General features: G+C 63.6%; 48 protein-coding genes and 2 pseudogenes (2 of these 50 running past the window's edge). 28 read left to right on the top strand and 22 right to left on the bottom strand.

Annotation, left to right across the window (positions count from 1 at the left end; translation table 11 throughout):
* Positions 1-1,251 carry the 3' end of an efflux RND transporter permease subunit gene (locus P6U29_RS29845; RefSeq protein ID WP_407113939.1) on the top strand. The gene continues 1,932 nt to the left of window position 1, outside the view, so 1,251 of the gene's 3,183 nt are visible here — the last part of the coding sequence; the start codon falls outside the window, past its left edge; it ends in the stop codon at positions 1,249-1,251.
* Between the two features lie 208 nt (positions 1,252-1,459).
* Here the strand turns inward: P6U29_RS29845 and P6U29_RS29840 are convergent, their stop codons facing one another.
* From P6U29_RS29840 to P6U29_RS29830, 3 genes and pseudogenes are all read right to left on the bottom strand, one after another.
* Complete coding sequence (locus tag P6U29_RS29840) at positions 1,460-2,590, bottom strand: PepSY-associated TM helix domain-containing protein (RefSeq protein WP_407113938.1); 1,131 nt, start codon at positions 2,588-2,590, stop codon at positions 1,460-1,462.
* Between the two features lie 21 nt (positions 2,591-2,611).
* A complete protein-coding gene (locus P6U29_RS29835) occupies positions 2,612-3,622 on the bottom strand; it encodes a TonB-dependent siderophore receptor (protein ID WP_407113937.1) in 1,011 nt (336 codons plus the stop codon).
* A 688-nt stretch (positions 3,623-4,310) separates the two neighbouring features.
* A pseudogene (locus tag P6U29_RS29830) lies at positions 4,311-4,895 on the bottom strand (TonB-dependent receptor plug domain-containing protein); the annotation flags it as partial.
* A 141-nt stretch (positions 4,896-5,036) separates the two neighbouring features.
* Here P6U29_RS29830 and P6U29_RS29825 point away from each other — a divergent pair.
* Positions 5,037-5,717: a TetR/AcrR family transcriptional regulator gene (locus tag P6U29_RS29825; protein ID WP_407113936.1), complete on the top strand. Its 681-nt coding sequence runs from the start codon at positions 5,037-5,039 to the stop codon at positions 5,715-5,717.
* Positions 5,718-5,800: 83 nt separating this feature from the next.
* On the opposite strand, the gene P6U29_RS29820 is transcribed toward P6U29_RS29825, so the two are convergent.
* On the bottom strand, positions 5,801-6,037 hold the full coding sequence (locus P6U29_RS29820) for an HGGxSTG domain-containing protein (RefSeq protein WP_407119452.1): 237 nt from the start codon (positions 6,035-6,037) through the stop codon (positions 5,801-5,803).
* A 29-nt stretch (positions 6,038-6,066) separates the two neighbouring features.
* On the bottom strand, positions 6,067-6,669 hold the full coding sequence (locus P6U29_RS29815) for a hypothetical protein (RefSeq protein ID WP_407113935.1): 603 nt from the start codon (positions 6,667-6,669) through the stop codon (positions 6,067-6,069).
* A 231-nt stretch (positions 6,670-6,900) separates the two neighbouring features.
* Here P6U29_RS29815 and P6U29_RS29810 point away from each other — a divergent pair, with 231 nt between their 5' ends.
* From P6U29_RS29810 to P6U29_RS29800, 3 genes are all read left to right on the top strand, one after another.
* The gene (locus P6U29_RS29810) at positions 6,901-7,830 is read left to right on the top strand and encodes a transposase (protein WP_407113934.1); all 930 of its coding nucleotides are present in this window, start codon (positions 6,901-6,903) and stop codon (positions 7,828-7,830) included.
* Positions 7,778-8,557 carry a transposase gene (locus P6U29_RS29805; RefSeq protein WP_407113933.1) on the top strand — a complete coding sequence of 260 codons (780 nt, stop codon included), beginning with the start codon at positions 7,778-7,780 and terminating at the stop codon, positions 8,555-8,557. Before P6U29_RS29810 ends, P6U29_RS29805 begins: the two co-directional genes overlap by 53 nt.
* Positions 8,558-8,799: 242 nt before the next feature.
* Complete coding sequence (locus P6U29_RS29800) at positions 8,800-9,783, top strand: Bug family tripartite tricarboxylate transporter substrate binding protein (RefSeq protein ID WP_407113932.1); 984 nt, start codon at positions 8,800-8,802, stop codon at positions 9,781-9,783.
* Positions 9,784-9,811: 28 nt separating this feature from the next.
* On the opposite strand, the gene P6U29_RS29795 is transcribed toward P6U29_RS29800, so the two are convergent.
* On the bottom strand, positions 9,812-10,273 hold the full coding sequence (locus tag P6U29_RS29795; protein WP_407113931.1) for an NUDIX domain-containing protein: 462 nt from the start codon (positions 10,271-10,273) through the stop codon (positions 9,812-9,814).
* A gap of 111 nt (positions 10,274-10,384) precedes the next feature.
* On the opposite strand from P6U29_RS29795, the gene P6U29_RS29790 reads away from it, so the two are divergent.
* Positions 10,385-11,440, top strand: a complete 1,056-nt coding sequence (locus P6U29_RS29790; RefSeq protein WP_407113930.1) for a DUF1236 domain-containing protein — start codon at positions 10,385-10,387, stop codon at positions 11,438-11,440.
* A 44-nt stretch (positions 11,441-11,484) separates the two neighbouring features.
* On the opposite strand, the gene P6U29_RS29785 is transcribed toward P6U29_RS29790, so the two are convergent.
* From P6U29_RS29785 to P6U29_RS29770, 4 genes are all read right to left on the bottom strand, one after another.
* Positions 11,485-12,447, bottom strand: a complete 963-nt coding sequence (locus tag P6U29_RS29785) for a lytic transglycosylase domain-containing protein (RefSeq protein ID WP_407113929.1) — start codon at positions 12,445-12,447, stop codon at positions 11,485-11,487.
* A gap of 214 nt (positions 12,448-12,661) precedes the next feature.
* Positions 12,662-12,937: a hypothetical protein gene (locus P6U29_RS29780; RefSeq protein WP_407113928.1), complete on the bottom strand. Its 276-nt coding sequence runs from the start codon at positions 12,935-12,937 to the stop codon at positions 12,662-12,664.
* Between the two features lie 77 nt (positions 12,938-13,014).
* Positions 13,015-13,872, bottom strand: coding sequence for a VOC family protein (locus P6U29_RS29775; RefSeq protein WP_407113927.1), 858 nt, complete (start codon positions 13,870-13,872; stop codon positions 13,015-13,017).
* Positions 13,873-14,016: 144 nt separating this feature from the next.
* On the bottom strand, positions 14,017-15,207 hold the full coding sequence (locus P6U29_RS29770) for a urate hydroxylase PuuD (protein WP_407113926.1): 1,191 nt from the start codon (positions 15,205-15,207) through the stop codon (positions 14,017-14,019).
* A 258-nt stretch (positions 15,208-15,465) separates the two neighbouring features.
* Between P6U29_RS29770 and P6U29_RS29765 the strand changes: the two genes are divergently transcribed.
* Positions 15,466-16,779 carry a PQQ-dependent sugar dehydrogenase gene (locus P6U29_RS29765; protein WP_407119451.1) on the top strand — a complete coding sequence of 438 codons (1,314 nt, stop codon included), beginning with the start codon at positions 15,466-15,468 and terminating at the stop codon, positions 16,777-16,779.
* A gap of 164 nt (positions 16,780-16,943) precedes the next feature.
* Here P6U29_RS29765 and P6U29_RS29760 read toward each other — a convergent pair whose 3' ends face one another.
* Positions 16,944-17,744, bottom strand: coding sequence for an SDR family NAD(P)-dependent oxidoreductase (locus tag P6U29_RS29760; protein ID WP_407113925.1), 801 nt, complete (start codon positions 17,742-17,744; stop codon positions 16,944-16,946).
* Between the two features lie 237 nt (positions 17,745-17,981).
* On the opposite strand from P6U29_RS29760, the gene P6U29_RS29755 reads away from it, so the two are divergent.
* The 4 genes from P6U29_RS29755 to cyoD are packed head-to-tail and all read left to right on the top strand — an operon-like array spanning position 17,982 to position 21,829.
* Positions 17,982-18,815, top strand: a complete 834-nt coding sequence (locus P6U29_RS29755) for a cytochrome ubiquinol oxidase subunit II (protein ID WP_407113924.1) — start codon at positions 17,982-17,984, stop codon at positions 18,813-18,815.
* Entirely contained in the window at positions 18,805-20,805 is a 2,001-nt protein-coding gene (gene cyoB / locus P6U29_RS29750; RefSeq protein WP_407113923.1) for a cytochrome o ubiquinol oxidase subunit I, read from the top strand. The genes P6U29_RS29755 and cyoB overlap by 11 nt, the downstream gene beginning before the upstream one ends.
* Positions 20,805-21,446 (top strand): cytochrome (ubi)quinol oxidase subunit III, encoded by a 642-nt coding sequence (locus P6U29_RS29745; RefSeq protein ID WP_407113922.1) that lies wholly within the window; start codon positions 20,805-20,807, stop codon positions 21,444-21,446. Before cyoB ends, P6U29_RS29745 begins: the two co-directional genes overlap by 1 nt.
* Complete coding sequence (gene cyoD / locus P6U29_RS29740) at positions 21,443-21,829, top strand: cytochrome o ubiquinol oxidase subunit IV (protein WP_407113921.1); 387 nt, start codon at positions 21,443-21,445, stop codon at positions 21,827-21,829. Before P6U29_RS29745 ends, cyoD begins: the two co-directional genes overlap by 4 nt.
* A gap of 329 nt (positions 21,830-22,158) precedes the next feature.
* Here the strand turns inward: cyoD and P6U29_RS29735 are convergent, their stop codons facing one another.
* Positions 22,159-22,947: a thermonuclease family protein gene (locus P6U29_RS29735; protein ID WP_407113920.1), complete on the bottom strand. Its 789-nt coding sequence runs from the start codon at positions 22,945-22,947 to the stop codon at positions 22,159-22,161.
* 200 nt (positions 22,948-23,147) lie between these two features.
* Here P6U29_RS29735 and P6U29_RS29730 point away from each other — a divergent pair, with 200 nt between their 5' ends.
* From P6U29_RS29730 to P6U29_RS29720, 3 genes are all read left to right on the top strand, one after another.
* Positions 23,148-24,746 (top strand): GMC family oxidoreductase, encoded by a 1,599-nt coding sequence (locus tag P6U29_RS29730; RefSeq protein WP_407113919.1) that lies wholly within the window; start codon positions 23,148-23,150, stop codon positions 24,744-24,746.
* A 210-nt stretch (positions 24,747-24,956) separates the two neighbouring features.
* Complete coding sequence (locus P6U29_RS29725) at positions 24,957-25,406, top strand: hypothetical protein (protein ID WP_407113918.1); 450 nt, start codon at positions 24,957-24,959, stop codon at positions 25,404-25,406.
* A gap of 92 nt (positions 25,407-25,498) precedes the next feature.
* Positions 25,499-26,518 (top strand): S1C family serine protease, encoded by a 1,020-nt coding sequence (locus P6U29_RS29720; protein ID WP_407113917.1) that lies wholly within the window; start codon positions 25,499-25,501, stop codon positions 26,516-26,518.
* Positions 26,519-26,790: 272 nt separating this feature from the next.
* Here the strand turns inward: P6U29_RS29720 and P6U29_RS29715 are convergent, their stop codons facing one another.
* Entirely contained in the window at positions 26,791-30,267 is a 3,477-nt protein-coding gene (locus tag P6U29_RS29715; protein ID WP_407113916.1) for an indolepyruvate ferredoxin oxidoreductase family protein, read from the bottom strand.
* A gap of 160 nt (positions 30,268-30,427) precedes the next feature.
* Here P6U29_RS29715 and P6U29_RS29710 point away from each other — a divergent pair, with 160 nt between their 5' ends.
* The 3 genes from P6U29_RS29710 (at position 30,428) to P6U29_RS29700 (ending at position 33,986) form a co-directional block, all read left to right on the top strand.
* On the top strand, positions 30,428-31,369 hold the full coding sequence (locus P6U29_RS29710) for a hypothetical protein (protein ID WP_407113915.1): 942 nt from the start codon (positions 30,428-30,430) through the stop codon (positions 31,367-31,369).
* A gap of 240 nt (positions 31,370-31,609) precedes the next feature.
* The gene (locus P6U29_RS29705; RefSeq protein ID WP_407113914.1) at positions 31,610-32,314 is read left to right on the top strand and encodes a cysteine hydrolase family protein; all 705 of its coding nucleotides are present in this window, start codon (positions 31,610-31,612) and stop codon (positions 32,312-32,314) included.
* A gap of 4 nt (positions 32,315-32,318) precedes the next feature.
* Entirely contained in the window at positions 32,319-33,986 is a 1,668-nt protein-coding gene (locus tag P6U29_RS29700) for a regulator (protein ID WP_407113913.1), read from the top strand.
* Between the two features lie 54 nt (positions 33,987-34,040).
* Here P6U29_RS29700 and soxA read toward each other — a convergent pair whose 3' ends face one another.
* From soxA to P6U29_RS29665, 7 genes are all read right to left on the bottom strand, one after another.
* Complete coding sequence (soxA, locus tag P6U29_RS29695) at positions 34,041-34,820, bottom strand: sulfur oxidation c-type cytochrome SoxA (RefSeq protein ID WP_407113912.1); 780 nt, start codon at positions 34,818-34,820, stop codon at positions 34,041-34,043.
* A complete protein-coding gene (gene soxZ, locus P6U29_RS29690) occupies positions 34,817-35,134 on the bottom strand; it encodes a thiosulfate oxidation carrier complex protein SoxZ (protein WP_407113911.1) in 318 nt (105 codons plus the stop codon). Before soxZ ends, soxA begins: the two co-directional genes overlap by 4 nt.
* Complete coding sequence (locus P6U29_RS29685; RefSeq protein ID WP_407113910.1) at positions 35,134-35,601, bottom strand: SoxY-related AACIE arm protein; 468 nt, start codon at positions 35,599-35,601, stop codon at positions 35,134-35,136. The genes soxZ and P6U29_RS29685 overlap by 1 nt, the downstream gene beginning before the upstream one ends.
* A 4-nt stretch (positions 35,602-35,605) precedes the next feature.
* Positions 35,606-36,001, bottom strand: a complete 396-nt coding sequence (gene soxX, locus P6U29_RS29680) for a sulfur oxidation c-type cytochrome SoxX (protein ID WP_407113909.1) — start codon at positions 35,999-36,001, stop codon at positions 35,606-35,608.
* Positions 36,002-36,230: 229 nt separating this feature from the next.
* Positions 36,231-37,502 (bottom strand): FCSD flavin-binding domain-containing protein, encoded by a 1,272-nt coding sequence (locus tag P6U29_RS29675; protein ID WP_407113908.1) that lies wholly within the window; start codon positions 37,500-37,502, stop codon positions 36,231-36,233.
* A gap of 52 nt (positions 37,503-37,554) precedes the next feature.
* A complete protein-coding gene (locus P6U29_RS29670) occupies positions 37,555-39,741 on the bottom strand; it encodes a molybdopterin cofactor-binding domain-containing protein (protein ID WP_407113907.1) in 2,187 nt (728 codons plus the stop codon).
* 11 nt (positions 39,742-39,752) lie between these two features.
* Entirely contained in the window at positions 39,753-40,202 is a 450-nt protein-coding gene (locus P6U29_RS29665) for a (2Fe-2S)-binding protein (protein ID WP_407113906.1), read from the bottom strand.
* Positions 40,203-40,518: 316 nt separating this feature from the next.
* Between P6U29_RS29665 and P6U29_RS29660 the strand changes: the two genes are divergently transcribed.
* Positions 40,519-42,123, top strand: a complete 1,605-nt coding sequence (locus tag P6U29_RS29660; protein ID WP_407113905.1) for a B12-binding domain-containing radical SAM protein — start codon at positions 40,519-40,521, stop codon at positions 42,121-42,123.
* 4 nt (positions 42,124-42,127) lie between these two features.
* Here the strand turns inward: P6U29_RS29660 and P6U29_RS29655 are convergent, their stop codons facing one another.
* Positions 42,128-43,516: an MFS transporter gene (locus P6U29_RS29655; protein WP_407113904.1), complete on the bottom strand. Its 1,389-nt coding sequence runs from the start codon at positions 43,514-43,516 to the stop codon at positions 42,128-42,130.
* Positions 43,517-43,847: 331 nt separating this feature from the next.
* Here P6U29_RS29655 and P6U29_RS29650 point away from each other — a divergent pair, with 331 nt between their 5' ends.
* The 6 genes from P6U29_RS29650 (at position 43,848) to P6U29_RS29625 (ending at position 52,078) form a co-directional block, all read left to right on the top strand.
* Positions 43,848-45,626, top strand: a complete 1,779-nt coding sequence (locus P6U29_RS29650) for an IS1182 family transposase (protein WP_407113903.1) — start codon at positions 43,848-43,850, stop codon at positions 45,624-45,626.
* A 971-nt stretch (positions 45,627-46,597) separates the two neighbouring features.
* On the top strand, positions 46,598-47,710 hold the full coding sequence (locus tag P6U29_RS29645) for a calcium-binding protein (protein ID WP_407113902.1): 1,113 nt from the start codon (positions 46,598-46,600) through the stop codon (positions 47,708-47,710).
* Between the two features lie 484 nt (positions 47,711-48,194).
* Positions 48,195-49,721 carry a hypothetical protein gene (locus tag P6U29_RS29640; protein WP_407113901.1) on the top strand — a complete coding sequence of 509 codons (1,527 nt, stop codon included), beginning with the start codon at positions 48,195-48,197 and terminating at the stop codon, positions 49,719-49,721.
* 63 nt (positions 49,722-49,784) lie between these two features.
* Complete coding sequence (locus tag P6U29_RS29635; protein WP_407113900.1) at positions 49,785-50,828, top strand: TAXI family TRAP transporter solute-binding subunit; 1,044 nt, start codon at positions 49,785-49,787, stop codon at positions 50,826-50,828.
* 77 nt (positions 50,829-50,905) lie between these two features.
* Complete coding sequence (locus P6U29_RS29630) at positions 50,906-51,454, top strand: hypothetical protein (RefSeq protein WP_407113899.1); 549 nt, start codon at positions 50,906-50,908, stop codon at positions 51,452-51,454.
* Between the two features lie 24 nt (positions 51,455-51,478).
* Complete coding sequence (locus P6U29_RS29625) at positions 51,479-52,078, top strand: hypothetical protein (protein ID WP_407113898.1); 600 nt, start codon at positions 51,479-51,481, stop codon at positions 52,076-52,078.
* A 323-nt stretch (positions 52,079-52,401) separates the two neighbouring features.
* On the opposite strand, the gene P6U29_RS29620 is transcribed toward P6U29_RS29625, so the two are convergent.
* Complete coding sequence (locus tag P6U29_RS29620; protein ID WP_407119450.1) at positions 52,402-53,145, bottom strand: SDR family NAD(P)-dependent oxidoreductase; 744 nt, start codon at positions 53,143-53,145, stop codon at positions 52,402-52,404.
* A 147-nt stretch (positions 53,146-53,292) separates the two neighbouring features.
* On the opposite strand from P6U29_RS29620, the gene P6U29_RS29615 reads away from it, so the two are divergent.
* The 4 genes and pseudogenes from P6U29_RS29615 to P6U29_RS29600 form a co-directional block, all read left to right on the top strand.
* Positions 53,293-54,063, top strand: a complete 771-nt coding sequence (locus P6U29_RS29615) for a methyltransferase domain-containing protein (RefSeq protein WP_407113897.1) — start codon at positions 53,293-53,295, stop codon at positions 54,061-54,063.
* A gap of 197 nt (positions 54,064-54,260) precedes the next feature.
* A complete protein-coding gene (locus P6U29_RS29610) occupies positions 54,261-55,262 on the top strand; it encodes a DctP family TRAP transporter solute-binding subunit (RefSeq protein WP_407113896.1) in 1,002 nt (333 codons plus the stop codon).
* 61 nt (positions 55,263-55,323) lie between these two features.
* A pseudogene (locus P6U29_RS29605) lies at positions 55,324-55,836 on the top strand (TRAP transporter small permease); the annotation flags it as partial.
* A 306-nt stretch (positions 55,837-56,142) separates the two neighbouring features.
* Positions 56,143-57,148: the 5' portion of a TRAP transporter large permease gene (locus P6U29_RS29600; RefSeq protein WP_407119449.1), read on the top strand. The gene runs 236 nt beyond the window's last position; the window shows 1,006 of its 1,242 coding nt (coding positions 1-1,006); its start codon is at positions 56,143-56,145; its stop codon lies off the right edge, out of view.

Below are 57,148 nucleotides of genomic sequence, written 5' to 3'. Positions count from 1 at the left end.
GCGCGTCTCTATCTTCAGTCGGCGCAGGACGTTCGCGTCGGCGGCCGGGCCTCCCGCACGCAATATCAGTTCACCTTGCAGTCGACCGACATGGATCAGCTCAACACATGGGCCCCCAGGCTGCTCGACAAGATGAAGCAGATGCCCGAATTGCGCGACGTCGCTTCGGACCAGCAGACGTCGGGCACTACGCTGACGCTGTCGATCGACCGCAATCAGGCCGCACGTTTCGGGCTGACCCCCGACATCATCGACGCGACGCTGTATGATGCGTTCGGGCAGCGCGAAATCGCGACCTATTCGACCCAGTTGTCCACCTATTATGTCGTCCTCGAGGTGCTGCCCTCGCTGCAGAAAAATCCGTCGACGCTGGAGCAGATCTATCTGCGCTCTCCGACGACGGGCGGTGAGGTGCCGCTATCGGCGTTCGCGAAATGGACCACGGCGCCGGTTCGGCCCCTGGCCATCAATCATCAGGGCCAGTTTCCTGCGGTGACGATCTCCTTCAACCTCGCTCCCAATGTCGCGCTCGGCCAGGCGACGCAGGCGATCGACGCGATGGAAAGGCAGATGAACGTGCCGGCCGCGATCACCTCCACGTTCCAGGGAACGGCGAAGGCGTTCCAGGAGTCTCTCTCCTCGGTGCCTCTGCTGATCGTGGCGGCGCTGGTCGTGGTGTATCTCATCCTCGGCGTGCTCTATGAGAGCTACATTCACCCTCTGACGATCCTGTCGACCCTGCCGTCAGCCGGTGTCGGCGCTCTGGCGACACTCCTCATTTTCCACTTCGACTTCAGCCTGATCGGGCTGATCGCACTGGTGCTGCTGATCGGCATCGTCAAGAAGAACGGCATCATGCTGGTCGACTTTGCGATCGTGGCGGAGCGGGATCAGGGCATGTCACCGGTCGAGGCCATTCGCCGGGCATGCCTGCTGCGCTTCCGTCCGATTCTGATGACCACGATGGCGGCCGTGCTGGGAGGCGTGCCGCTGATGCTGGGCCACGGCACCGGCTCGGAGCTCCGCCAACCGCTCGGCTACGCCATGGTTGGTGGTCTCTTGGTCAGCCAGGTCCTGACGCTTTTCACCACGCCGGTGGTTTATCTTTATCTCGACCGCGTCTCGCGATGGATCAGTCCGGAACGACGCGCGGAAGCAGATCGTCAGGAAGAGGCCGTTGTCGACGACGACGATCCGGACGTTGTAGACGAGCTGGCCCCGAAGAAGTCCAGAGTCCTCGCAGCGCAGTGACGGTGCGGGCGGTCGTAACGTCAGGGCCCCGGGCGCGGTGGCATCAGACCTCGAGCGAGAAAATAGAAGCTGCAGGCGCACGGCACAGTCAGCGTCGCCCATGAGAGCGCCCACCAGATCCCGCCTTCGCCGGTCAACGCAGCGAGCAAACCGAACAGCGTCACGATCGCTAGCAAGGCCGGAACCGTCCAGAGCCTTCGGCGTGACGTCATCGGACGAGCTCCGCCGGAGCCGTTCTCGTGCCGGCCGGGACTGTGCTGCCCGCGCGCCATCTGGCGAGCCAGAGATACAATCCGCTGATCAGGATGATGATGGTGACGATATCGAACGCCGCCCAGATGATTTTCAGCGGCAGGCCGCCGTAATCGCCGAAATGCAGCGGCTGCGAGACGAACAAGGCCGTCGCGTACCAGGGCATGTCACGCACCGCGACGACCTCTCCGCTCGCGGCATCGATGATGGCAGGCTTGAGGATGCGGCTCGTCAGCGGCGTATGGCCCGTCAGGAAGGCTGCGTAGTGACTGGGCGTGGAAAACGGGCTGCCCGGAAAGGCGAGGGTCGTCACCGTCATTCCCGGCACCGCCGCGCGAACCTTGGCCAGAACGAGATCGACCGACGCGCGCCGATCTCCGTGCGCCTTTCCCTGACTCTGTGCCGCCATGTCCATCAGCTGGTTCGACTGCCACATCAGCTCGATCGGCGCGGCCAAGGTGTTGATCACGCCCGTCAGCGAGACGATGCCGAACCAGGCCAGCGTGATGATGCCGAGCAGGTTGTGCAGGTCGAGCCAGCGCAGCCGGTTGCTGTGCTGCCTGCGCACTTCGCCGAACCCGAGGCGTCTTGCGAATGGGCCGTATAGCACCATGCCGGAGACGATCGCGACGACCAGCAATAGTCCCATGCCGCCGAGGAACAGCGTGCCCTTGATGCCGGCGAACAGATCGGCATGAAGCCGCAGCATCACGTAGATGAAGCCTTCATTGGGCTGGCCAACCGTGAGCGCCTTGCCAGTTCTGATGTCGAACACCTTGTAAAAAAAAGTGTCAGGCGCAGATGTCATGCTGGCAGCCGTCGGGATCTTCACGATCGGCTTTTCGCGGTCATAGAACAGATAAGGCACGATCTCGCCCGGCCGCTCGGCAAGCGCCTGGGCGATCATGGCATCGACGGAGGCGCGGGCGCCGGGATCGGCGACCTGCTCGAGCGTAGGATTCGGCCCCAGCTCCTCATGGAAGATGAGCGGAAGGCCGGTGAGACACAGCAGCAGCGCAAAGATCGTGCAGATCAGGCTGCTCCATTTGTGAATCCAGGACCACCACCGCAGCCGTCTTGCTGTCATGGCCGGTACAACGTCATGTGATCACCATCTGTAGCGCAGGCCCGCGAGCACCAGCCGGCCGTTTCCGAACTGGCAGTAGATGTTCGAGCTGCAGCTCGTGTAGTAGCTCTTGTCGAAGAGGTTGGTGACGTTGAGCGTGACCTCCGCGCCCTTCCAGGCCCGCACGAGATTGGAAAGATCGTATCGCACGGCGGCGTCGACCACGACGTATCCCGGCGACACCAGGCTGTTGATGTCGTCGCCATAGCTGGAACCGACCGAGCGCACGCCGCCGCCGATGGTCAGGCCGGCAAGGCCGCCGGTGAGAAAGCTGTAATTGGCCCAGAGCGATTCGAAATGCGTCGGCACGGCTTGCGGACGCTTGCCGACCGCGGTGAGATCGGTCGATTTCGTCACCTTCGTATCGAGGAAGGTCGAGGCCGCGATGATCTCGATGTTCTCCGTCAGCTTGCCGCGCGCCTCCAACTCGACACCGCGCGAGCGGATCTCGCCCTGCTGAGCGCTGAAGCCCGGGACGGCGGACGGGGTGAGCGTGTTCTGCTGGCGCAGGTCGAATACGGCCGCCGTGAACAGCACGTCGGCAAAGGCGGGCTTGTACTTCAGACCGCCTTCAAACTGCTCCCCCGTCGTGGGAACGAAGGGCAGGCCGTTGCTTCCAACGCCGATGGTCGGCTCGAACGAGGTCGAATAGCTGACATAGGGCGCGAGTCCGGAGTCGAAGAGATAGAGCAGGCCGGCGCGATAGGTCTGTTTGTCGCTCTCCTGCGACTGCCTCGTCGCGGTGATCCGGTTGTCGTTGGTCTGCCCGGTCCAATCGTGTCTCGTACCGAGGGTCAGGCGGAAGCCGCCGAACTTCATCTGGTCCTGGACGTAGATGCCGGTCTGCGTCAGCGACTGGCCATTGTTGATGAACGGGAACAGGGTTCCCACGGGTTGATAATAGACAGGATTGACGACATCCAGCGCTGTCGCTCCGCCGAATTGATAGAGCCATGAGCTGCGCGTGTTTTGCTGGTCCCAGCCGGCAAGCACGGTGTGTTCGACCGCGGACGTTCTGAAGTCGAAGCGCAGGCGGTTGTCGGCGGCGATCCCTTCGGCATTCTCGATCGATCTGATCGCCGCGCGGGGGGATGGTCCCGGCCGCGGTCAGCGGGCCCGCCATCTGGAGCGACTGGAAGTCGGTGTCGACTTTCGAGTAGCGCAGCGCCGAGTGGAAGCTCACGACCTCGTTGAGGCGGCGGTCGAACACATAGCCGATGCCCGATTGCTCGCGGTCGAAACGGTCGAACCCGGGGTCTCCAATGTTCAGATTGCGATTGAGATAAGGCCGGTATGCTGCCGACGCCAGCGATTGCGGATAGAGCGAGTTGAAATAGCCGCCCTTCGGATCGCGCTGATAGAAGCCCGAAACCGTCAGCTGCGTATCGGCATCCGGGCGCCACGTGATCGCCGGCGCTACGCCGAAGCGCTGCTCCTCCACGTCGTCATAGCGCGTACCCGACATCCGGCCGATCGCGCTGATGCTGTAGAGCCATTGATGCGCAGCGTCCAGCGCACCCTGGCTGGTGATCCCGCCCTGGATGCGGCCGTAACTGCCGCCCTCGATGCGCGCTTCGTTGTAGGGAATGTCGCTCGGCTGGCGACTGACCAGGTTGACGAGGCCCCCGGGGCTGATCTGTCCGTACAGCACGGCCGAGGGACCCTTGATGACCTCGATGCGGTCGAGCAGGAACGCGTCGATCGACGTCACCGCGAAAGCCTGGCCGCGCGGCAGCTTCAATCCATCAAGGAAGCTGACGAAGTTGGTCGAGGTGCCGAAGCCGCCGATCCCGCGCAGGAACACGCTGTCATAGCGCGTGGTCGCGTCGCGTTCGGAGAGAACGCCTGCCATGTATTGCAAGGCATTGCCGACGGTCTGCGGGTTCTGCGTATCGATCTGACGGCGGGTTACCGTGGTGACCGATTGCGGTGTCTCCAGCACCGGCGTGGACGTCTTCGTCGCCGTCGACTGGCTGGTGGCAAGCACCTGGTCCCGCGTGTCCTGCCGGGTTGTCGCCGAACCCGTCGCGCCCGGAAGAGCCGGCGCCGGTGTGCTGGAATTCCCCGCCCCGGCGTTGCGCCGCGTGGCGCTCTGCGGACGCTGAGATGTCACGTTGCGCGCCGCCCGTTGCGCTTGCGGTGCGTCCACCGTGACCGGCGGCAGCTGGGAGCCTTGTGCAAAGGCCGGCACGTCCAGTGCCAGGAAAGTCGTAGAACTAAGCAAAAGTGCAGCGCCTCGCAGGGTCCGCTGCGATCCCCCGGTCATTCCCATTTCAAAACCCCACCCAAAATCTGCAAGACCGGCTTAAAACAAAACGGGACGGAGCTGTCCAGTTATGCGGTTGGCGCTTTCGCTTATTTAGAACTATTAAAAGTCCAGACCGATTCTGGGACCGCAGGGGAAGGCATGAAGACGGCATTGAAGACCGGCAAACACGCCAAGAGGCTTAGCGGCGAAGGGCGCGGCGGACGGCCGACCAAGGAAGAAGCGCGGGCGATCGAGGAGCGGATCCTTGCCGTTGCCGCAGAATTGTTCGCCCGCGATGGCTATGCCGCGACCTCGATGGAGCGCGTCGTGTCGGAATGCGGGGCGGGCAAGGACACCATCTACCGGAGATATCCGTCGAAACGCGTGATTTTCGCCGCGGTGCTCGAGCGAAGCCGCCAACGGATCATGGGACGATTAGCTGATCTTCAGGTAAGGCAATCCGGTCAAAACAGCCTTGCGCAGCTCAAGGAGCTGGCAAGCCTGCTGCTCGACCTCAATCTCGATCCGGAACTGGTGGCCTTCAAGCGCATCGCCGCGAGCGAAAGCCTCGTGACCGCCGGAAGCCACGCCCAGCCTGAGCCCGATGCCATCATGTCGCTCCTGCGGACGTCGGTCACGAAAGCTCAGGCCGATCAGCGCATCGTGTCGGGTGACGTCAATTTCCTGACCGACTTTCTCATCAACAGCATCATCGTCGGTCCCACGACGCTTGCGATGTTCGGCTACAAGCCGCTCGCCTCGGCCAGGGAGCGGAAGCTGTATTTCGAAAAGGCATGGAAGCTCTTTCTTGGCGGCGCTGCCGGACGGCGGGACGGGTGAGGGCTGCCGTGTTGCCGTGCCGGTCGTGGCAGGCCGACCTGCGGATGCGCTGTCGCGACCGCAGGAAGACGCGGCTCGGGAGATCAGGTCATCTCCTTCAGCAGCTTGTGCGCCTCATCCAGCAGGGAATCGATCTGTTTTCGCTCTTGGATCGCATCCCTGGTGAACAACCCGTGCTTCTGTGCATTCCGGTTTCCTCCCGGCGCTCCCGATCGTCTTGCTCCACCGTGCATGCGACATCGCTCCTTGCCCTTCGTGGCCGGTGCGCGGCAGGTACTGCCGTCGCGGGTCCTCGCGCCGCAGCGAAGGCTTGACTGCATCGGAGCCGTGTTGCGGGCGTGGTCGCCGGTCATCGGCTCGCCGCTTGCACAACGTCCGAGCTCGCTTCCGCAACGAGTACGCTCGCATGCTGCGTGAGATTGCCCACGATCGCCCGTCCTCCGTCCTGCACCGACAGGTTTTGCACCGTGATCGCGCGCTCGTCGCTGTTGCGGTGGCGGTTCAACGCTTCGACCTGAACGGCGAAGGTGCGGGAGAGCCGGGTCAGTGCGCGGGTGACACCCTCCTGCTGCGCAAGATCGTCCGTGCAGGCGAGGCGGCAGGCGCAGCGCATGGCCGCCACATGGACGGAGACCATCTGGGAGACCAGCATGGCCTCGATCGAATCCTTCGGCGCGATGCTCTTGATCGTCGAGATCATGAAGGCGAGGTTGGCCTCATCGGGCTTCTGCCCGATTGCGCTGGCCTTGACCAATTGCCTCAGCATGCCATGCAGCGCGTCGCGATCGGCGGCGCCGAGCGCCTCGGCCAGCAGTTGCTCGCCGGCTTGCGGGTCGGGATGGCTGATCGCGATGCGCCGCTTGTAGAGTTTTATGCGCGGGCTCGCGAGAGGGCCGCTGCGATCGTTTGCCGCAAGCGGCGATGTGATGTGGCGTTCGAGAACCGTCGTCATGTGCTGTGTCCTTTGCTGACGCAGGCGCGCGCGAGCGACCGTTCGCTGCTGCGCGCGAATGCGAATTTCGGGATGTCGATGAAGGGTTTAGGCGCAACCGCATCGGGACGGCCGCGGTCGGGGAGGCCGGGACGCTCACGACTGCTGCGATGATGCCATCATGCCACTGTTTTGCCCGACGAGACTGAGCAAGAACTCGGCATTTTGGTGAGTTGATGTACGATTCTGTTCATGACGAATCGCACATTCAAGACCGGCGAGAGCCGCGACCAGGCCAGCCTGCTTCCTGCTCGGATTGAGGACTATGTCGGACCGGACAACCCCGTCCGGGCGATTGAGAGCTTCGTTCGTGTCCTCGACCTTGCCAAGCTCGGCTTTCGCCATGCGGATCGCAAGGCTGAAGAGGTCGGCCAGCCGCCATACGATCCAGCCGATCTGCTGAAGCTCTACCTTTACGGCTACATCAACCAAATCAGGTCGTCGCGTCGGTTGGAGCGGGAGGCCGGCCGCAATCTGGAACTGATCTGGCTGCTGAGGAATCTGAAGCCGGGTTATCGGACGATCGGCAATTTCCGCAAAGAGAACTGGGCGGCGCTGAAGGCAGCCAACCGCAGCTTCGTGCTGCTGATGCGCGAGCTTGGTCTTGTCGGCGGCAGCGTTGTTGCAATTGACGGCTCGTTCTTCCATGGCGACGCCAGCAAGGCCAGCATCTTTACGCGCAAACGGCTTGCCGATCAGATCATCAAGCTGGACCAAGAGATCGAGGCTTACGGCAAGTGCCTTGAGGACAATGATGCCGCGGAAGCCAAGAAGCCGGGCAAGGATGGCCCCGATGGCGGCGGCGGAGGTGGCGGCGACATCGGTGCGAAGATCGCGGCGCTGCTGGCGAAGCGCTTGCGCGCACAAGGCGACCTTGCTCGGCTGGAAGAGAATGGCGCGACGCAGCTATCCCTGACTGATCCGGATGCCCGGCTTCTGGTCAAGAGCGGCCAGGGCGTCGCAGGCTACAATGTGCAGACCGCCGTCGATGACAAGCACAAGCTCATTGTCGCCAGCGAGGTGGTGAACGACAGCAGCGATGTCGGCCGGCCAGCTACATGCGATGGCCATGGCGGCAAAAGAGGCTCTCGAGGTCGGGGCCCTGCAGGCGCTGGCAGATGAGGGCTATTACAGCAGTCGCGAACTGAAGGCCTGTGAAGACGATGGCATCACGCCCTATGTGCCGGTGCCGGAGGGCAACGCCCGGCTCGAGAAGCAAGGCCGCTTTGCCCTCAAGGACTTCAACTATGATGGCGCAACCGACACCTACCGTTGTCCTGCCGGCCAACCGCTACATCCGATGAAGAGCAGGCAAAAGAACACCAGCGGCCGCATCGAGATCCGCTATGCGGCGCGCGGAGCGATCTGCAGGACCTGCCCGCTCAAGGTCCAGTGTCTCTCGTCGAACGCGGCCTACCGGACGATCGGTCGCTGGGAGCATGAAGGCGTTCTTGAACGTCATCGCGCGCGGATGCAGGGTGCAGGCGAGCTGATGCGCCGTCGTTTTGCCATCGTCGAGCATCCGTTTGGCACGCTCAAATGCCGCGCCGGCTATCGTCATTTCCTGGTCCGCGGCTTCGATAAGGTCCGCGGTGAGTGGAACCTGATGGCGCTCTGCTACAACTTTACCCGCGTGCTCAACATTCTTGGCTTAGACGTGTTTCTGGCCGCCCTCGCAAAGACGCTCGCTCCTGGCCGAGGCACCCTCGCAGCCCTCCTGCAGGGCATCCAGCTTGCTCCAGAGGCCTTCTGGATCAATCACCCGCCTCCGATCGCAATCGGTCGCCCACACCGGCCTGACTCCGCCAAAACCAGTAATTCTTGCTCAGTCTCGACGAGTCAAAATTGATTTTCATAAATCCGAAAAAAGTCGTTTCCCTCGCGCAAGTCCTTGTTCTGACAGGGCCCGTATACTGTGCATGGGGTTGTTTTCGCATTTTTTGTTTGCAAGCGGGGCGCACCTGCCGTGCGGCGGAATGCGGGCGCCCCAACGCGATTGCGAAATCCGGCACGGCCGCTAATCATGATATTCGAATGCGTTGCACCCACAAGCATGCACAAGCGGCCTCAAGAGGTCTGGGGAGAGAACGAATGCAACGAGCGGCCCGCCTGCTGGCAGTCATCACCGGACTATCCATCGCCGTTCTGGCGACGGAGGCCGTGGCGCAGAAATACCCGTCGCGACCAGTCAAGATCATGGTCGGCTTCAGCGCGGGCGGCCCGGTCGATGTCGTCGCGCGCATCATCGGCGGTCGCCTCGGCAACAAGCTCGGGCAGCCCTTCGTGGTTGAGAACCGCGCCGGCGCCAATGGTATGATCGCCGCCGAAGGCGTCGCGCGTGCGGATGCGGACGGCTACTCCATGCTCGCCTGCAACTCGTCGACGATCACGCTCAACAAGACGCTGTTCAAGGAGATCCGCTACGATCCGGAAAAGGACTTCGCGCCGCTCACCACGGTCGTGTCGGCGCCGCTCGTCCTCGTCGTCAATCCCGAGAACCCCAAGACGGCGAATATCAAATCGGTGGCCGATCTCGTCGCTGCGGCAAAGGCCGCGCCGGGCGCACTTCCCTACGGCTCCGGTGGCAACGGCAACCTCGCTCATCTGGCGATGGAGCTGCTCAGCCAGAAGGCCGGCATCAAGCTGATCCACGTGCCCTATCGCGGCGGCTCGGCCGCCGAGGTCGGCATTCTCGCGCAGGAGGTGCTGGCGGTGTTCGATCCGCTCTCGGCCGCGCCGCTGGTCAAGGCCGGCAAGCTGCGCGCGCTGGCAGTGTCGTCGGCCGAGCGGCTGCCGGCGCTGCCGGATGTGCCCACCGTCGCGGAAGCCGGCTATCCCGGCTTCGACATCTCGTTCTGGGTCGGCTTCTTCATGCCGAAAGCGACGCCCGCACCGATCCTGGAGATGCTGCACCGGGAGATCGTCGCCGCTGCCAAGGATCCGGCAGTCGAGGAGAAGCTCGGCTCGCAGGGTGTCATGTCCGTGCTCAGCCAGACCGACTATTCCGCGAAAATCGCGAAGGAGACTAAGGAGCTTGCCGAGGTCGTCGCGGCAGCGAATATCAAGGCGGAGTAGGGCGCGGTCGGCGAGCAGAGCGACGCGTCTATTCGCCGCCAGTCAGTTGCTCCAGCCGATCGAGCAGCGGACGTTGTCCGGCGTTGATCTTTTCCCGCGCCGCTTCCAGCGTGAACCATTGCGCGCGGTCGACCTCCGGAAAGGCCTGCCGCTTGCCGCTGCGCGGCGGCCATTCCATCTCAAACGTGTTGCTGCGAATGCTGCGCACGTCGATGTCCAGCTCGGCCGCGAAGGCGGTGACGAGCTTGCCGCCGCGCTGCCTGACCTCGCCAAGCGCGATCAGCGGCACGGACAGCTGAAGTCCGAGCTCCTCGGCAAACTCCCGTCGCGCGGCAATCTCTGCGTCTTCTCCGTCCGCGTACTCGCCCTTCGGGATCGACCATGCGCCGAGATCCTTGTTGCGCCAGAACGGCCCTCCGGGATGGACGAGGAGAACCTCGACATTCCGGCGCTTCCGATAGGCGATGATCCCGGCACTCTTCGATGGCATTGCGGGTTCCGTGCAGGCCTGGGCGGCAGCCTTTTGGCTCGGGAAAACTGGAACAGAGCGTCCTAGCGCAGGTTAGTAGCCAACGTTCATTTTGATAAAACGGAGCAAATCATGATCCGCCTGCTGGCAACCACCGCCTTAGGGCTGGTGCTGGCGAATGCCGCTTTTGCGCAATCGCCGAGCACGAACACGACGTCTCAGCAGACGCCGCAATCCCAGTCAAATTCCACCGCGCCATCCACCGCCTCACCGCCAGGCGCGGCCGATAGGCAGCAGACCACGTCGCAACCGCAGCAATCATCGACGTCGGGAACGTCGGCCCAGAATACGCAGCCCAACCCACCGGCGTCCGGCTCAGGCACCTCCAATGCCGCTGGCAACCAGCCTGCGACGCAGCAGAGCGCCAACCCGCCACCTGCGAACACGAACCAGGCGCAGGATCGGTCCAATCCGCCGCCGACCACCAGCAATCAGGCCCAGCAGGCGCCCGCTGCATCTGGATCCAACCAGGCCCAGCAAGCGCCGAGCGCGCCAACCGGCAATCAGGCGCAGGGCGAGCGTTCGGGCACCAGTTCACAGGCGGCCGCCCAGACCGACGTCAACCTCAACAAGCAGCAGGAAACCAAGATCAGCACCTCGATCTCGCGCCTGAACGTGCGACCGCTAACCAACATCAATTTCTCGCTGAATGTCGGCACGGTCGTGCCGCGCGATGTGCATCTCTCGACATTACCGCCCGACGTGGTCGAGATCGTGCCGCAATATCGTGGCTACAGCTTTGCGCTGGTGAAGGATCAGATCGTCGTGGTCGATCCGGCGACCTACAAGATCGTAACGGTGCTGCCGTATTCGGGGCAGTCCACGGCAACAACGACGACCACGCGCGAGCGCAGCGCCAGCAAGTTCTCGGACCGCGATCGCGAGGCGATCCGCAAGCATGCGAAGACTCGCACCGAAGGACGGGGCGAGGCGCGGACCACCGGCAGCACCGCGCGCACGGAGATCCATATCGGTGACCGCATCCCGGACACCGTCGAGGTCGAGGAATTCCCGAGCACGGTCTATCGGGAGGCGCCTGACCTGCGCGAGTATCGCTACATCCACCGCGACACCCGGACCTATGTCATCGAGCCCCGCGAACGTCGCGTGATCGAGGAGATCGACTAGGCCCATCGGAAGCCGCTCCATCGAGCGGCTTCTCAATCTTCGTATCAGATCGCGGAGCGTTCTCGAGCGGCGAAGCGAACGGCGCGCGCCTTCGCGCTCTTTCCGGACGCGCGTGCCGCGATCATGCTGCGTGCCTTGCCGTGGGCCGTGGCATTCTTCCGCAGCAGGGTCGCGAACCGCTTGCGCGCACGGTTCGCCGCCAGGCGCGCGGCGAGCTGCTCGGCCTTGCGAATGATGGTCGTGACTGAAGGCGTCAGGTTCACCGGAACAAGGGCGACGTCCTTTGTCTTCGAGAGGCTGCCGATGCCTTCACAGGGTGCTTCGCGCGGCAGGTCGATCCTGATCGCGAGCGCCTCCGAGCGTTCGATCCAGTCTTCTGCTTTGGTGCCGGTGATGATGCGGACATAGTCGCGCGTTTCGCGCGGCAGCTCGCTCTCCCTGGCAAGCCATTTCTGGATGCGGCCGGGACCAGCATTATAGGCCGCCGCCGCAAGGCCGAGATTGCCGAAATCGTCGCGCAGCTTGCGCAGAAGTTTCGCCGATGCCGGCAGCGCCTTCATGGGATCGAAGGGATCGTCGAGCCCGACCTCGGCGGCCGTTTCCGGCATGAATTGCGCGACGCCTTGGGCGCCAGCATGGCTGACCTCGTTGGAACGAAAGCGGCTCTCCTGCCAGAGCAGGCGCGCGAAGAAGGGCACCGGAATGCCGCTGGCCTCGGCGGCTTCACGAAGTGCGTGACAGAATTGGTCGGTTGGCGAAGCCGGGGCCTGCACGACAGGCTCGATCGTACGCGCCGGCTCGATCGTTCCCTGGTAAGCCGCGCGCGCATTCGCGAGCTCGATGGCCTGCACGCTCGCGAGGAAGAGCTCCACCAGTGGAACCAGCGAGGGGGCGTGATCAGCCTTTGGAGTGGAGTTGTCGAAGCTTGATGCCTGCCGGGAGGGCGATGAGCCGACGTCACACATCAGAAGCAGGAACGCAGCGCAAGCCGCGACGAGAAATCGCATCTCGGTCAGAGCCCTCGAACTGTGGGGGAACGGGCAGCGCGTCGCGCCGGTGACAAGGACTTCTTAACCGCAATTGCGGCGAAGCTGCGATTCCGAAAGGCGCCCGGTGTTAGTACGGTGTTCCCGCCGCAGGACCTGCGCGGTCGACCGCGGATCTACTGGAACCGCAGGGGCATGCAGCGATGTGAGAGGTGTTGCTGTGGCCGGTCGGCGCTTACGCCTTGGGGAAATCCTTGCGCATCGCGATCTCGGCGGCATCGCCTGGCGACAGCACGGCCTGATCGAAGGCGGCCTGCGGCTTCGTCATGATATCGTAGAGCGAGATGCCCTTGATCGGCTTGCCCATGAGTTCGCGGACGCATTCGGCGAGCGTGCCGTTGTAGACCAGATAAGGCGGACCCCGATCCTTCTGCCTCTCGCCTTTCAGCGACGGCCATTTCTTCAGCTCGGCCGGAGCGTCATAGGCGATCGGCGATCCCTCTTTGAACATGCGTCTGGCCCCGGCGACTTGGATGGCGGGAAAGCCTACAGCCGCCGGGTAAACACGCGTTAAAGAATTAGCTCAAATCAGCCGGCAACGAAGGCGAGCAGGGTGCCGTTGGCCTTGGCCGGCGGCACGCAGATCGCAGCTCCGCTCCGCACGGCTGCCGAACCCAACGCTTTTTCGGTCGCCGCGAGATCGGCGCTGACCAGCACCAGCGCGGCGCCGCCGCGCTCGGAGAGTCCGGCGAGCGGCACGCCGGGATAGCGCTTGGCGAGCTGGTCCAGCGTCAGATAGACGAAATCGGCGCGCTCGCCGCCCGAGGGCACCGTGACCGCGCCGTCGGCGTCGGTCGTCGGCTCGCGGTCGATGAGCCGGCCGAGATGCGCGGCTTCCTTCGCCGGATCAGGCGTTGCGATCAGCGTCTGTTTGATCCGCCTAGCTGCGTTGGCGTGCCTCATCAATTCCGGAATCCAAACGGTCTCGCGGGTCTTGTGCTCGCACGCGAAGATGCGAACGCCGCCCGGTGCTTCTGCGGTCGGCCACATGAAGGTGCGGAATTTTGCCGCCGAGACCGTGCCATCAGGCAACGTCACCGGCCGCTCGAAATCGGTCGGGCCGATCGGCTCCAGGCCCCGTGCACGGATCTCCTCGGCGCCGGCGGCGGTATCGACTGCGGTGAAGGCGATACGCTCGATGCCTTCGCCGCGCTTGTCGAGGAAGGCGCGCGCCGGGGCATTGAGCTCGGTCGCAGCGAGCACGCCGAGCAGCTCCATATAGTCGGGGTCGAACATGATGGTGTAGTTGCCCGTGCCCATATGGACGCTGTGGGTGCCACGCGGGGACACGGTGAAGCCGAGTTGCCGATAATTCTCGGCGGCCTTGTCGAGGTCCTTCACCATGACCACGGCGTGGTCGATACCGATGACGTTCTTGAGGGCCACTGTTCTTTCCCCGATTGCAAACTGACTCTGGGCCGCGCCGGCGGCTGCCGGTCATGTCTACGCCGGATACGGGGCTGAGTCATTTTCAATTCAGCGACGGATGCGGAATTTCATTCCGCGCAAGGCATCCTCGTGCGACGCACGTCAGTGCGCCTGCTCGATATAGGCGGCGAGGATAGCGCGCTCCTCGCTGGTCATTTCGGTGATGTTGCCCGGCGGCATGGCATTCGACCAGGCGGCCACACGCCCGATCAGGCGGATGTTGCGATGGATGTGCTCGGGCGCATCGAGCAGGATGCCTTTCGGGGCCGTCACGATGCCGGCCCAGACCGGCTCGGCCGCGTGACACATGCTGCAGCGAGACATCACGATCTCCTCGAGATTGGCGAGCGTCGGCGGCGTCGACAATGCACCCGTCTTCACCTCGCGCGGACCGGCGGCGGATAGGAAAAGGATCGCGATCACGCCGACCGCCGTCACGCCCCAAACCCACCACGGCGATTTGCGCCCGGCATGGCGCTCGTTGAAGAAGTGGCGGATCACCGGCCCCAGCGCCAGGATGACCGCGACGATGATCCAGTTGAAGCGCGTGGCGTAGAGCAGGGGATAGTGGTTGCTGATCATCAGCACGACGACGGGAAGCGTCAGGTAATTGTTATGGACCGAGCGTTCCTTGCTGGCCTTGCCGAGCTTTGGATCGGGCGCCTGTCCTGCGATGAGGCTGGCTACGATCTTCTTCTGGTTCGGGATGATCAACGCGAAGACATTGGCGACCATGATGGTGCCGATGATCGCGCCGATCTGGTTGAAGGCGCCACGGCCGCTCAGCACATGAGTGAAGGCGTAAGTGAGCGCGACCAGGAACAGATAGCCGCCGATGGCAAAGGGCAGCTCGCGCTGCGCAAGCCCGGTGCGGCAGGCGGTTTCATAGAGCAGCCAGGCCAGAGCGAGGCTGCAGAAGCTGAACAGGCCGGCCTGGAATGGCGTGAGGTCGAGGATCGACTTGTCGACCAGGAACAGATCAGCCTCGAGATAATACACCACCACCATCAGCGCGAAGCCGGATAGCCAGGTGGTGTAGGCCTCCCATTTGAACCAGGTCAGCTCGTCCGGCATTTGGCTCGGGGCCACCAGGTATTTCATGATCCGGTAGAAGCCGCCGCCGTGGACCTGCCAGGCTTCGCCCTGCACGCCGTCAGGCAATTCGCTTCTGGGCCTGAGGCTGAGATCGAGGGCGATGAAGTAGAAGGAACTGCCGATCCAGGCGATCGCGGCCACCACGTGCAGCCAGCGCAGCAGCAGGCTCGCCCATTCTGATATGACGGATCCCCACATGATCTTCCCATCAGTCGCGATACGGTGCCGCAGCCTTGATGGCCGCAACCGGCCGTCGCCGCCCTTACAATGTGTCGCACCGATCAACTGCATTTTCCAGTATGATGGGCTGTGGCTGATGCACATCGTGCGGGCATGAGCTGACGTGGGATTCGGCAGGCGCCAGACCTGCTGCAGACCATTTGCGGGTGATCGGTGCTGACGGGGGTGCAAGGCGGGGAGGAAGACGATTTGAGCAACAGGACTTCGTTCGTGACGATGCTCGCAGCGCTGCTGGTCGCAGTTGCGCCCGCCGCGCTGGCCGAGCCGGTGCTGCAGGGCAAGGACGCCTATGGCGATTGGCGGGCCGACAAGCCCGGCACGGTCAGGCTGATCCGGCCGCAGGATCTGGTCCGGCCCGGCGCCACGCGGTCGGTTGCGACCTCGTCACGCGTGGTGCCGCGTCCGCCGGAGGCCACGCTCCAGGTGCCGGCCGGCTTCAAGATCGAGCTGTTCGCCGAAGGCCTGCGAGCACCGCGCATTGTGCGGGTTGCGCCGAATGGCGACGTCTTCGTCGCGGAGACGCGGGCGGGCACCATCCGCGTGCTTCGTGCTGGAGAGGGCGGCAAGGTCGCGACCAATGAGGTGTTTGCCAGCGGCCTGCGGCAACCGTTCGGGATCGCGTTCTTTCCGAACGGCGACAATCCGCAATGGGTCTATGTCGCCAACACCGACAGCGTCGTCCGCTTTCCCTACCAGGCCGGCGATCTCAAGCCGCGCGGCAAGGCGGAGACGATTGTCGCGAACCTGCCGCATGACGGCGGCCATTCCACCCGCGACATCGTCTTCACGCCCGACGACAAGCGCATGCTGGTCTCCGTCGGCTCGCTCAGCAATGTCGCCGAGGGCATGGGCACGCCGCCGGGCGGATTGGATGCGTGGTCCAAGACGCAGCCGCTTGGCGCGGCCTGGGCCAGCGAGACCGAGCGTGCCGCCGTGCTGGCTTTCAATCCCGACGGCAAGGAGCGGAAGATCTACGCCACCGGCCTCCGCAACTGCGTCGGCCTCGCAATCCAGCCGCAGACCGGCCTGCCCTGGTGCTCGACCAACGAGCGCGACGGCCTCGGCGACGATCTCGTGCCCGATTACGTCACCACCGTGAAGGAGGGCAGCTTCTACGGTTGGCCGTGGTTCTACATCGGCGGCAACGAGGACCCGCGCCATGCCGGCGCGCGGCCGGATCTCAAGGATAAGGTGACGGTGCCTGATGTGCTGATCCAACCGCACTCGGCTTCGCTCGGCATGACCTTCTATCAGGGCGCACAGTTTCCGTCCGAATATCAGGGCGATGCCTTCGCCGCCGAGCATGGCTCCTGGAACAGGTCGAAGCGCACCGGCTACAAGGTGATCCGCATCAAGATGAGGGACGGCAAGCCGACGGGCGAGTACGAGGATTTCGTCACGGGGTTCGTCGTGAGCGACACGGAGGTGTGGGGAAGGCCGGTTGGTGTCGCCGTGGCCAAGGATGGATCGCTGCTGATCTCGGAGGACGGTAACGGCACGATCTGGCGGGTGACGAGCATGCGGCAGTGACAGTGCACCCTCTCCCCTTGTGGGAGAGGGTGGCTCGCCGCGAAGCGGCGAGCCGGGTGAGAGGTCTCCCTCCTCACGAACGATTGTACGATTGGCGACAACCCCTCATCCGGCGCTTCGCGCCACCTTCTCCCACAAGGGGAGAAGGAAGCACACACTCTGTCTCACCCCCGTCTCACGCTCGCGCCGCCATCCACCGGCAGTGTCACGCCCGTGATGAAGTTCGCCTCGTCGGACGCCAGGAACAGTGCGGCGTTGGCGACGTCCCAGCCGGTGCCCATCTTCCTGCGCAGCGGCACCTTGCTGTCGCGTTCGGCTTCGACCTCGGCGCGGGTCTTGTGCCATTCGCGGGCGCGGGTATCGACAGCCATCGGCGTGTTCATCAGGCCAGGCAGGATGACGTTGGCGCGGATGCCGTATTCGGCGTTCTGGTAGGCCAGCTGTTCGGTGAAAGCGATCATCGCCGACTTCGTCGCCTTGTAGGCGACGTATGGGTAGGTCGTGATCGCGGCCATCGAGGAGATGTTGATGATGACGCCGCTCCTTTGCGCGCGCATGATCGGAATCACTTCCTTTGCGGCGAGAATGCAGCTCTTCAGATTAATGGCGACGACACGGTCGAACGCCTCCTCGGTCAGTTGCAGCAGCTCGGCATCGCCACCGGCGAGACTGACGCCGACATTGTTGTGCAGCACGTCGATCCCGCCCCAGCGCGATTGCGCGTCGGCCACCATCGCCTTGATGTCGGCAGCCTTGGTCACGTCGGCCTTGAAGGCTGTGGCGGTGCCCTGCGCCGCCGCGATCATCGCGACCGTTTCCTGCGCCGATTCCAGATGATGATCGACGCACAAGACCTTGGCCCCTTCGCGCGCGAAGGTGAGCGCGGTTGCGCGACCATTGCCCATGCCTTCGCCCGGGCTTTGCCCGGCGCCGACCACGATCGCAACCTTGTCCTTCAGGCGCATCTCGGTTCACTCCCTCATATTTCCGTGCAGATTAGCAAGCGTCCAGACCGCAGAGAAGGCGGCGCCTCCCGCGTTCATGTCATTGAGATCACATGGAATTGCATGTTGCGGCCCGGTCCGGCGCGCATGGCCGGCCCTTGCGATCGAGGAACCGTTCCGAAGCCGCAGCGTTTGCTGCCGGAGCCTTTCCCGCGCTAGGCTCAGTCCCGGGGCTTCCCAACCGCCAGTGGCTTGCCGATGAATCTGCTCGATCCGCAAGGACCCGTGGCTGCGGCCAACAGCACCATTTTGGTCGATTCCGTCTTCATCATGCTCGTGATCGTGGTGCCGACCATTTTCGCGATCCTGGCTTTTGCGTTCTGGTTTCGCGCCTCGAATCCCAAAGCGCGTTACCAGCCTGAGTTTGTCTATTCCGGCCGCGTCGAAATGGTGGTGTGGTCGATCCCGGCACTTACCGTGATCCTGCTCGGCGGCGTCGCCTGGATCGGCTCGCACCAGCTCGATCCGGCCACGCCGGTGCCGGGCACCGGCAGCCCGGTGCGGATCCAAGCCGTGTCGCTCGACTGGAAATGGCTCTTCATCTATCCGGACCAGCGCATCGCGACCGTCAACACGCTGACGGTGCCCGCCGGCGCCGAGCTGAACTTCCAGCTGACGTCGTCGAGCGTGATGAACACGTTCTTCATTCCGCAGCTCGGCAGCATGATCTACACCATGAACGGCATGGTGACGAAGCTCAACCTGCGCGCCGACAATGAGGGCAAGCTTCAGGGCCTGTCCGCGCATTTCTCCGGCGACGGTTTCCCCGACATGATGTTCGACGTCAACGTGATCTCGCCGCTCGCCTTTCCGGAATGGGTGGCGACCACGGCGAAGACGGACGCGGTGCTGAACGAGGAGAGCTATAAGAAGCTGATGCAGCAGGGCATCGAGAGAGGCCGGCCGACGTATCGCCTGGAAGACCCGCGCCTGTTCGACCTGATCGCGACCCAGCACATTCCGCCGGGACCCGGGCCGGAGCTCGCATCCGAAGCGGGGCGGTCACACAGTGGAGGCCATGATGCTCGGTAAGCTCGATTGGTCGGCCATTCCGTTTGATCAGCCTATACCGCTCGTTGCCGGCGCGGTGGTGCTGGTCGCGATCCTCGCCGTGCTGATCTGGGTCGTGGTGAAGGGGCATCTGCCCTATCTCTGGCGCGAATGGATCACCAGCGTCGATCACAAGCGCATCGGCGTCATGTACGTCCTGCTCGCCTCGGTGATGCTGCTGCGCGGCGGCAGCGACGCCATCATGATGCGAATCCAGCAGGCGGTCGCCTACCAGTCGCAGGGCTATCTGCCGCCCGAGCACTACAACCAGATCTTCTCGGCGCACGGCACCATCATGATCTTCTTCGTGGCGATGCCGTTCGTGATCGGGCTGATGAACCTGATCGTGCCGCTCCAGCTCGGCGTGCGCGACGTCGCTTTCCCGACGCTGAATTCCGTCGGCTTCTGGCTAACCGCGACCGGCGCGCTGCTGGTCAATATCTCGCTCGTGGTCGGCGAGTTCGCACGCACCGGCTGGCTCGCCTTTCCGCCGCTGTCAGGACTGTCCTATTCACCCGGCGTCGGAGTCGACTACTACGCCTGGTCGCTGCAGATCTCCGGCGTCGGTACGCTGGTCGCCGGCATCAATCTCGTCACGACCGTGCTGAAGCTGCGCACCAGGGGCATGAACTATCTGCGCATGCCGATGTTCTGCTGGACCACGCTGGCTTCGAACCTTCTGATTGTCGCCGCGTTTCCGATCCTGACCGCGACACTCGCGATGCTGCTGCTCGACCGCTATCTCGGCTTCCACTTCTTCACCAACGAGGCCGGCGGCAACGTCATGATGTTCATGAACCTGATCTGGGCCTGGGGCCATCCCGAGGTCTACATCCTGGTGCTGCCGGCCTTTGGCATCTTCTCCGAGGTGGTCTCGACCTTCTCCGGCAAGGCGCTGTTCGGTTATCGCTCCATGGTGCTCGCCACCATGGCGATCTGCGTCATCTCCTTCATGGTCTGGCTGCATCATTTCTTCACGATGGGGGCTGGGCCCGACGTCAACGCCATCTTCGGCATCGCCAGCATGATCATCGCGGTGCCGACTGGTGTGAAGATCTACAACTGGCTGTTCACGATGTATGGCGGCCGCATCCGTTTCGCGACCCCGATGCTGTGGGCGGTCGGCTTCATGGTCACGTTCATCATCGGCGGATTGACCGGCGTCCTGGTCGCGGTGCCGCCGGCCGATTTCATGCTCCACAACAGCATGTTCCTGGTCGCGCACTTCCACAACGTCATCATCGGCGGCGTGCTGTTCGGCGCCTTCGCCGGTTTCGAATATTGGTTTCCCAAGGCGTTCGGTTTCCGCCTCGACGAGCGCTGGGGCAAGGCCGCGTTCTGGTTCACCCTTCTCGGCTTCTACGTCACCTTCATGCCGCTCTACATTGTCGGCATGCTCGGCATGACCAGGCGCATGCAGCACTATGACGTCGCGGCCTGGCGGCCCTGGATGATCATCGCAGCGTTCGGCATGGCCGTGCTGACGATCGGCGTGATCTGCCAGATCATGCAGCTCGTGGTCAGCATCCGCAATCGCGAGGCGCTGCGCGATCGCACCGGCGATCCCTGGGATGGGCGCTCGCTGGAATGGGCGACCTCGTCGCCGCCGCCGGTGTTCAATTTCGCCTTCAATCCCGATGTGCGCGGCGAGGACGCCTATTGGGAGATGAAGGCCCATGCCCGGCAGCAATCATTCGCGCACGAAGAGCCCGAATATCAGGACATCGAGATGCCGCGCAATTCCCCGACCGGCTTCGTCTGCGCGTTCTTCGCGACGATCATGGGCTTCGCGCTGATCTGGCACATCTGGTGGATGGTGATCCTGGGGGGTATCGGCGCGTTCGCGACCTTCGTCGTATTCGCCTGGCGCGATCATGACGAGTACGTCATTCCGGCCGAGGAGGTCGCCCGCATCGACCGCGTCAATCTCGAGGAGCGGCGCAGCCTCGTCAGCATGGCGGGGTCAGTCTGATGGCGATGACCGCGACCGCCGACCACGCCCGTGCCGATCCCCATCACATCGGCGTCGTCATCGAGCATCCCGGGCCCGCGCCGAAGCGCATCGTGACTGCCTACGGCTTCTGGATCTTCCTGCTCTCCGACATCGTGATGTTCTCCTGCTTCTTCGCGGCCTATGCCGTGCTGGTCGGCCAGACCGCCGGCGGCCCCAAGGGTGCGGAGATCTTCGAGCAGAAGAACGTCGCGATCGAGACGGTCTGCCTGCTGTTGTCGAGCTTCACCTGCGGCATGGCCAGCATCGCCGCTGACGTGCGCAACCGGTTCTGGTTCTATCTTGGCATGAGCGTGACCTGCGTGCTCGGCCTCATATTCCTGGCCATCGAGTTCCGCGAATTCGCCGCCCTTGTCGCTCGTGGCTACGGCCCGTCGCGCAGTGCGTTCCTGACTGCGTTCTTCTCGCTGGTCGGCTGCCACGGCCTGCATGTCTCTGCCGGCATCTTGTGGCTCCTCACCATGATGGCCCAGGTGTTCGCAAAAGGCTTTCGCGCCGACATCTTGCGGCGGATGATGTGCTTTGCGCTGTTCTGGCACGCGCTCGACATCATCTGGGTCGCGGTGTTCTCTGTCGTCTATTTGCTTGGGAGTGCGCCATGAGCGACGAGACGCATCTGACCGCCCACCACGATCTCGCTCCGGGCGAGGAAGAGCAACACAGTGTCGGCGAGCGGATCCTGGGCTATGTCGTCGGCCTGTGTCTGGCGTTGCTGCTGACGGCGACGTCGTTCTTCATTGCCGGCACGGACCTCGTCTGGCAGCCTTCGATTCCCGTCGCGCTGATCGTGCTGGCGATCGCGCAGATGGGCGTGCACCTCGTGTTCTTCCTGCACATCACCACCGGTCCCGACAACACCAACAACGTGCTGGCGCTTGCCTTCGGACTGCTGATCGTCTTCCTGGTGGTGGGCGGCACGGTCTGGATCATGTCGCATCTGAATGCGAACATGCCGCCGATGGATCAGATCATGCAGATGCAGTGATAGCGCCGAACAATCGTAGCAGGGCGTCACCAGAGCATCGTTTTTGAACGCTAACGTTTCTGCATCGTCATGCCCGGGACCCGGGCATGACGGGCTCGGTTTGGAGCACGCCCAAAAAGAAGAGCCGCTTGTGGTGACAAGCGGCCCAAGTCTAGGGAGGAAACGCCCGAGCAAGGCAATCGGGCCGAAGCCGGATAGCTGCCAAGGAAACGCTCGCGCAAGGCGCTTGCGTACATTTATAAGTGCGTAAGTGCGGCAACCGCCGATGAAGTTCAATTCCGGATCAATCCGGTCTCGGAATACCACTCACGGATGCGTGAACCCCTCGCTCACTTTGGCCGGCGGCAATTGTAGGCCTTGCGGAAACCAGCGGCCTGGGCATCGTCCTCCGAGCAGAACCAGCGGTCGGGCTTGGTGGTCGCCGGATAGCTCGGGCAACCGCGCAGATGATAGATGCCGATATTGCCGGTGACGCGGGCGCGCACCGCAAGCTTGCCCTTGATGCTGCAGCTGGGCGGCATTGTCAGCTCGTCCGGAAACAGCACGGTGCGAATCTCCTTGTCGCGGTCGGGCCGGCAGGCGGCGCCGAGGAGCGCACCGTCCTTCTTGCCGCTACGGAAGTCTTGCGGCGCAACAAAGCAGCCCTTCCAGATACCAGCCGCCGCCGTCTTGGCCTCGGTGGCTGCCGGCTTGACGTTGGCCTTGATCGGCTCGCGCGCGAGGGCAAAGCCGAGCTTGATCAGCTGCTCGTTCAAGCTGGCCTTGTCGCCTTCGGCCGTGCAGATGGCGCGGTGCCGCTTGCCAAAACTCTTCTCCGGGCCGACATCGTCGCAGCGCACCGTTCGTTTGTTGATCAGCTTCGCCAGTTGGTCGCGGGCATCGATGCCGCAGGTCCAGGGATCGGCGTGATCGTCGATGCAGACCTGGTCCAGCTCGGGCGCGTCGACGCCGTCGAGCCGATAGGTGACGTCGCCGACCTGGATCGAGTTGCCGTCACGGACCGTCGCAGTGCCGGTCAGCGCGGCGACTGGCCCGGACGAGCCCAGAAAACCGGACAAGGCGAAAAACGAAACGAGCGCAAAAGCGCGGGCTGCGGCAAAGAATTTCTGGAAGGACATACGGTCTCGCTATCGATGGCTCGTGCGCCCTGTTCCTAGCATCCGGATGTGGCGATACCAATGGTCTGCACCCTGCGAAGTGCGACATTCCGGCCTCGCGGCTTTACTCAGCCGTCGCTCTGACCCTATCGTTTGCCGGGCCCCGCTGAGCGCGAACGGCCGAATCGCCCGGGAAGCGGCGAGGGGGAGGAAAAGTTGCGATGAAAGACCCCGTGGACGTCCTGATCATAGGCGCCGGCGCGTCCGGCGCAGCGGTGGCGTGGTCGCTGGCCGAAACCAAGATGCACATCCTCTGCCTGGAGCAGGGCGGCTGGATGAACCCGGCAGAATATCCCAGTACGGGCCGCGACTGGGAGGCCAAGTTCTACGGCGAATGGTCGTCGAGCCCGAACGTCCGCGGCCGGCCCGAGGACTATCCCATCAACGACGACAACTCCCCGATCAAGGTTGTGAACTACAACGCGGTCGGCGGCTCGACGGTGATGTACACCGCGCACTGGCCGCGGCTGCACCCTTCCGATTTCAAGGTGAAGACGCTCGACGGCGTCGCCGACGACTGGCCGATCGATTACCACGCGTTGACCCCGTTCTTCGAAGAGAACGACCGCATGATGGGCACGTCGGGTCTGTCGGGCGATCCGCTCTCGCCGCTGACGCATCCGCCGATGCCGCAGCAGCCGCTCGGATTGTCCGGCGCCATCATCGGCAAGGCCATGAACAAGCTCGGCTGGCACTGGTGGCCTTCGGACACCACGGTCGCGACGATGGACTATGAGGGCCGCGCGCGCTGCATCAATCTCGGCCATTGCACGCCGGCCTGCGCGCAGGGCGCCAAGGCCTCGACCGACATCACCTATTGGCCGCATGCGATCCGCGCCGGCGTCGAGCTGCGCACCCATTGCCGGGTGCGCGAGATCACCACCGACGAGAACGGCATGGCCTCGGGCGTGGTCTACTACGACAAGGACGGCATCGAGCAGTTTCAGCCCGCGCATGTCGTCATCATCGCCTGCAACGGTGTCGGCACGCCGCGCCTGCTGCTGAACTCGGCCTCGGGGCGATTCCCGAACGGCCTCGCCAATTCGTCCGGTCTCGTCGGCAAGAACCTGATGTTCCACCCCTACGCGCAGATCTATGGCTATGTGAACGAGCCGACGGACAGCAACCGCGCGCCGCCGACCTGTTTGTGGAGCAAGCAGTGGTATGACACGGACCTGTCGCGCGGCTTCGTGCGCGGCTATGGCGTGCAGTTCGTGCGCGGGGCGGGGCCGGTGTTCGAGGCCGTGGTCAGCGAGCAGAAGGGCATTTTGCCCTGGGGTGCCGATCATCACCGCGTGTTCCGCAAGCTCAACGGCCACCGCCTGGGTTTCTCCGCGATCTGCGAGGACCTGCCGGAGGAGCACAATCGCGTCACGCTCGATCCGGTGCTGAAGGACAGCCACGGCATTCCCGCGCCAAAGGTCGACTACACCATCAGCGAGAACAGCCGGAAGATGATGGAGCATGCGCTGGCGCGCGGTCGGGAGTTTCTCGAGGCGGCGGGCGCGAGCGACATCTGCGTCAACTCGCCGATCCCGTGGGGCGGCTGGCACCTGCTCGGCACCGCGCGCATGGGCACCGACCCCGAGCGCTCCGTCGTCAACGAATGGGGCCGCACGCACGACGTGAAGAACCTCTTCATCGTCGACGGCAGCATCTTCGTCACCTCGGGCGGCGTGAACCCGACCTCCACAATCCAGGCCCTCGCGCTCTACATCGCCGACCAGATGAAGCAGCGCTTGGCCAATTTGTTTGATTGATGTGCGTGATGGATGCACCGAACCCGCCACGAACTCCCTGCACCTCTCCCGCCTGCGCGAGAGGTCGACGCGCTCGAAGAGCGCGACGGTTGAGGGCTCTCTCCTCTGGGGGGATCTCTCTGCGGAGATACCGTCTCCCCGACCCTCCCCCGCAAGCGGGGGAGGCAGCGCACCGTCTTCGTGGCGGGAATGAACCAACGAGAGCACGCCATGTCTGATCAACTCTCCCTCACGCCTCGGCAGCGCGATGACCTCCGCACCATCGCGGCGATGATCATTCCTGCCAGCGACGAGTACAAGGTGCCCGGCGCCGACGATTCCGCGATCCAGGCCGACATGCTGGCAACGCTTGGCCGAGACGCCAAACTGGTCGCGGCGGCGCTGGATCATCTGGCGCGGTTGGCCGGCATGCCGTTGGCCGACCTCGAGCCCGCCGCGCGCGACGGTATCGCCCAGGAGTTCCGCATCTCCGGCGGCGTCGCCGCTGCAACGCTCGTCCGCGTGGTCCTGCAATGCTACTACCGCGACGACCGTGTGCTGCGCTCGCTCGGGCTGGAACTGCGCGCGCCATTCCCCAAGGGGCATGTGCTCCCGGATGGGGACTGGTCGCTGCTCGACCCGGTCAAGGCAAGAGGCGGCTCGCTGCGACGCGCGCCCTAGCCATCTTGGCAGGTCCAGCCCCGCGCCCCGGTCGGGCCACTTGCGCTGGCGGGAACAGGCCACCATCTGTGTGAGCCTCAAGGACTCTTGCCATGTTGGATTTCACCTCAGATATCGCCGATGACGCACCGTCATCGCGAACGACGTCGGCTACCCCGGTCGATGACCGGGCGATTCTGGACGCCTATTCCAATGCCGTGATCGACGTGACCGACCGCGTCGGCCCTGCGGTCGTCCGGGTCGAGACCGGGCCGAAGGTGCCGAACGGCCGCGAGCGCGGCGGGCTCGGCTCCGGTATCGTGATCTCGCCGGACGGGCTCGTGCTCACCAACAGCCATGTGGTCGGCTCCTCCAAGGAGATCCGGCTGCGCGACGTCGAGGGGCATGTCGGCGATGCCCAGGTGCTTGGTGTCGATCCCGACACCGACCTTGCGCTGCTGCGTGCCAACGGCGTGCGCCACTTGCCCTACGCCGCACTCGGCAACTCCAAAACCTTGCGGCGCGGTCAGCTCGTGATCGCAATCGGCAATCCGCTCGGCTTCGAATCGACCGTGACGGCCGGCGTGGTCTCGGCGCTCGGGCGCTCGATCCGCTCGGTCAGCGGGCGCACCATCGAGGACGTGATCCAGACCGATGCCGCGCTCAATCCCGGCAATTCCGGCGGGCCGCTGGTGTCGTCGAATGCCGAGGTGATCGGCATCAACACCGCCATCATCAACGGCGCGCAGGGAATCTGCTTTGCGGTCGCCAGCAACACCGCGCAATTCGTGCTGTCAGAGATCATCCGCCACGGCTATGTCCGTCGCGCCTATATCGGTGTCGCCGGGCAGACCGCGCCGGTCCCGCGGCGGCATGCGGTGCTGGCCGGCGTCGAGAACAAGATGGGCGCGCTTCTGATGCAGATCGAGCCGGATGGGCCGGCGGCCAAGGCAGGCCTGCTGCCCGGCGACGTCGTGATCAGGCTCGACGGCGTCGAGATCAACGGCGTCGACGACCTGATCCGCGTGCTCGACCGCGACCGCATCGGCCGGCGGCTGGCCATGGACGTGCTGCGGCTCGGCCGCCTGCGGGCGATCGATATCGATCCGATCGAACGCAAGCCGGCGCGCTAGCGCGGAATAGGTGCCGTCTCGTCATCCCACCGCTGTCATGCCCACGCAGGCGGGCATCCAGTACGCCGCGGCCTATCGTTGAGCCACGACCGTCTCGGCGTACTGGATCGCTCGGTCAAGCCGGGCGGTGACAGTGTGTGGCGAGCGCGTTCCCACAATCTCGTCATTGCGAGCGAAGCGAAGCAATCCAGAGTCTTTCCACAGAGGCAGTCTGGATTGCTTCGTCGCAAGGGCTCCTCGCAATGACGTGGAGAGAGTGTCTGCTCGCTCCGCTACTCTGCCGCGGCTGCGAAACGGCTGTTCTCGAGCTCTGCTTCCAGCCGTGCCGTCTCGGCGGCGGCCAGCTCGATATTGGCTTCCTTGACATGGCCGAAGCCGCGGATCGTCTCCGGCACGCGCGCGAGCCGTGTCAGCAGCGGGATCTGCTCCGCCCTCAGCCTGGCGATACGCTGATCGATCATCGCGAGATAATCCTCGACCAGCTTGCGCTCGGTCCGGCGCTCCTTGGTGCGTCCGAACGGATCGAACGCCGTCCAGCGCAGGAACTTGAGCTTGGCGAGAATGCGGAAAGCGTGGATCATCCAAGCGCCGAACTCCTGCTTCTGAAGCCGGCCCGTCGCCTTGTCTCGCTTCGCGAAGATCGGCGGTGCCAGGTGGTACTTCAGCGTGAAATCGCCGTCGAACTTCTCGGACACTTTCTTGGCAAAGCTGCCGTCGGTATAGAGCCGCGCGACCTCGTACTCGTCCTTGTAGGACATCAGCTTGAACAGGTTCTTGGCGACAGCCTCGGTCAGCTCCGTCGACGCTGACGAAACGGCGCTCTCCGCTTTACGCACCTTGGCGACCGCCGCGAGATAGCGGTCGGCATAGGTCTTGTCCTGATAGCTCGTCAGGAATTCCGAGCGGGTGACGATGATATCGTCGAGCGATTTCGCCGGCGCGGACGCCCGGGCCCTGAACTGGAGCACGCTGCGCACCCGCGACATGTCGTGCGCGGCGAGCCGCCCCCAGGTGAAGGCAAGCTTGTTCATCTCGATCGCGGCGCCGTTGATCTCGATGGCGCGGAGCAGGGCTTCCAGCGACAGCGGGATCGCGCCCTTCTGGAAGGCGAAGCCGAGCATGAAGGGATTGGTGGCGATGCTGTCGCCCATCAGCGCCGCCGCAATGCCTGTCGCATCGATGATCTCGAGGTTCTTGTCGCCGATCGCGTCGCGCAGCACGGTCTGCATCGCGCCCATCTCGAAATCGAGGTCCGGGTTTTGCACGAAGCTGGCGGTCGGCTGCAAATCGGCGTTGATATAGGCCTTGGTCACGCCGCGCTCGGCGCGGCTCAGCGCGGTGGGGCCGGCCGAGACGATCATGTCGCAGCCGAGGATGACGTCGGCGCCGCCGGTGGTGATGCGGACCGCGGAAATGTCCTCCGGCTTCGGGGCGATGCGGACATGGCTCATCACCGCGCCGTTCTTCTGCGACAGGCCGGTGAAGTCGAGCGCCGAGCAGCCGCGACCGTCGACATGGGCGGCCATGCCGAGCAGCGCCCCGATGGTGATCACGCCGGTGCCGCCGATGCCGGTGACGAGGATGTTGTAAGGGCCGTCAAGCTGACGCGCGGGCGGTAGCGGCAAATCGGCGAACAGCTGGCCGGAGTCCACCGCCGAGGTCTTCATCCGCTTCAGCGAACCGCCATGCACGGTGACAAAGCTCGGGCAAAAGCCCTCGACGCAGGAAAAGTCCTTGTTGCAGTTCGACTGGTCGATCTGGCGCTTGCGGCCGAACTCGGTCTCCAGCGGCTGCACCGAGACGCAGTTGGAGGCCTGCGAGCAGTCGCCGCAGCCTTCGCAGACGAGCTCGTTGATGAAGGCGCGCTTGGCCGGATCAGGATAGAGCCCGCGCTTGCGGCGGCGGCGCTTCTCGGCCGCGCAGGTCTGGTCGTAGATGATGACGGTGAGGCCCTTGATGTCACGCAGCTCGCGCTGCACGGCATCGAGCTCGCGGCGGTGATGGATGGTCGCGCCTTGCGGGAAGTAGTTGCCTTGCGGATACTTGCTCGGATCGTCCGAGACGATCGCAAGCCGCTTGACGCCCTCGGCCCAGACCTGATGCGCGATCTGTGCGACGTTGAAGCTGCCTTCCGCCGGCTGACCGCCGGTCATCGCCACCGCGTCGTTGTAGAGGATCTTGTAGGTGATGTTGATGCCGGAGGCGGCGGCTGCACGCAACGCCAGCAAGCCGGAATGCGTATAAGTCCCGTCGCCGAGATTCTGAAAAATGTGCTTCTCGGTGGTGAAGGGCGACTGGCCGATCCAGTTCACGCCCTCGGCACCCATGTGGGAGATCAGATCGGTGCGCCGGGTCGGCATGCTCAGGGCCATGCCGTGGCAGCCGATGCCGGCCATGGCGCGGCTGCCCTCCGGCACGCGCGTCGAGGAATTGTGCGGGCAACCCGAGCAGAAGAACGGCGTGCGCGCGAGCTTGATCGGCGCGCTCGCGGTGACGGGATTGTCGAACGCCTCGAGCCGTGCCAGCCGCTGCTCCAGCACCGGGCTGTGATGACCGAGCTTGCGCAAGCGCGCCACCAGCGCGGACGCGACGATGGTCGGCGTCAGTTCGCCCTCGCTCGGCAGCAGCGGCGCGCCGCGCTCGTCGCGCTTTCCCGTGACGGTCGGGCGCCTGGACGCATCCACGTTGTAGAGGATGCGCATGAGCTGGTCTTCGATGAAGCCGCGCTTCTCCTCGACCACCAGAACGTCCTGGAGGCCTTCGGCGAAACGTTTGGCGCCGCTTTCCTCCAGCGGCCATGTCATCGCGACCTTGTAGATGCGCAAGCCGAGATCCTGCGCGTCCTTGTCGGTGATGCCCAAATCGGCGAGCGCCTGGCGCAGATCGAGATAAGCCTTGCCGGTCGCGACGATGCCGAGCCGCGCCGGCCTGGAATCGAGCACGATTCGATCGAGCTGGTTGGCGCGGGCGAAGGCCTGCACGGCCGCCATCTTCGGGCCGAACAGGCGCTTCTCCGCCTCCAGCGGCGGATCGGGCCAGCGGATGTTGAGGCCGCCGGGCGGCATCTCGAAATCTTCGGGCAGCTTGATCTTGATGCGCTCGGGATCGCTGTAGATGGACGCCGAACTCTCCACGGTCTCGCTGATCGCCTTGAAGCCGACCCAGCAGCCTGAGAAGCGCGACAGCGCGAAACCGTAGAGGCCGAGATCGAGATAGTCCTGCAGCGTCGCGGGATTGATCACGGGGATCAGCGCGGCCGCGAACACCTGCTCGCTCTGATGCGCCAAGGTCGAGGACTGGCAGCCATGGTCGTCGCCAGCGAGCGCGAGCACACCACCATTGAGCGAGGTGCCGGCCGCATTCGCGTGCTTGAGCGCATCGACCGAGCGGTCGACGCCGGGGCCCTTGCCGTACCAGATGCCGAACACGCCATCGACCTTGGCTCCGGGAAACAGCCCAACCTGCTGGCTGCCCCATACCGCGGTCGCGGCCAAGTCTTCGTTGAGTCCGGGAACGAAGGCGATGTCGTGCTGCTGCAGATGCGACTTCGCGCGCCACAGCGCGTGGTCATACATGCCGAGCGGGGAACCGCGATAGCCTGAGATGAAGCCGCCGGTGTTCAGTCCCTGGAGCCGGTCGCGTTCGCGCTGCAACATGGGAAGGCGGACCAGCGCCTGCGTGCCGGACAGGAAGATCCGCTTCGATTCGAGCCGGTATTTGTCGTCCAGCTCGACCTGCAACAGCGTCATTTCAGAGGTCCTCGGCTTTCGTTCGTGGGGTTTGCGCTGCGGGAAGGATTGCGGCTGCGCGACGCGATTGTGACAGTCAAAAGCATGGCTCAGCGAAGTCAATATCGCTGGCCGCATCCGTGGCGCTCCTGCTAGTCATGGCTGGCTAGCGGAGGAGCGCATGACGGCGTTTGACGCACAAATCACCCAGACAGGAGGCGCCTTGATCGGACCGTGGCGCCGGCCGCGGCAGATGCTACAGGCGCAAACCTATGATGCGCATGCCTCGATCCATGATGACGCGACGGCGCAGAAGCTCGGCTTCAAGGGCGGCACCATCGAGGGGCCGACCCATTTCAGCCAGTTCGCTCCAATTTGCGAGCGGCAATGGGGGCGGGCGTGGTTCGAGCGAGGGTGTCTCTCGGTGCATTACCGTAGTGTCTGCTACGAAGGTGAAGAGGTGCAGGCGACCCTGCTAGCCTCTTCGACCGAACAGCCCGACTGTCAGGTGCAGATGCTCAAGCGCGACGGCACTGAGGTGCTGCGCGGCACCGCATCCATTGTTGAGAGCCCGACAGCCCTCGACCTCCGCCTCCGCGAGCTCAAGCCGCTTGCCGATCCCGTGATCCTGCGCGACGTCAAGGTGGCGCAGACGAGCAAGCGGCAGTCGGTGCGGATGGCGTTCGACCAGAACATGGGCGACCTCTATCCGTTCACCCTTCGGCAGAAGCTCGCCGTCATTACCGAGAGCTCGCAATACTATTCGACCGCCGACAATCCATGGGGCAAGCCCATCATCCCGATGGAGATGCTCAGCGTGCTGTTCCAGTACCGCTCCAAGGATGATCCGCTGCCGGCCAAGGGCCCAGCCGTCGGCCTGTTCGCCGACCAGGAGATCCGCCTGGTGAAGGGCCCGCTGTTCGTCGACGAGGAATACGAAGTCGAGCGCGAGGTGGTCGCGCTCTCCGGCAGCCGCCGCACCGAAAGCGCCTGGGTCAAGACGCGCGTGTTCGACCAGGCGGGCACGTTGGTGGCGACGATGTTGCTGAATATGGCGACGCTGAAGGACTCGTATGCGCCGTACGAGGAGGAGTATCGGCGGCTGTATGGGGTCGGGCGGTAGTCTCCTCGTCATTCCGGGCTCGCGCTGCGCGCGCCCCCGGAATGACGGAAGATGCCGCTCATCCTTTAGGCAAATGCCCGTCGCAAAGCCGTCGCACAGCGAATAAGCAGACGCGATCGCCGGCGTAACATTCTGAGCACGCAGCAAATTCCTTCCCCGCCCGCGCCCCATGGCAATTGTACACAATGGCACGGCGCTTGCAGAACTCCTGGCCAAGAGGGTTCTCGCGGGGCCTGCGTCATGTTGAACTCAGCCAAGCCGACAAAGGGCGTCGTCAGCGCCGAGCCCGAGCCAATTACGCTCGACTGGCCCGCCACCGCGCTTCTCATCATCGACATGCAGCGCGATTTCATGGAGCCCGGCGGCTTCGGCGAAACGCTCGGCAACGACGTCAGCCAGCTTGCGCGCGCGGTGAAGCCGATCGGCACGGTGCTGACGGCGGCGCGCGACACCGGCATGCTGGTGATCCACACGCGCGAGGGGCATCTGCCCGATCTCTCCGACGCGCCGCCGGCGAAGATCGAACGCGGTGCGCCGAGCCTTCGTATCGGCGATCCCGGTCCGATGGGACGCATCCTCATTCGCGGTCAGGCCGGCCACGACATCATTCCCGAGCTCTATCCGCTCGACAGCGAAATCGTGATCGACAAGCCGGGCAAAGGCGCCTTCTACGCCACCGAGCTCGGCGATGTTCTGGAGAATTACGGTATCGAGAATCTCTTGGTGTGCGGCGTCACGACAGAAGTGTGCGTCAACACCACCGTGCGCGAAGCCAATGACCGCGGCTATCGCTGCGTCGTCATTTCCGACGGCTGCGCATCCTACTTCCCCGAGTTTCACGAGATGGGCCTGAAGATGATCAAGGCCCAGGGCGGCATCTTCGGCTGGGTCGCAAGCTCAGCCGCGGTCTTGGAGGCGATGAAGAGTTCGACCACATTGGGGTAACATCATGAGCACATTGATGGGGACGGCTGGTAAGTCTGAGATCAATACGTCCGAGTTCAAGCCGGCGCTATGGACATCGGGCGACTGGAACGCGTTTTTCGGCTTCGGTACCAACATCCTCGTCAACATGCTGGTGCTCACCGGCCTGCTTCGCTTCGTCCTGAAGATGCCTGATAGCCTCGTGTTCGGCCGCATCCTGCCCGCGCTCGGGCTGATGATGTGCCTCTCCACCTTCTACTATGCGTATCTCGCTTATCGGCTGGCCCAGAAGACCGGCCGCAACGATGTCTGCGCGCTGCCGTCTGGCGTCAGCGTGCCGCACATGTTCATCGTCACCTTCGTGATCATGCTTCCGATCACGCTGAAGACCGGCGATCCTCTCAAGGGCTGGTCGGCGGGTCTCGTCTGGGTGTTCTTCCAGAGCTTCATCCTCATGATCGGCGGCTTCATCGCGCCGTTCATCCGCCAGATCACGCCGCGCGCGGCGCTGCTCGGCACGCTTGCCGGCGTCTCCGTCACCTTCATCTCGATGCGGCCGGCGCTCGAAATGTACATGACGCCGCAGATCGGCCTCGTCTGCTTCGCCATCATCCTGGTGAGCTGGTTCGGCGGCGTGAAATATTGGCGCGGTGTTCCCGCGGGCCTCGTCGCGATCGCGGCCGGCATGATCATCGCCTGGGGCTCGAACTTGTTCGGTCTCGGTCTTGGCGGGTTGAGCATCGCGGGTGTCGGCGCGGCCTTTGCCAATTTCGGCTTTTCTGTGCCGATCCCGGCAGTAAACTATGTCTTCTCTGGCTTCGAATTCCTCGGCATCATCCTGGTCACCGCGATCCCGTTCGGCATCTACGACCTCGTCGAGGCCATGGACAATGTCGAGAGCGCGGAAGCGGCCGGCGACGAATTTCCGACCACGCGCGTGCTCACCGCCGACGGCGTCGTCAGCCTGATCGGCTGTCTGATGGGCAATCCCTTCATCAACGCCGTCTATATCGGCCATCCCGGCTGGAAGGCGATGGGCGGTCGGATCGGTTACTCGGCGGCGACCGGCATCATGGTGGTCGTGCTGTCCTGGTTCGGCATCATCTCGGTGCTGCTGGCACTCGTGCCTGTCGTCGCGATCTCGCCGATCCTGCTCTATATCGGCATGCTGATCGGGGCGCAGGCATTCCAGGCGACACCGGTCAAGCACGCCCCCGCCATCGTGCTGGCGCTGACGCCGCATCTGGCCGCCTGGGCCAAGCTCCAGATCGACACGATGCTCGGCTCCACCATGAACGCGGCGGCAACCGTCGGCGGCTTGGCGGCCGACAAGGTCGATGCGGTCAAGGCCGCCGCGATCGCCGCGCTACCGCAGCAGGGCGTGTTCTACCACGGTCTTGAGGTGATGGGCGGCGGCTCCATCCTCGGCGGCCTCATCCTCGGCGCGATCGGCGTATTCATCATCGAGCGCGATTTCGAGAAGGCGTCCGCCTTTGCGCTGGTCGGGGCGGTGCTGACCTACTTCGGCTTCATGCACGGCGAGGCCGTCGGCATCGGCGGCGGCTTTGGCGTGACGCCCGCGGTCGCCCTGGCCTACGCCGTAATGGCCGCTGGCCTGTTCGCCGCCGGCAAGCTCGGCGCCAGCGAGCCCTACGCCGCACATCCGGAGATGTCCGCCGCGCCAGCGGAGTAGGCGCGGCTTTCACTTCGATGAAACGGCCGGGGGGATAGCCCGGCCGTTCCTGTCTCAGGGACGTACGGCCGGCGTCTCCATCGGCAGACCATGCGCCCGTGACATCAGATAGAGCTCGAGTGCGACCAGTTCGGGCGAACCGTAGTCATAGGCCTGAGCACGGACGCCGCTCATGCAGCTGCGCAGGCGCCGCTCCAGCGACCCCAGCGTCTGCCATTCCAGCCTATAAAGCGGATAGCCGGTCGGCTGTCCTTGCGTAATCGGCGCGCCGGCGAGGCGCTTGTCGAAATTGTCGTCGTGGCAGTTGGTGCAGGCGAGGTTGAGCTGTCCCTCGCGCTGCATGTACAGCGCGCGGCCCTGCTCGATGAAAGGCTTGGCTTGCGGATCGTCACCGGCCGTGATCGGGGTGCCGCGCGACTGATGAGCGATGAAGGCGGACAATGCGAGCAGATCGCGGCTCTCGTAGGGCAGCGGCGTCGCCTGCTGATGATTGGCGCGGCAGAGATTGATCCGCTGATCGAGCGTGACGGGACGGCCGAGGGCCTTGTCGAAGGCGGGATAGCGCGCCGCGACGCCCTTCATGCTGCTGCGCGCATCGCCATGACAATCCGTGCAGGCTTTGGCGGCGCTGCCGGTCTTCTTCGCCCAGAGCGCTTCGCCGTCGAGCACGAACAGCATGCCAGGATTGCTGGTGTCGTCGTCCTGCATGGCGCGCGTGTCCGGACCCATGAAGGCATAGCCGGAGCGGCGTGCATCGGGCGGGATTTCGCCGGCAACCAGGGCAGGGGCCGCGGCAAACAATGCTGCCGCCGCTATCGCGCGCCAAGAGATCATTCGACCGTGATCGATGCCGCAGCAGTGGAGGAATAGCCGTTGTCGCCGATCCACTCGAACTCGAACTTGCCGCTTTCCTTGGCAATCGTGAAGAACGACAAATATGGGTTCGCCGCGATAGCCGGAAACAGATCGGCGCGAAAAATCTCAGTGCCGTTGTAATGACAGGTGAAGCTCGTAATGATGTTGCGCGGCACCAGATTGCCATCGGCGGTGTGGCGGAAGCCGGTCTCCATGATGTGCGAGGTCAGCGTGCGGATCTCGATGATGTCGCCGCGTTTGGCCTTCGAGGGGACGTTGATGAGGGCGGCCATCAGTTCATCTCCTCGGTGCAGGCGGCCAGTGTCACGACGACGTCGGCGGCAATTTGCCAGAACGTGTCGTCGGAGAGACGCGCGATCGCAACCACCTTCTGGGTGTCGGCGAGCCGAATCCGTGTCGAGACCTGGGCTCGGCCGGAGGCAGGGCCGAAATAGAAATTGCCGATGTTCGGCTGCGGGTTCTTCTCGTTGAAGACGTGGATGCTCTTGACGTGGTCATCGGCCGTCATCGGGCTTGCGACGCTCACCGTCATAGGCACGGTGTTGCCGTTCTCGACCAGCGGCGGAATGTCGAGTTTGACCCTGCCGGTGTGAATCTGTGCTTCGCCGACGACGTTGCGGATCGCCGTGTTGAGCATCGCCGGTGTTGCCTCGATCGGCCGCAGCGTGACGATCGGGATCGTGCCGGCGACTGTCATGCCTCCGGCGAGGCTCAGGAATTGTCGTCGCGTGGTTGGCATGAGCCTAGTCCCGAAGTGTTGTAAGAAAGGCCACGATGTCCTCGATCTCCGCAGCCGACAAGATCGGCTTGCCGGCGAAGTTACGTCCGACGCGGACGAGGCCGTCGTTGCGATAGTAGGACGGCATGATGGTGTCCGGATTGAAGCGCGAGGCATCGACCAGTCGAAGTCGCAACTGGCTCACCGACCACCGGTTCCCGGAGCCGGAGAGATCAGGCGCAAGGTCGCCCTGGAACCGCGTTTCCGGAAATGGGCCGGAATGGCAGAGGATGCAGGTCGTGGTGCGCGCGAGCACCAGCGCGCGGCCGCGCGCGGCATCGCCGGACGAGCCTGTGAGTGATGCAGGAATGCCGTCGCCGACGATCTTGGAGGATACGAGCTCGTCCGCTCGGGCGAGCAAGGTGAAGGCTATGCTCGCTACGATGAATGCCGCAATCGCAACTATCGGATGGGGTGCACGGCGCCGCGGCGGACTCCTCTTACCTCTCCCGCTTGCGGGAGAGATCGAGCCAAAGGCGAGGGTGAGGGCTCTCTCCTCTTGAGGGTTCTCGATTGTGGAGACACCCTCTCCCGCAGGCGGGGGAGGGGGCGCACCGTGTTTGTGATTACTTGCGCGTCCCGCCATTGCGCTAGCCAAAGGTGTCCGCCGTAATGGTCTGAAACCAGCGCTCCGCCTCCGCCGCCTCGCGCGCACGGACCTCGCGCGGAGCATCGACCGGGCTCGTCGCGCCGCCTTCGACCTCCGCGAAGATGTCACCTTTTGGCTGATAGTTGCCGATCAGCGAGAAGCCGTAGCCGGGTGCGACGGTGCTGTAGCAGACGCCTATCAACCGTGGCGCTTCCGGCGTGCGGCCCGCGAGCAAAGCGACGATCGCGCCAGCGCAGGCCTTGCCCTGCGCGCTCGCGGCGGAGGCCGACTTGGGGATGCCACCGCCGAGGCAGGCATCGCCAATGACGTGGATGTTCGGAACGAGTTTCGACTCGAACGTGACAGGATCGATTGGGCACCAGCCGGTCGTGTCCGCAGTGCCCGCGATCCCGGCGATGCGCCCCGCGCGCTGCGGCGGGATGACGTTGGCGACATCAGGGGTGTAGTTGCCGAACTCCGTGACGATGGTCCTCGTCGCCGGATCGACCGAGGTGACGCGGCCGCCTTGCGATAGCCCGACGCGCTCGATCATGTCGCCATAGAGCTCGTTCCACGCCTTCTCGAACAGCCGCTGCTGTGAGAAATTGTCCTTGGCGTCGAGGACCAGCACTTTCGAGCGCGGCTTCTTCGTCTTCAGGTAATGCGCGATCAGGCTCGCGCGCTCGTAAGGTGCTGGCGGGCAACGAGAAGGATTGGCCGGGATTGCAATGGCGACCGTGCCGCCGTCCGCCATCGCCTCCAATTGCCTGCGCAGCAAAAGCGTTTGCGCGCCGGCCTTCCAGGCGTGCGGCATCGTCTCCGGCGCCGCGGCGTCGTAGCCGGGCAGGGCTTCGGGATGGAAGTCGATGCCGGGCGAGAGCACGAGCCGGTCATAGCCAAACGCGGCGCCATCGTCTGTCGTCACCCTGCGTTTTTGCGTGTCGATGCTCGTCACGGCCTGAGCGATGATGCTGATGCCCTCGGCAGCGAGCTTGTCATAGCCGAACTGCTGCGCCTCGATTTCGCGCAGGCCCGCGATCACCTCATTGCTGAAGGGGCAGGAGATGTAGGTCTTGTTCGGCTCGATCAGGGTGACCAGCAACTTTGGATCGGCGCGCTTGAGCGCGCGGGCGCAAGCCGCGCCGCCAAAGCCGCCGCCGATCACGACGATCTGGCCCGCTGATTGGGCGCGCAAGATCGAAGGTGCGGCGAGCGATGTGGCCGCGACGGCGATGCCGAAGGCGGCACTCCGCCGTGTCACCGGCGCATTCATGAGACTTATCCGGAAAATGCTGCGGCGGCCGGCGTGGCCGCCGCAGCTCTTCTTACGCGAAGGTGATGTTCTGGTCGCGCAGCGGCACCGAGCGGATGCGCTTGCCGGTTGCGGCGAAGTAAGCATTGAGCACCGCCGGCGCCGCTACACCGATGGTCGGCTCGCCGACACCGCCCCAGAACCCGCCGCTCGGCACCATCACCGTCTCCACTTTCGGCATCTCACTGATGCGCATCGAGTTGTAGGTGTCGAAGTTGGTCTGCTCGATCTTGCCGCCCTTGACGGTGCAGCCTCCATAGAACAGCGCGGAGAGGCCATAGACGAAGGAGCCGGCAACCTGCCGCTCCACCTGCGCCGGATTGACGACGTAGCCGGGATCGGTGGAGGCGACGATGCGATGCACCTTGATCTTGCTGCCGTCGATCACCGAGATCTCGGCGGCGCCGGCGACATAGCTGCCATAGCCCATGACCTGCGCGATGCCGCGATAGACGCCCTGCGGCGCCGGCGTGGTCCAGCCGATCTTCTCGGCAACCGCATTGAGCACCGCAAGGTGCTTCGGATGGTTGCCCATCAGCTTGCGGCGGAATTCGAGCGGGTCCTGGCCTGCGGCCTGGGCCAGCTCGTCCATGAAGCACTCCATGTAGATCGCATTGTGATTGACATTGACGCCGCGCCAGAAGCCCGGCGGAACGTGCGGGTTGCGCATCGCATGCTCGATCAACAGGTTCGGCACCGAATAGCCGAACGCGGCCTCGCCGGACTGTGCGACGCCCTGGAATGCCGCCGGATCCATGCCGTTCTGCAGCGCCTCGGGGCGAAGCGAGAACAGGATCGATTGGCCCGAGAGGCGGTAGTGCAGCGCGACGAGATTGTTATTGGCATCGAACGCGCCGGTCATCTTGCACTGGGTGATCGGGTGATAGCGACCGTGCGCCATGTCTTCTTCGCGCGACCACAATAGCTTGATCGGCGTGGCCGGCATCTGCTTGGCGATCATGACGGCCTGGCGGACATAGTCGGTCTGGCCGCGCCGACCGAAGCCGCCGCCGAGCATCACTTTGTGGACGTCGCACTTCTCGGCCGGCAGGCCGGACGCCTCCAGCACTGCCGCGAAGGCCGCCTCGCCATTCTGCGTGCCGCACCAGACCTCGCACTTATCCGCAGTGTAGAGCGCGGTGGCGTTCATCGGCTCCATGGTGGCGTGGTTCTGGTAGGGATAGTTGTAGACGGCTTCGACCTTCTTTGCGGCCCCGGCGATCGCGGTCTTCGCGTCGCCGTTCTTGTTGCCGACATAGGCAGGCTGCGAATCGTCGAGCCCCTCGGCCAGCCACTTCGCAATCGACTCACTGGAGACCTTGGCGTTGTCGCCCTCGTCCCAGGTGATCGGCAGTGCCTCCAGCGCGGTCTTGGCGTGCCACCAAGTGTCGGCAACGACGGCGACGGCGGTGTCGCCTACCTTGACCACCTTCTTGACGCCCTTCATGCCGGTGACCTTGGCCTCGTCAAAGCTCCTCAGCTTGCCGCCGAACACCGGGCAGTCCTTGATCGCGGCGTTCAGCATGCCCGGCAGCTTGACGTCGATGCCGTAGACCGTGGCGCCGGTGGTCTTGTCGACGGTGTCGAGCCGCTTCACGCCCTTGCCGATCAGCTTCCAGTCCTTGGGGTCCTTCAGCTTGACGTCCGCCGGCGGCGTCAGCTTGGCCGCGGCCTCCGCGACCTTGCCGTAGGTCGTGGTCCGGCCCGAGGGCGTATGGGTGATGACGCTGTTGCTGGCCGAGCATTCGGAGGCCGGCACCTTCCATGCGTCGGCGGCGGCCTGGATCAGCATCACGCGCGCGGTGGCGCCGCCCTTGCGGACGTAGTCCTGCGAGGAGCGGATGCCGCGGCTGCCGCCGGTGGAGAAATCGCCCCAGACGCGCTTGCGGGCGACGCTCTGACCGGGGGTCGGATATTCGGTCGTGACCTTGGTCCAGTCGCATTCGAGCTCCTCGGCGACGAGCTGGGCGAGACCGGTCAGCGAGCCCTGGCCCATCTCGGAGCGGGCAATGCGGATCACCACGGTGTCGTCGGGCCTCACCACGACCCAGGCGCCGATCTCGGGCGAGCCGTCGGCGGCGCGAACCACGGCCGGGCCGCCGAAGGGGATGTCGAGGCCGATGGCGAGACCGGCACCGACCGCGGCCGTGCCGATGACGAAGGCGCGGCGGTTGAGCCGCGGCGAAACATGCTGATTCATGTGGGATTTCCTTACGCGCTTGCGATCGTGTGGATCGCCTCGCGCACCTGCTGGAAGGTGCCGCAGCGGCAAATATTGGTGATGGCCTCGTCGATGTCGGCATCGGTCGGCTTCGGCTTCTCGTTCAAGAGCGCCGCCACCGCCATGATCATGCCGCTCTGGCAATAGCCGCATTGCGGCACGTCCTGGGCGATCCAGGCCTCCTGCACCTTGTGCAGCGTATCGCCCGAGGCGAGCCCCTCGATGGTGGTGATCTTCTTGCCCTCGGCCTCGCTGACCGAGATCCCGCAGGAGCGCATCGCCATGCCGTCGATGTGAACCGTGCAGGCGCCGCATTGTGCAATGCCGCAACCATATTTGGTGCCGGTCAGGCCGGCATTCTCGCGGATCGCCCAGAGCAGCGGCGTATCCGGTTCGACGTCGAGGGTGAAGGTTTTTCCGTTGATTGTTAGGTTTGCCATCGCAGTCCCCTGATTGGCCCAATCCACCGATTGAACACAGGGGCGCAATGTGTCCGGCAAATTGGAACTGTTCAAATCAACAGTCCGAGGGGTGGCTGGAATGCATTGCGTCGCTGTTGAGGGGATGGACCGGCGCGTTGTTTTGCCTCATCCCTTCTCGAGCGATTCGGGTTGACGCCTTTTCCGTGGGCGCCAATCCGCGGCTTGAAGCGACGTCCGGGGCGGATTGCCGCGCAGAGGCCACAGTTTTGTCCTTTTTGCCGGGGTGCAAGATGAGGGCGCTTTGGTACACTGCCCCGCCGCCAACAGGAGTTCCATGAACGTGCCGAGTCCCTGCAACGTACTGATGCTATACCCGCTGTTCTCGGCAGAGTCCTTCTGGAGCTTTGGCGAATCCTGCAAAGTGATGGGCGTCAAGCGTCCTGCCGCCCCTTTGGGCCTGATCACCGTTGCCGCGATGTTGCCCAAGAGCTGGACGGTCCGGCTGATCGATTGCAACACGGCACCGCTCGGCGACGAGGATCTCGCCTGGGCCGACGTCGTCTTCACCGGCGGAATGTTGCCGCAGCAGGCCGACACGCTGCGTCTGATCGAGCTCTGCCGCGCAGCCGGCAAGCCGGTCGTCGTCGGCGGTCCCGATCCCACCTCGAGCCCCCACATCTATGAGCGGGCCGACTTTCGGGTGCTCGGCGAGGCCGAGAGCGTCATCGACGAATTTATCGCAGCCTGGCAAAGCGGCGCGCGGTCCGGCGTCTTCACCGCGCCGAAATTCCAGGCCGACGTCACCAAGACGCCGGTGCCGCGTTTCGACCTGCTCAACTTCGAGGACTATCTCTATCTCGGTGTCCAGTATTCGCGCGGCTGTCCCTTTACCTGCGAATTCTGCGACATCATCGAGCTCTATGGGCGCGTGCCGCGGACCAAGACGATCGAGCAGATGTTCGTCGAGCTCGAGACGCTTTACAAGATGGGCTACCGCGGCCATCTCGATTTCGTCGACGACAATTTCATCGGCAACAAGAAGTCGCTGCGGCAATTCCTGCCAAAGCTCGCCGAATGGCAGCGTGCGCACGGCTATCCCTTCGAATTCTCTACGGAAGCCTCGGTCAATCTCGCCGACGATCCGGAACTCTTGGAGCTGATGGGCGCGGCGAATTTCTTCGGCATCTTCGTCGGCATCGAAAGTCCAGACCCGGCGACGCTTGTCGCGATGCGGAAGAAGCAGAACACGCGGCGCAACATCGCCGAGAGCATCCACAAGATCTACGCCGCCGGCATGCTGGTCACCGCGGGCTTCATCGTCGGCTTCGACAACGAGAGTGTCTCGATGGCGGAGTCCATGATCGAGTTCATCGAGGAAGCGGCGATTCCCGTCGCCATGGTGGGCCTGCTCTATGCCTTGCCGAACACGCAGCTCACGCGCCGGCTCGAGCGCGAAGGCCGGCTGCATCAGGGCCACGACGTGGCGCCGACCATCGGCGCCGATCAGTGCACGGCCGGCATCAACTTCGATCCGGTCCGCCCGCTGCGCGACATCCTGATGGACTACAAGCGGGTGCTGGAGCACATCTACAGTCCGGCGGCCTATGCAGCACGCGTCGATCGTTTGATGACACTGCTCGACCGTTCCCGGCAGCGTTCCGAGCTTGCCGAAGGTGATATCCGCTCCAAGCTCGGGGCCATGGAGACCGTGCACAAGGTGGTCTCTGCTCTTCCCGAGGCGCGGGGGCCGCTCTGGCAGACCTTCATGAACTGCGCTAAGCGTGATACGTCATCGGCGCGCATCGCCGTGCAGATGATTGCGGCCTATGCGCATCTCGGACCGTTCTCGCGCAAGGTCATCGCGGCGATCGATGAGCGCTTGGCTGCGCTGGATAACGAGACCGTCACTCCGGCGGCTGTTGGCGTGACGGCGGCCTGACGGCTTACTTCACCGCAAGCCGCAAAAAGCTCATCACGCTGCCGAGCGCCGCAAAGCCGGCGCCGAGCGCCAGCGCCAGTGTTGCACCGTCATGTCCGGCGAGCGCGAAGCACAAGGCGGCGAGTGCGGCCCCGGTGGTCTGTCCCGTCAGGCGCGCGGTCGCGACGATGCCGGAGGCGCTGCCGCTGCGATGCGGCGGCGCGCTCGACATCACCGCTTTCATGTTCGGCGCCTGGAAGAAGCCAAACCCCATGCCGCAGATTACCATCCGCCAGATGATGTCGGCGATGGCGGGGTTGGCTGGAAGCGTCGCGAGCAGCGCCATGCCGAGGCCGAGCAGCACGAGCCCGATGCCGCCGAGCAAGCCGACCGCGTGGCGGTCCGACAGGCGGCCTGCGATCGGCGCCATGATGCCGACCACCAGCGGCCATGGCGTCATGAAGAAGCCGGTCTCGACCTGCGAGCGGCCGAGCACGTCCTCGAAATAGAACGGCAGCGAGACGAAGGCGAGGCCTTGCACTGCGAAGGAGCACACCGCGGTCGCCGCCGACAGCGCGAACATCGGACGGCTGAACAAGTCGATCGGCAGCATCGGCGCGGGATGATCGGCGTGGCGCCGCGTCAGGATGAAGCCGAGCGCGAGCGCGGCGACGAGCTCGACGCCCACGACGATCGGCGACAGATTGTGCGCGGCGCTGCCGATGCCGGTGATGAACAGGCCGAGACAGGCGGCGGCGAGGATCGCGCCGAGAAAGTCGAAGCCGTGATCGGCGCGCGGCGTCTTCGGCAGCATCGCAAAGCCGATGCCGATCGCGACGAGGCCAAACGGGATGTTGATGGCGAACAGCCAGGGCCACGGGCCGAGCGCCAGGATCGCGGAGGCGATCGAGGGCCCGAAGGTAAAGGCGGTCGCGACCACCAGCGCGTTGTGGCCGAAGCCGCGGCCGAGCATCCGCCCGGGATAGACGAAGCGCACCAGCGCGGTGTTGACGCTCATGATGCCGCTCGCCCCCAACCCTTGCAGCGTGCGCGCGACCAGGAGGCTCTCCAGCGACCAAGCCACCGCGCAGAACAGCGAGGCGATGGTGAACAGGATAAGGCCGCCGAGATAGATGCGCTGATGCCCGACGATCTCGCCGAGCGCCCCGAGCGGCAGCAGCGTCGCCACCAGTGCGATCTGGTAGACGTTGACCACCCAGACCGACTGCTCCGGCGTGACATGCAGATCGGCGGCGATGGCGGGCAGGGCGATGTTGGCGATCGCGGTGTCGAGCGAGGCCATCGCCAGCGCAGTGAAGATCGCGGCGATGGCCCAGCGCCGTTGCGCGGCCGGAAGGCCGTCGGCGATGGGATGGTCGGGTTCGCGCGCGGCGGCAGGTAACGTGATTGTCATTGCGTTGGCGCGTTGCTCCGGCGGCGGCTATGCGCCGTGTACTACGGCTCGTTGGCCGGCCACAGGCTTATGCGTGCATGCTGTGTATGCGCCGATGCCGGACACACGCGGAAAGTGGCAAGGCGAGCGAGCCGGTCCGCCTGCTTTCGGCCCTTGGTCACCACGATCGAATCAAAACTCGAAAAACAACCCCATGCACAGTAGAAGCCCCCTTGATCGATAAGGGATTTTTCGAGCCACGTTGCGACGACATTCGCGGCTGCGATCAAGTTGACCCGTCGAGACTGAGCAAGAACTCGGCATTTTGGTGAGTTGATGTACGATTCTGTTCATGACGAATCGCACATTCAAGACCGGCGAGAGCCGCGACCAGGCCAGCCTGCTTCCTGCTCGGATTGAGGACTATGTCGGACCGGACAACCCCGTCCGGGCGATTGAGAGCTTCGTTCGTGTCCTCGACCTTGCCAAGCTCGGCTTTCGCCATGCGGATCGCAAGGCTGAAGAGGTCGGCCAGCCGCCATACGATCCAGCCGATCTGCTGAAGCTCTACCTTTACGGCTACATCAACCAAATCAGGTCGTCGCGTCGGTTGGAGCGGGAGGCCGGCCGCAATCTGGAACTGATCTGGCTGCTGAGGAATCTGAAGCCGGGTTATCGGACGATCGGCAATTTCCGCAAAGAGAACTGGGCGGCGCTGAAGGCAGCCAACCGCAGCTTCGTGCTGCTGATGCGCGAGCTTGGTCTTGTCGGCGGCAGCGTTGTTGCAATTGACGGCTCGTTCTTCCATGGCGACGCCAGCAAGGCCAGCATCTTTACGCGCAAACGGCTTGCCGATCAGATCATCAAGCTGGACCAAGAGATCGAGGCTTACGGCAAGTGCCTTGAGGACAATGATGCCGCGGAAGCCAAGAAGCCGGGCAAGGATGGCCCCGATGGCGGCGGCGGAGGTGGCGGCGACATCGGTGCGAAGATCGCGGCGCTGCTGGCGAAGCGCTTGCGCGCACAAGGCGACCTTGCTCGGCTGGAAGAGAATGGCGCGACGCAGCTATCCCTGACTGATCCGGATGCCCGGCTTCTGGTCAAGAGCGGCCAGGGCGTCGCAGGCTACAATGTGCAGACCGCCGTCGATGACAAGCACAAGCTCATTGTCGCCAGCGAGGTGGTGAACGACAGCAGCGATGTCGGCCAGCTACATGCGATGGCCATGGCGGCAAAAGAGGCTCTCGAGGTCGGGGCCCTGCAGGCGCTGGCAGATGAGGGCTATTACAGCAGTCGCGAACTGAAGGCCTGTGAAGACGATGGCATCACGCCCTATGTGCCGGTGCCGGAGGGCAACGCCCGGCTCGAGAAGCAAGGCCGCTTTGCCCTCAAGGACTTCAACTATGATGGCGCAACCGACACCTACCGTTGTCCTGCCGGCCAACCGCTACATCCGATGAAGAGCAGGCAAAAGAACACCAGCGGCCGCATCGAGATCCGCTATGCGGCGCGCGGAGCGATCTGCAGGACCTGCCCGCTCAAGGTCCAGTGTCTCTCGTCGAACGCGGCCTACCGGACGATCGGTCGCTGGGAGCATGAAGGCGTTCTTGAACGTCATCGCGCGCGGATGCAGGGTGCAGGCGAGCTGATGCGCCGTCGTTTTGCCATCGTCGAGCATCCGTTTGGCACGCTCAAATGCCGCGCCGGCTATCGTCATTTCCTGGTCCGCGGCTTCGATAAGGTCCGCGGTGAGTGGAACCTGATGGCGCGCTGCTACAACTTTACCCGCGTGCTCAACATTCTTGGCTTAGACGTGTTTCTGGCCGCCCTCGCAAAGACGCTCGCTCCTGGCCGAGGCACCCTCGCAGCCCTCCTGCAGGGCATCCAGCTTGCTCCAGAGGCCTTCTGGATCAATCACCCGCCTCCGATCGCAATCGGTCGCCCACACCGGCCTGACTCCGCCAAAACCAGTAATTCTTGCTCAGTCTCGTCGGGCAAAACACTGGCAGGATGCCATCGTGGCACGGCACTCGGAAGCACCAGCATGAGCGCGTGGTGGAGGCAGGGACTTGGACACGTGTGTCTGTCCCGGTTTCGGCTTCGAATCCTCCAGCCTGTTGTCGCCAGATGATAACGCCCGGCCAGTCGACGCCGCGACAGCCGTCGCGGCCACGCCAGCTGCCGACCCCAACGCCCTTGCGTCATGGTCTGATCGACAATCGATAGCGGGCTTGCGGCTGTCGACTCGCCGCTACTGTCCAAATCGGCGCCGCATCGCCCAGATACCAGTGGCCTTTGAACGTCTGCGGATTCGTCTTTGCTCGGCCTTTTCCAGTCGGGTACGAAGGCTCTGAAGCTCTGCCAATTGAGAGCTGAGCGACGAGACGCGTTGACGCAGAACCACAATACGGTCGCACACCTGACCACGAGTACTCATGACACGCCCCTAAATTGTGACTTTTAAAAAATGACCGACGTCGGGCGAGCAAACAAAAAGAGTTTAAACCTATAATGACGGTAGCACAGGATCATTCACAAGGTGTGAAATAGCTGACATGCACGGGAAGAGACGTGGCCCGACCGCGGTCCGGGGGCGTGGCAAGGATCAAACCGCAGTTGGATCGTGATTTCGAGCGAGAGCCCAAGTCGCTTCCGAATTCGTCTGCGGGAAACCGCCGCTAGAGTACAAGCCCCAGCGCCAGCCAGGTTGCAACAGACAAGCAGACGCCAATTCCTAGATACGGCAATGCAATACGCATCGGTCACTCCTCGGCTCCGAGACGCGACGAGAACACGGGTCAGATACGCATATTCGCGGTGCCGAGCCTATATTCCATGCGATGTACGGGCTGTGGCGTGTAACCGCAGGCAGGCAGCGTGAAATCCAGTGCAATGAAGCAGGATTGCCTAGCGGAGTGCGGGTGAAGTCCGATTTGGCGTCATCGAGTGAGGCGGACCGTCGGCTGAACCACCGCTGTTCCCCGCTCTTATCTTGATGTCTTAATGCCCGCCCTGATTTAATCGAATAATTCAATCTTATTAAAAATTGTGATTTAATTTAGAAAACGAGACGTTGTAAACGTTAGCGCCACATCCCCCACGATGATCACTCTGGGCCAACAGCACGGCGGAGCCCAAACACTGGTCGGTTCCGATCCGATCAACATGCTGTTCGGAGATGCCGGCGTGAACTTGCGCGACCGCGCGGTCGACGGCAACGACACATTGCTGACCTCCGGATTCGGAAGCCTGTTCGGCGACGCCGGCGGACGCCTGTTCGGGTATGTCCGCGGCGGAAATGACAGCTTCACCGCGAGCGGACTCGAGTACAACAATCATCTCTATGGTGATGCCGGAGGCGACATGGCCGGCCATGCAGCCGGTGGGAACGATAGTTTTGCTGTGAGCGGGATTAATCCCTTCAACTTCGTCTTTGGCGACGCCGGTGGAAACATGTCCGCTTCCGCGGCCGGCGGTAACGACACGTTCAACGACTCGAGCGATGCGACACCCGTCGATCGCAATGTCTTTGCCGGTGATGCGGGCGGTAACATGTCCGGTCTGGCCCGCGGAGGGGACGACACGTTCAACAAGACCGGTCTAGGCGGAAGCACGTTCTACGGCGATGCCGGCGGCAATATGGGTGATCAGGCCGCCGGCGGCGACGACACCTATATCGGCGGCAACGTTTTCTGCCAGCTCGCCAATCAGGCGTACGGGGATGCATCGACCATGTCGGGCCACGCGCACGGCGGCAATGACACGTTGGTCGGCGGCGATGATCCCAATCCGCATCCGGCGGGCAGCTACGAGACCATTCTCGTCGGCGATGCCCAGTCGATGTCCGACTACGCAAGCGGCGGCAATGACAAGCTGGTAAGCGGCACCGGAAATGACGACATGTCGGGCGATGCGCAGGTGATGCTCGGCTTCGCCAAAGGGGGGAACGATACGTTCGTGTTCAATTTCGGCAGCGGCCACGACAGGATCGAGGATTTTGGGCGGGCGCTGTCGAACTTGGGATCCGATCACATCGATGTCTCTGCCCTCGGCATCGCGGATTTCAGTGATCTCAGCATCTCACAGTTCGATCCTGCAACGCATGAGAGTACGATCACGTTCAGCCCCGGCAATGACGTGGTCGTGCATAGCGAGGAAGCGCTCAGGCCCGAAGACTTCATCTTCGCGCCATATCAGGACCTGCTATTGGCCTGAGCGAGGGTCTCGTTGCTGAGCTGTCGGTCATGGCGGAGCCAGCGTTCATGCCGCCACGAGGCGGACCGCATCTCACTGTCCCGTCAGTGGTTCGAGAGCGGAGTTCGAGCGGCAGCTGCAGGTCTCCCATAAAGAAGGGTTTTCCTTTGTTCGCCAGAAAGTGCGTGAGCGGGTGGGGTCCAGCCCACACCGGCGAACGCCTCCGACGATTTAATTTGACTTTTGCATATGAGCAAAATTATATGAATTCTAGTTAATTTATATATAATTTGAGCGCCTTGCCGCGCCGCAATATTATTATCCACGCGTCTTCTGATCGAGTACCGAAACCATGCGAACAGGCCAAGTGATCGCTCCATTGGAGTTGCTCTTGAGAGAGGCGTGATCCATGCGCCGATCAATCGATACTGCACCGAGGGGGCGAGAGAACGCTCCGATAGAAGATGCGGCGGGGGCTGTTGAGGTCGGTCACTGGTCGCCCGAGATGGGTAGATGGGTTGCGAAGGACGGCTCGCCGATCTGCTTTTCACCGACCCACTGGAATCCCGACGCCGAGGATGTCGATCCGGAGGAGGCAAAATCGGGCAGTTCGCTCGTTGCGGCTGTCATTCTGGTCCCCCTCATCTTCGTTGGCGTGGCCCTGCTCGGTGCGTTCGACCCGTTCAAGGCACAAACGACCCTGGAAATGACGCGCATCGACGACGAGAGCGCCGTCGGCCTCGAGCAGCGGCCTGAAATCGCGACCGGATCGCTAGCACTCCTTCAAGGCGAAATGACGAGGATGCAGGCGGTGCCGGCAAGCACGGTGGGACCTCGACAAGAGCTCGACGCAGACGCTCCGCGCAGTGACGCGCTCTCCGGTGAACTGGCCGGCGCGCGCAGGGAGCTTGAAGAGGCGGTCCAGCGCACGCATGCAGCGGAAATGACCGCGGAGGAGCTGCGGCAGTCTCTTCAAGAGGAGCAAGCCCGCAGCGCCGCGTTCGCGGACGAACTTGCCGGAACCCGCCGCGAAATCGAGACGCGTATCGCGCAGGCGCGCAACGCGGACGAGGTGGCCGCGCAGCAGAGAGATGCGGCGGCGTGGGAGATCGCTGAGCTGCAGCAGTCCGTGCAGCAGGAGCGGGAAAAGAGCGCCGTCCTGGCGAAGCAGGTGAGCGCCGCGCAGGCGGTAGCGGCAAGCGCTGAGCAAGAGCGCTACGAGGCTCAGTCACGCGCCGCGGCACTCGCGAGCGAGCTTGCCGGCATGCCTCGCGGATCGGCCACGGCCGACGGTGCGGCGGCGGAGCAAAGCGAGGCGGCCGGTCGGGAGATCGCGGAATTGCGGCAGTCCCTGCAGCAAGAGCGCGAAAGGAACGCAGCCCTCGCGCAACAGGCGGACGCCGCGCGGTCGGCAACGGCGAACGCTGAGCAAGAACGTCGTTCCTTCGAGGAGGTCCAGGCTCACGCCGCTGCGTTGGAGGGCAAACTGGCGGAAACGCGCCGGGACATCGAAATCCTGAACGGGCAATTGCGCGAGGCGAACGATGCGGCCTCGCAGCAGAGACAGGCAGCGAACCGAGAGATCGCCGAACTGCGGCAGTCGCTGCAACAGGAGCGGAGCAGGACCGAAGCCCGGGAGAGAGACCTCGCCTCGGTGGCGCGCAACGAGCGCGTCCCGATAGAGCAAAGAAACGAAGGCCCAATCTTGTCGACGGCGCAGAACGTGATCGCAGCGGAGCCGCCGAAGAGTCCAGAGCAAGACGAGGTGGAGGCCCGATTGATCCCGCGTGCCAGAGCGTTGCTCGATCAAGGCAATATTGGTGCAGCGCGGATTGTACTTGAGCTCGCCGCTGAGAAGAACATTGCGCAGGCAACCTTCATGCTCGCGGAGACATATGATCCGGCGGTTCTGTCCGCCTGGGGTGCCTATGGAACGCGCGGCGAGGCGACTAAGGCCCGAGAGCTCTACGCGAAGGCACAGAGGAGCGGTATTCGCGAAGCCAAGGAACGACTGGACGCATTGCATCACTGAGAGTGGGCTTTTGCGTTTTGACTGGGACGAGTGGTTGCGGTGGGTAATCCGGAAAGAAACAACATGAGCAAGGTGCCAAAGTCGCTCTCGTCGCTCCTGCTAGCCGCGCTGGTGCCGATTGCCGTGCTGCTTCAACCGGCTTGCCTGGAAGCACAAACAGCAAGAACCGCCAAGGCGGATGCACAAATAGTCCGACGGCCGCTCTCTCAGGAGAGCGAAAAGGACCGGATGAACGCCTGGACCGTCGGGCTCGCCGGCGGCCTGCTCGAGGGCGCGCCGATCCGCCTCGCGGCAGAAATGGCCCGTGTCGTCGACGACGGAGCAGAGCTGCATCTCCTGCCGATCGTCACCCGGGGCGCCACCGACAATCTGAATGCGCTGCTCTATCTGCGTGGTGTCGATACAGCCATCATCAATTCCGACGCGCTCGACGAGTACAAGCTTCAGGTTCCGCAGATCCAAAACCGCATCACCTACTTGCTCAATCTGTTCCCGTCCGAGTTGCACATTTTCGTGCGGCCTGAGATCACGAGCCTGCAGGACCTTGCCGGCAAGAAGGTGAACTTCAATACCCAGGGCACCGCAGCCGCCTATTCCGGACCGCTGATCTTCAGCCGCCTCGGCATTGACGTCGACAAGACATTCATCCCGCATCAGGTGGCTTTGGAGCAGATGCGCAAAGGCGAGATGTCGGCCGTCGTGTTCATCACATCAAAACCGGTCGATGCCTTCGTACGGGGGCGCTGGGAGGCTGGATTCAAGTTCCTCCCGGTCCACTACGACAGGCAGTTCGAGGACTATTATCTGCCGGCGACCTTGGACGCCAATGAGTATCCCAATCTGATCAGGCAGGGTGAGCGGGTCTCGACCATCGCGGTGCCGACAGCGCTCGTTGCGTTCAAATGGGCGCCACGCTCAAATCGCTATCAACGCGTGGCGCGCCTCGTCGAGTACCTGTTCTCGCGAATTGACCGCCTGCAGGCACCCGGATTCGATCCGAAATGGCAGTCGATCAATCTCGCGGCATCCGTCCCCGGACTCACCCGCTTCCAAGCCGCGCAGGAATGGCTGGATCGCAAGGCGCGCAGCGTACAGGCGAGGCCATGAAGAGTGCCGCTCCTCCGCTAGCTGTCGTCTTGAACATTGCCTGCGGAATCGCTTACGCGCAAAGCACGAGCGATCCCATGGAAACACTTCGGGCTTGTTCGGCGATGGAGGGGCAAGCCCGGCTGGAATGTCTGCAAGATCTGTCAGGCAAGAGTGCGCCGCCCGGGCGGCGGGCGTCGCACGCTGGCTGGCTGATCAGCGAGACCACCTCGCCAGTCGACTATTCACCGGTCGTCACCGCCACCACCTCCTCCGTTGGCAGCTCGGATGGTGGCGCGATGCAACTCGCAATCCACTGCCGCAGAGGCCGCACGGAAGTCACAGTCGCCGGACCGGCGCTGTCACGGAGCGCCAACGAATACGTCATCTCCTTTCGGCTGAATGCGGACACGCCAATGCAACTCACGGCGGCGTCGCCGTCATTCGGCTCCGGCGTCGCTTTCGGGGGCGACGTCGTAAAGTTGCTGAGCTCGCTACCCGAGGATGGTCACATCGTTGTGCGCCTTTTCACCCGCGTTGGTCCAGCGCAAGACGGACAATTCCTGCTGAGCGGATTCGAAAACGTGCGCAAGAAATTGGCGGTTGCATGCAAATGGCCACTTAGCGTCGCCAGACCAGCAAGGTGATGGTCAGGGAACGGGAGACACGAGATGAACGATCCAAAGTTGGCGGTGGCAGTCATCAGCGGCCTGGCGATGCTGCTTCTGGTCGAACCAGGCGCGCAGGCGCAGCAGGACAATCAGTTGATTCCGCAGTCGAGCACGACGAGCCAAGCGAGCCATCCGAAGCATTCGGTGAGGCAGAAGCAGGTGAGCAAGCCGGGGCAGACTCACACGAGCAAGCAAATCACTGCGACAAGGGCGGCGCTGGCTCAGGTGGCAAAGCCGCATCAGCTGATATTACAGGTCAATTCCAACGACCCTGCGATGATGAACCTCACGCTCAACAATGCGACCAACGTCGCGCAATACTACCGCGATCTCGGTGAACCAGTGTCGATCGAGATCGTCACCTTTGGTCCTGGCCTTCACATGCTGCGCGATGACACTTCGCCGGTAAAGCCACGCATCGAGGCGCTCGCGATGAGCAATCCCGAAATCTCCTTCAAAGCCTGCGGCAACACCCAGGAAAACATGCGGAAGGCGGAGAACAAGGACATAAGCCTGATTCCACAGGCGACCGTCGTCAAATCTGGTGTCGTTCGCGTCATGGAGCTGCAGGAGCAGGGCTGGAGCTACGTCAAACCGTGAGGTCCGGGGCAATGCGGCCGCCGGATGCGCAGCTAGAGCATAATGAGGTGAGGCTTAATCGCTGCGCCGACGGAGGTGCACTCCCTCTCCCGCTTGCGGGAGAGGGTCGGGGAGAGGGTGCTTCCACAACGAGACAATCCCCAAGAGGAGAAAGCCCTCACCCGGTGCTTTGCGCCGACCTCTCCCGCAAGCGGGAGAGGTGAACGAGCCGCGGCAACCGTTTCAACCTAAAGCCATTCCGCTTTAGCAGGACATCTCGCCTCCGACGATCCTCAGACCGACTGTCAGCGGCGTGCCCAGACGGTGGGCAAGAGCAACCGTCCTCAGAACTGATATCGCCGCAATCCCCCATCCACCGGGATCACCGCACCCGTGATGTACCGCGCCACCGGCGAGGCCAGGAACACCGCGAGTGCCGCCAGATCCTCCGGCTCGCCCCAATAACCGACCGGAATTTCTTCTTCCGCAAAGCGTTCGCGATAATCCGGCGGATAGTTGCGGCGGATCTGTTCGCTCATGATGCGGCCGGGCGGGATGCAGTTGATGGTGATGCCGTGCGCGCCGATTTCGCGCGACAGGCCCTTGGCCCAGGCGTGCACGGCGGCCTTGGCGGCGAAGGCGGCGTTGAGGCCTTCTGGCTCGGACTTGCCGGTGATGTTGATGATACGGCCCCATTTGCGCTCGATCATCTGCGGCAGCAGCGCATGCGTAATGCGGCGGTAGCTGGTGAAGTTCAGCGCGATCGCTTCGTCCCATTTGCTGTCGGGCGCGTCGACGGGGAGGGGACGGCTGCCGCCGGCATTGTTGACGAGGATGTCGACACGGCCGAGCTCCTTCACGGCAAAGGCCGCGATGTTCTCGGCGGCGTCCTTGGCCATCACGTCCTGCTCGAACGGCGTGATCAATCCGCCTCCGACTTCTTTCACCAGCGCGGCAAGGAGGTCGGTGCGGCGCGCCACGCCGACGACACGCACGCCTTCGGCGGCCAGGCCCTTGGCAATGGCGCGGCCGATGCCGATGCTCGCGCCCGTGACGACAGCGGTTTTCGATTTGAGCCCGAGCTCCATGGTCACACGCTCTCCTGGTTGTTGCTTTACTTTTTTGCCGTTCGTTTCCTGCCCTGTCCCGGGGCTTGCGAATTGCCCGACCGTGACGAGCAGTGGTAACCAAGAGCTCTGGCGAAGGAAACCCGAAAAAGGAAGAGGCAATCGAAGATGGTCTGGGATCCGCAGCAATATCTGAAGTTCTCCGGCCATCGGCTCCGGCCCGCCGTCGATCTGTTGATGCGTATTCCGGATTTTGCCCCGCGCGCGATCGCCGATCTCGGCGCCGGCGCCGGCAACGTCACCAAACTGATTAGGGAGCGCTGGCCGGATGCACGCGTGACCGGCGTCGAGGGCTCGGCTGAGATGGTTGCCGCGGGACGGAAGGCCGCGCCTGATGTGGAATGGTCACATGAGGATCTCGGTCATTGGAGTCCTACCGGGCAGTACGACTTGATCTATTCCAATGCCGCACTGCACTGGTTGCCCAATCATGCGGCACTGTTTCCGTCGCTGATGGAGAAGGTGGCGCGTGGCGGGATGCTCGCGGTGCAGATGCCGCGCAATTTTCTCGCGCCTTCGCATGTGCTGATCGGCGAGACTGCGCTTGATGGTCCGTGGCGGCCTAAGGTGGAGCATCTGGTCACCCCGCCGCCTGTCGAAGGGCCGGCCTTCTATCACGATCTGCTCGCGCCGACGTCGGCCAACATCGACATCTGGGAGACCGAATATCTGCAGGTGCTCGAAGGCGAGAACCCCGTGAAGGAATGGACCAAGGGGACCTGGCTGACGCGCTATCTCGATGTCTTGCAAGGCGATGAGAAGGCCGCGTTCGAAGCCGCCTATGGGATGCGCGTCGCAAGGGCCTATCCGAAGAATGCGGCGGGACAGACGCTGTTCCCGTTCCGGCGCCTCTTCATGGTTGCCCAGCGCAAAGGCTGATTGCACTGCCGCAATGCGGCATAAGCGCTCGTTCCCTTGGACGCGCGCGGGCGCCGGGTTGCGCATTCGGCGGTCGTCAAGTTAGCTTGGCTTCGGCAAATTGGGCTTAGGTCTAGTTGTTCGGGTGGCGGATTGCTGCCACTACTGGCCTGAAAAACAAAAAGAACCCGATTTCAGAGTTGTTGGGAGGTACCTTCATGCGCAAGCTGCTTGCTGCGGTCGCTGCCGCGGCTGTTCTCTTGGCTCCCGCCATTGCCCAAGCCCAGAGTCCCATTGTCATCAAGTTCAGCCACGTCGTTGCCAACGACACCCCGAAGGGCAAGGGCGCGCTGAAGTTCAAGGAGCTCGCTGAAAAATACACCGACGGCAAGGTCAAGGTCGAAGTCTATCCGAACTCCACGCTCTACAAGGACAAGGAGGAGATCGAGGCGCTGCAGCTTGGTTCGGTGCAGATGCTTGCGCCCTCGACCGCGAAATTCGCCCCGCTCGGCATCAAAGAGTTCGAGGCGCTCGACTTGCCCTGGCTGTTCAAGGACGACCAGACCTATGCCAACGCGATGAAGGGCACGGTCGGCAAGTGGCTATTCCAGAAGCTCGAGGCCAAGGGCATCACCGGGCTCGCTTATTGGGACAATGGCTTCCACATGGTCTCCGCCAATCGGCCGCTGATGAAGCCGACCGATTTCCAGGGCCTCAAGTTCCGCATCTCCGGTTCGAAGATCGCCGACCAGTATTTCCGCCTGCTCGGATCGATTCCGCAGATCATGGCGTTCTCGGAAGTTTACCAGGCCTTGCAGACCGGCGTGGTCGACGGCTGCGAGAACACCGCGTCAAACTATCTGACGCAGAAGTTCTACGAGGTGCAGAAGGACATCACCGTGTCCTATCACGCGCATCTGCAATACGCCGTCATCGTCAACTCGAAATTCTGGTCCGGCCTGCCGCCTGATATCCGTACCAAGCTCGACAAGGCGATGGCAGAGGCGACCGACTACACCAATTCGATCGCGCGCCAGGAGAACGAGGAGGCGCTGGCCGAGATCAAGAAGACCGGCAAGACCAATCTGCATTATCTCACCGACGCCGACCGCAAGGCGTGGCAGGAGGCGATGCAGCCGACTTACAAATGGGCCAAGGGGCGGGTCGGGCAGGAGGTGCTCGACCTCGTCGCCAAGGAACTCGACGTCAAGATGAACTGACGGCTGCGGCCCAATAAGAACACTACCAACGGTCGGGGGTGATCGCTCCCGGCCGTTGCGCATGAATGATCCAACCCGGGGGACAAAGTTGCTGCGCGTGCTGAATCGTTTTCTCGATCATCTCGAGGAATGGCTGATTGCGACGATGATCGCGGCTGCGACGTCGCTGATCTTCGTCGCGGTGCTGCACCGCTACGGCGCCGGGCTGTCGATCGACATCGCTAAATGGGCGGAAGCCCGCAACCTGACCTTCCTCGCCGCCCCCGCGCGCGCGACATTCGCCTGGCTTGCCGCGATAGACCTGTCCTGGGCGCAGGAACTCTGCATCTACATGTTCATCTGGATGGCGAAATTCGGCGCCGCCTACGGCGTGCGAACCGGCATCCATGTCGGCGTCGACGTCCTGGTCAATATCCTTCCGGGCGGGTCGCGCCGGCGCGTGATCACCTTCGGCCTTCTCTGCGGCGCGCTGTTCACCGCCATCGTCGCCTATTTCGGCGCCGCGTTCGTCAGCCAGATGTGGCAGACCGGCCAGCAGTCCAACGATCTCGAAGCGCCGATGTGGATCGTGTATCTCACCATCCCGCTCGGCTCCGGCTTGATGTGCTTCCGCTTCCTGCAGGTCGCCTGGTCGTTCTACCGCACCGGCGAGCTGCCGCATCACGATATGGCCGGCGTCGAAGGCGTCGAGGTGGATCCGGTGCATCCGGCCCCGGTCACGCCCAGCCAAGTCGTCCGGGACGAGCGCAGCCCGCTCGGCTGGATCCTGATGCTGCTGCCGGTGCTGATCGTCGCCATATGCTTCGCGCATGCAGGCCACATCATCACGCTGCCACAGGGCCTGCGCGTCCTCATCGTATTCGCGCTTCTGCTCTCCTTGATGCTGACGGGCATGCCGATCTCGATCGCGCTTGGTCTCACCGTGCTCAGCTTCATGTTCACGCTGACCGACGTGCGAACGGAATCGGTGGCGCTGAAGCTGTTCACCGGCATCGAGAATTTCGAGATCATGGCGATCCCGTTCTTCATCCTCGCCGGAAACTTCCTGACCCATGGCGGCGTGGCGCGGCGGATGATCACCTTCGCAACGTCGCTGGTGGGGCATTGGTACGGTGGCCTTGCGCTGTCGGGCGTGGTCGCCTGCGCGTTGTTTGCCGCGATCTCCGGCTCCTCGCCGGCGACCGTGGTGGCGATCGGCTCGGTGATCCTGCCCGCGATGGTCGCGCAAGGCTTTCCGAAGCGGTTCGGCGCCGGCGTGATCACGACATCGGGCTCGCTCGGGATTCTCATCCCGCCGTCGATCCCGATGGTTCTCTATGCCGTCTCGACCAACAGCTCGGTCGGCAAGCTCTTCATCGCCGGCATCGTGCCCGGATTCGTGCTGGCCTCGCTGCTCGGCGCCACGACGTTCTATCGCGCCTGGCGCAACGACTATCCGCGGATGCCGAAGGCCACCTTCATCGAGCGTCTCGACGCGTTCCGTAAGTCGATCTGGGGCATCTTGCTGATCGTGATCGTGATCGGCGGCATCTACAGCGGCCTGTTCACGCCGACCGAAGCCGCCGCCGTCAGCGCGGTCTACGCCTTCATCGTCGCCGTGTTCATCTACAAGGATCTGAAGCTGCGCGACGTGCCGCGTGTGCTGCTGTCGTCGGCAAATCTTTCCGCGATGCTGCTCTACATCATCACCAACGCGGTGCTGTTCTCGTTCCTGATGACCTACGAGAACGTGCCGCAGGCGCTGGCGCAATGGATGATCGACCAGGGCTTGGGGTGGATCGGCTTCCTGCTGCTCGTCAACCTGCTGCTGCTGCTGGCGGGCAACGTGATGGAGCCGTCCTCGATCATCCTGATCATGGCCCCGATCCTGTTTCCGGTCGCGGTCA

Source organism: Bradyrhizobium sp. LMG 9283, from assembly GCF_045571415.1.
Taxonomy (GTDB): Bacteria; Pseudomonadota; Alphaproteobacteria; order Rhizobiales; family Xanthobacteraceae; genus Bradyrhizobium.
The sequence above is the reverse complement of the archived record's forward strand: the minus strand, read 5'-3'. Positions and strand labels throughout refer to the sequence as shown.

Excerpts from the sequence above, each read along its gene's own strand:
- P6U29_RS29675 (WP_407113908.1), bottom strand. The coding sequence starts at position 37,502 with ATGAATGCGCCGGTGACACGGCGGAGTGCCGCCTTCGGCATCGCCGTC.
- P6U29_RS29735 (WP_407113920.1), bottom strand. The coding sequence starts at position 22,947 with ATGTCCTTCCAGAAATTCTTTGCCGCAGCCCGCGCTTTTGCGCTCGTT.
- soxA (WP_407113912.1), bottom strand. The coding sequence starts at position 34,820 with ATGATCTCTTGGCGCGCGATAGCGGCGGCAGCATTGTTTGCCGCGGCC.
- soxZ (WP_407113911.1), bottom strand. The coding sequence starts at position 35,134 with ATGGCCGCCCTCATCAACGTCCCCTCGAAGGCCAAACGCGGCGACATC.
- P6U29_RS29640 (WP_407113901.1), top strand. The coding sequence starts at position 48,195 with ATGGGTAGATGGGTTGCGAAGGACGGCTCGCCGATCTGCTTTTCACCG.
- P6U29_RS29630 (WP_407113899.1), top strand. The coding sequence starts at position 50,906 with ATGGAAACACTTCGGGCTTGTTCGGCGATGGAGGGGCAAGCCCGGCTG.
- P6U29_RS29710 (WP_407113915.1), top strand. The coding sequence starts at position 30,428 with ATGACGGCGTTTGACGCACAAATCACCCAGACAGGAGGCGCCTTGATC.
- P6U29_RS29770 (WP_407113926.1), bottom strand. The coding sequence starts at position 15,207 with ATGTGGGGATCCGTCATATCAGAATGGGCGAGCCTGCTGCTGCGCTGG.
- P6U29_RS29800 (WP_407113932.1), top strand. The coding sequence starts at position 8,800 with ATGCAACGAGCGGCCCGCCTGCTGGCAGTCATCACCGGACTATCCATC.
- P6U29_RS29765 (WP_407119451.1), top strand. The coding sequence starts at position 15,466 with ATGCTCGCAGCGCTGCTGGTCGCAGTTGCGCCCGCCGCGCTGGCCGAG.
- P6U29_RS29670 (WP_407113907.1), bottom strand. The coding sequence starts at position 39,741 with ATGAATCAGCATGTTTCGCCGCGGCTCAACCGCCGCGCCTTCGTCATC.
- P6U29_RS29785 (WP_407113929.1), bottom strand. The coding sequence starts at position 12,447 with ATGCGATTTCTCGTCGCGGCTTGCGCTGCGTTCCTGCTTCTGATGTGT.
- P6U29_RS29790 (WP_407113930.1), top strand. The coding sequence starts at position 10,385 with ATGATCCGCCTGCTGGCAACCACCGCCTTAGGGCTGGTGCTGGCGAAT.
- P6U29_RS29840 (WP_407113938.1), bottom strand. The coding sequence starts at position 2,590 with ATGACAGCAAGACGGCTGCGGTGGTGGTCCTGGATTCACAAATGGAGC.
- P6U29_RS29760 (WP_407113925.1), bottom strand. The coding sequence starts at position 17,744 with ATGCGCCTGAAGGACAAGGTTGCGATCGTGGTCGGCGCCGGGCAAAGC.
- P6U29_RS29625 (WP_407113898.1), top strand. The coding sequence starts at position 51,479 with ATGAACGATCCAAAGTTGGCGGTGGCAGTCATCAGCGGCCTGGCGATG.
- P6U29_RS29815 (WP_407113935.1), bottom strand. The coding sequence starts at position 6,669 with ATGACGACGGTTCTCGAACGCCACATCACATCGCCGCTTGCGGCAAAC.
- P6U29_RS29645 (WP_407113902.1), top strand. The coding sequence starts at position 46,598 with ATGATCACTCTGGGCCAACAGCACGGCGGAGCCCAAACACTGGTCGGT.
- P6U29_RS29805 (WP_407113933.1), top strand. The coding sequence starts at position 7,778 with ATGGCGGCAAAAGAGGCTCTCGAGGTCGGGGCCCTGCAGGCGCTGGCA.
- P6U29_RS29755 (WP_407113924.1), top strand. The coding sequence starts at position 17,982 with ATGAATCTGCTCGATCCGCAAGGACCCGTGGCTGCGGCCAACAGCACC.
- P6U29_RS29780 (WP_407113928.1), bottom strand. The coding sequence starts at position 12,937 with ATGTTCAAAGAGGGATCGCCGATCGCCTATGACGCTCCGGCCGAGCTG.
- P6U29_RS29610 (WP_407113896.1), top strand. The coding sequence starts at position 54,261 with ATGCGCAAGCTGCTTGCTGCGGTCGCTGCCGCGGCTGTTCTCTTGGCT.
- P6U29_RS29665 (WP_407113906.1), bottom strand. The coding sequence starts at position 40,202 with ATGGCAAACCTAACAATCAACGGAAAAACCTTCACCCTCGACGTCGAA.
- cyoB (WP_407113923.1), top strand. The coding sequence starts at position 18,805 with ATGCTCGGTAAGCTCGATTGGTCGGCCATTCCGTTTGATCAGCCTATA.
- P6U29_RS29795 (WP_407113931.1), bottom strand. The coding sequence starts at position 10,273 with ATGCCATCGAAGAGTGCCGGGATCATCGCCTATCGGAAGCGCCGGAAT.
- P6U29_RS29650 (WP_407113903.1), top strand. The coding sequence starts at position 43,848 with ATGACGAATCGCACATTCAAGACCGGCGAGAGCCGCGACCAGGCCAGC.
- P6U29_RS29825 (WP_407113936.1), top strand. The coding sequence starts at position 5,037 with ATGAAGACGGCATTGAAGACCGGCAAACACGCCAAGAGGCTTAGCGGC.
- P6U29_RS29820 (WP_407119452.1), bottom strand. The coding sequence starts at position 6,037 with ATGCAGTCAAGCCTTCGCTGCGGCGCGAGGACCCGCGACGGCAGTACC.
- P6U29_RS29620 (WP_407119450.1), bottom strand. The coding sequence starts at position 53,145 with ATGGAGCTCGGGCTCAAATCGAAAACCGCTGTCGTCACGGGCGCGAGC.
- P6U29_RS29725 (WP_407113918.1), top strand. The coding sequence starts at position 24,957 with ATGTCTGATCAACTCTCCCTCACGCCTCGGCAGCGCGATGACCTCCGC.
- P6U29_RS29685 (WP_407113910.1), bottom strand. The coding sequence starts at position 35,601 with ATGCCAACCACGCGACGACAATTCCTGAGCCTCGCCGGAGGCATGACA.
- P6U29_RS29655 (WP_407113904.1), bottom strand. The coding sequence starts at position 43,516 with ATGACAATCACGTTACCTGCCGCCGCGCGCGAACCCGACCATCCCATC.
- P6U29_RS29715 (WP_407113916.1), bottom strand. The coding sequence starts at position 30,267 with ATGACGCTGTTGCAGGTCGAGCTGGACGACAAATACCGGCTCGAATCG.
- P6U29_RS29635 (WP_407113900.1), top strand. The coding sequence starts at position 49,785 with ATGAGCAAGGTGCCAAAGTCGCTCTCGTCGCTCCTGCTAGCCGCGCTG.
- cyoD (WP_407113921.1), top strand. The coding sequence starts at position 21,443 with ATGAGCGACGAGACGCATCTGACCGCCCACCACGATCTCGCTCCGGGC.
- P6U29_RS29615 (WP_407113897.1), top strand. The coding sequence starts at position 53,293 with ATGGTCTGGGATCCGCAGCAATATCTGAAGTTCTCCGGCCATCGGCTC.
- P6U29_RS29810 (WP_407113934.1), top strand. The coding sequence starts at position 6,901 with ATGACGAATCGCACATTCAAGACCGGCGAGAGCCGCGACCAGGCCAGC.
- P6U29_RS29745 (WP_407113922.1), top strand. The coding sequence starts at position 20,805 with ATGGCGATGACCGCGACCGCCGACCACGCCCGTGCCGATCCCCATCAC.
- P6U29_RS29720 (WP_407113917.1), top strand. The coding sequence starts at position 25,499 with ATGTTGGATTTCACCTCAGATATCGCCGATGACGCACCGTCATCGCGA.
- P6U29_RS29705 (WP_407113914.1), top strand. The coding sequence starts at position 31,610 with ATGTTGAACTCAGCCAAGCCGACAAAGGGCGTCGTCAGCGCCGAGCCC.
- P6U29_RS29660 (WP_407113905.1), top strand. The coding sequence starts at position 40,519 with ATGAACGTGCCGAGTCCCTGCAACGTACTGATGCTATACCCGCTGTTC.
- P6U29_RS29730 (WP_407113919.1), top strand. The coding sequence starts at position 23,148 with ATGAAAGACCCCGTGGACGTCCTGATCATAGGCGCCGGCGCGTCCGGC.
- P6U29_RS29700 (WP_407113913.1), top strand. The coding sequence starts at position 32,319 with ATGAGCACATTGATGGGGACGGCTGGTAAGTCTGAGATCAATACGTCC.